This is a genomic window from Bacteroidia bacterium, from assembly GCA_026932145.1.
In the GTDB taxonomy this organism is placed as follows: Bacteria; Bacteroidota; Bacteroidia; order J057; family JAIXKT01; genus JAIXKT01.
Genome location: JAIXKT010000001.1, coordinates 42,492 through 100,162, shown reverse-complemented (window position 1 = coordinate 100,162; position 57,671 = coordinate 42,492). Strand labels below are relative to the sequence as shown.

The following is a 57,671-nucleotide window of genomic DNA, read 5'->3' as shown; positions in this document are numbered from 1 at the left end:
TGTTACGATTCAGAAGTTATTATTACTTAACAATACTTTAACCGTAAAATTCACATCTAATTATTGGTCTGTTAATTTTTGCAGGATGCTAAAAAACACAATTCCGGCGGCTACGGATACATTTAAGCTATGTTTATCTCCGTATTGTTGGATGGAAACGGCGGCATCACAGAGTTCAAGGATTTCTGCTGAAATGCCATTAACTTCATTTCCCAAAATAAATGCTAATGACTGCTTAGGGAGAATGCTTAACCGAGAAATATCAATACTTTGGTCTGTTTGCTCTACGGCAATTATTTTGTAATTATCTTTTTTTAAATTGCTTATGCAATCTTGGGTATGGTTGTAAAATTCCCAATCTACTGTTTCGGTTGCACCAAGGGCTGTTTTTTGGATTTCTCGGTGGGGGGGGATGCCGGTAATTCCACATAAAAATATTTTCTGAATATTAAAGGCATCGGCACTTCTGAAAATTGACCCTACATTATGCAGGCTGCGGATATTTTCTAAAACTACTACAATCGGAGTTTTAATAGTTGGTTTTAGAGCTGCATCATGTAGTTGTTCTATCTCGTAAGTTGTTAATTTTCTCATTTATGCAGAAACTGCTTTCAGTAATTGTTTAACTTGTTCTGCTTTTTGGATGGCGTGTTCTAAGTTTTCGTCCACGATGGTTACGTGCCCCATTTTTCGGAACGGGCGGATATGTTTTTTACCATAAACATGAATTTTTACTCCTTCAATGTTTAGGCATTCCGGGATTCCAAGATATTTTACATTTCCGTCGTGCCCATCTTCTCCCAAAATATTGAGCATTACAGCCGGTGTACGTAACTTAGTGCTTCCTAAAGGGAATCCTAAAATAGCTCGTAGCAGTTGTTCATATTGGCTGGTTACGCAGGATTCAATTGTATGATGACCGCTGTTGTGCGGGCGTGGAGCTATTTCGTTGATAAGTAACTCGTTGTTATCCGTTAAAAAAAACTCTACTGCTAAAAGACCCACAAAAGACAGTGATTCTACCAATGTGTGGGCAATATCATTGGCATCTTTAACTACCGAATCTGAAACATGGGCGGGGCAAAGTAAGTATTCAACCAAATTAGCTGTTGGGTGAAAAACCATTTCAACCATAGGAAATACTTTAATTTCTCCTGACCGGCTTCGGGCGATGATTACAGAAAGTTCTTTTTGGATAGAAACAAGCGGCTCTACGATACTTGGAGCATCGAATAGTTTATTCAAATTTCCCTGATTATGAATCACTTGTACTCCGTAACCGTCATATCCGCCTGTACGTAATTTCTGTACAAATGGAAAATTAATCTGCTGCTTCTGTATGCTGATATGAATTTCATGGGCATTTGTAAAAAAACGGCAGGGGGCAGTAGGTAAATTATTTCTGAAGAAAAAAGATTTTTGGTTACCTTTATCTTGAATAGTTGCTACGGTTGCCGGATTAGGTGATATTAATTTTCCCTGATTTTGCAATGAATTGAGGGCATCCGTATTTACGTTTTCAATTTCTATGGTTATTAAATCAAGATTTTGCCCAAACTTTTTAACTGTTTGATAATCAGTATAATCTCCTTGATGGTATTTTTGGCATAAAAATCGGGCAGGAGGTTCTTTATAGGGGTCTAAAACTTCTGTGTGAATATCCCATGAATTGCACACCTGCAAGAGCATTTTACCAAGCTGCCCGCCGCCTAAAATACCCAATTTGAACGATGGATTACTGAATAAATAATTACCCATTGCTAACGCCGCCAATCTCTTATATGTCGCTTAAAGTCTTTAGGAATTCTGAAATTCTGAATATCTAATGCTTTTGGCAAAAGCCGGGTAGCGGTAGTTGTTATGGTTAAGTCAGGAGTTTTACGGATTGTTTTGAGTGGTATTCTGCCGTCTAAGCCTTTTATCAGAAAGATAGCTTTGGTTCTGGGCTTCTTCTTGAAATGGCTAATATCTACATAGATTTTATCTGAAACGTAATATGTTGTGGTTTCGCTACCCTTAGTAACCTCCCAAGTAGAGCATTTGTGACCCAAGATTATTTGTTCTTCCGATTTTTTTACAGCTATTGGAATGGTATCTTTTTTAGTGTACTGATATTTATCTTTTAGAAAGTATCTTTTATTGGCTGCATCTATGTAATAGACTTTATTAGAATCCAAAATGTATAAAATAGAGGTAGGAAATGAGCCTTCATAGAGTTGTATGATAAAATCTCCTTTTCTATAATGTTGATCCATTTTTTGTATTGGTTCGTCTGCTGCAAATCCTTTGGCGTTTTTTCCGGTTATGGCTATAGAATAGTTGATAGTTCCCTCAAATTCAGGAACATCCGGTTTTGAGAAAGCCGTTCCGTCATGCTGCCCAAAAGCAATACCCGTTGTTAAAAGAGCGATCCAAAATAATGTGTGTTTTATCCAAAGCATGAATTTTTTATACAGAAATAATGCCAATCTAATTTAGTAAGAGCTATTTAACATACTGGGCATTGCGAGCATCAATACATTTTCGTTTGCTTCTTGGGTTGTCGGTAAAATAATCACTGCTCGCCCCGGAGTGCCAAGCTCTAATATTACGTCTTCTGTATCTGTGTTTGTAATAATTTCTTGAATCATTTGGGAGTTAAAGCCGATTTCTAATTCTTCACCTTCATAAAGGCCGTGTAAAGTCTCTTTGGCTTCGTTTGCTAAATCTTGGTCTTCGGCAGTAAGTTCTATAGAGTTACCAATAAGTTTAAATCGAGATAGATGAGAGGTTTTGTTGGCAAAGATAATTAAACGTTTTAATGAAGATATAAAGTCTTTTTTATTTACAATCAAGCGATTAGGGCTTTGAATTGGGATTACGGCTTCATATTCCGGGTATCTATCGTCAATTAACTGGCATACCAACATGATACTTCCGATATTAAAAACAGCGTTTCTGTCGTTAAAGTCTATGCGTATCAGTTCGGCAGAGCCGCTTGCGGAGCCTTTTAAGAGTTTTAGTGCCTTAGGCGGTAATATAAACTTAAATTCTGAATCGCTCTCAATATCAGTGCGTTGATATTTAACCAAGCGTGTTGCGTCTGTGGCTACGAAAGTGGCACTTTTTTCTTTAAAGTTGAACAACATACCGTTCATTGCCGGCCTATGTTCATCTGTTGAAGCGGCAAACAGTGTTTTTTCGATAGCTCGAACTAAGTAGGGCATCGGCATTTGAACGGAACGGGTATTTTCCGGAAGGGTTATTCGGGGAAAATCTTCGCCGTTTTCACCACTGATTTTGTATTTACCGTTTAAAGTTGTAACTTCACATACAAAGCTATTTTCTGGAATAGTGATTGTAATTGGCTGATTATCAATAGCTTTTAAAATATCTAATATGAGTTTTGCTGGTAAGCAAACTTTACGGCTATCTTCTTCGGCTTCTACAGCCGTTGTTGTGTGCATCGTGTTCTCTAAATCTGTGGCAGTTATGGTTAGTCGCTTATCGGTAACCTCAAATAGCAGATTTTGAATGATTGGAACAACTGCCTTCGCCGGTACAACCCCAACAACTAAGCCTACTTGTTGTAATAATTCGGAAGATGAAATAATGAACTTCATGCTTTTTTAACGGTAAAAATATTCCACAAAAGTAATAGCTACTGCGCCATTTTGTAACAAAGAAATTTCCACAAATTAACATTTTTAAGCTAAACTCTTGACAAAGACAAATATGCCGTTTTTTTAAAATAAAACAATTCTCTTAGGTCAATAAATTATTTGCTAATTCATATTTATTATGAATAAATTACCTTGCTCGACTTAAACTAAAACTTTAAACAAAATAGAATGCTAATTTCTGATATTGTTTAATTATTTAGAAATCAACAATCTGTAAATTTTCGTATTATTTAATAAAATTAAGCTATTCTGCTGTGTTTCTAAATCGTTAGCTACACAAGGTAGCTGGAAGTTTTGGGTATTAGGCTTATCTATTTGATATAATGTTAAATACTGTTCGTTCCAGAACAGCCATTTTTTTTCGGATAATTTAGCTCTATTCCACTTAAAGGGAATAGCCGGTTTCCAGTTCTGTATCCAAGTGCCATAATAATCAAATTGGATAATTTGTTGGCTAAGAGTATCCGTAACCCAAACAGTATAGTCTTGAGCGATATACAATTCATTGGGAGAAAGTAGCCGTCCTTGCCCATAATCTACGCCGCCGAATTGGGCATCTAAACGGCCATTAGAATTGAATTTTAAAATCTTGTTATCAAAGGAATTGAGCAAAAATAAGTCCCCGCCGGGGCCTACAACAAAAGATTTGGGAATTATAGTGGGATTTTCGGTAAAGTTTGGGTCATTTTCAAGGTCAATAAACCGGACTTCACGTGCCGGCTTTAAATTATAGTTAAACAAAACTATTCTACGTGGGGCGGCATCCAAAACGTAAATGCTTTGTTGAGAGGTAGCACAAATTGCATTTGGGTCTAATAACGCTTCTTCGCTCGTTCCGCGCCCGCCTATGCAATACACAGAATCCCACGTAGAAAACAATTTACATAGCTGATTTTTTTGCGTAAGCAGATATATATTTCCGTAAGTATCTTGGCTTAAAACTTTCCCCCGTGCTGAAAGCATAGCAGAATCTTTCAGCACTAAGTGCTGAGCGTTTATAGTTGAATATAAGCAATTTAAAAAAAAACAAGTAATTAAATAGGCTATTTTGAGGATGCCGTTATCTTTGTTTTTAGCCATGGATACACAATTACCGAAGAAAGAATTAACATAGTTCCTAAGATGAAACTCAAATGTACAACATCCTTTTCTCCTAACAAAATCCAAGCCATCAAAATACCATAAACCGGCTCCATATTAACAGACAATATGTACGTAAAGGCAGAAACTTTCTTTAATGCGTTAATAGACAGTATGTAAGCAAAGCAAGTACAAAGCCAAGCCAATATGAGCAATAAACCCCAATCTTGTTGGGAGGGAAATAACTCAATAGGTTCGTTAAGCCAAAATAGTATCGGAATACATAAGGAAACTACTCCAAAACTCCCCCATAACTCCATAAAATTTACATAAACTGTATCTAAATGGGTAATATATTTTTTATTTAAAACACTGTATAATGATGATAATAAGGTACTTAATAATGCTACTAAAATTCCAAGACTAAATTCTGCATCTACTTGATAGATTAACAATAAGCCAGCTAAGACAATGCCGCTAACTAAAATTTCAACCCAATGAAGTTTACGTTCGGGTAAAAAAACAGGCTCTAATAATGCTGTAAATAAAGTCCCTGTACCTAAACAAGCCAACGTTATTGATGCTGAAGATAACCTAATGGATAGAAAAAACAGCAGCCAATGTAAGGCTAATATCCCTCCAATAAAGATTAATCTGACAGGATTCCGAAAGGTAAAAAAGCTATCTCCATTTCTGATAATTCCGATAACGGCAAAACCTATAATAGCGAGCCAACATCGGTGCCATACTAACCAAAATGAGGATAAATCAGCCGATGCCCCTAAAATTGCAGTAAAGCCAAATAAAAAAACAGAAAGGTGTAACTGAAAATAAGGGCTTTTAAAAAAAGGCAGTTGTTTGTCCAAGTAACGTCAAGATTATTATTTCGGTAAGCTATTTTCTGTATTTGGATACAAAACTAAATGATTAAAAGTAAGGGTAGTGGGTTGAGTAACCACCGAAAGAATAGCTTTAGCTACATCTAAACGGGAAAAAAAAGGTTGATTAACAAATGGTTGCTTTAGTTCTCCCCAAAAAGATGTTTGGGTTTGTGCAACTTCCAGCACCGAAAGTTTGATAAGATGTTTCTGCGCCTCATAACGGATTGATTCGATGTAACCTGATAGTGCCATTTTGGCTGAATAGTGGGCTGCTCCATATAGTCGGGCAGAATCCGAAGAAAGTATCGGCAACAAAAAAACCTGTGTACCACTTTTATTCTGAACAAAATAGGGGAGTATTGCTTGCGATAATAATGCTGCACCATAAAAATTATCTGCAAACATTCTTTCAAAATCTGGCTGCGTTTGCTCCATTGAGGGCTTAAACAATCCTTTGCCGGCTGCATGAATAACTGCATCAATACGGCCAAATCGTTCTAAGGCAAATTCTACAACATCTTGCGCATCTCGTTGTGAATGTAAGTTACGAGCAATGGGCAAAAAATTGGTCTTAAAACTGGGAAATATATTTTGCTGATTCCGACCTACCGCAACTACCTTATTTTTGGATTTCATGAGTAGCTCTGTAGTCATCAAGCCAATTCCAGAAAACGCTCCGGTTACAATCACAACCTGTTCTGAATTCATAATTGGATAGCAGGGTTACAACAAATATGGACGATAAGTTTGATTAAAACCTACTTTTTAGATTTAGGTGTTTTGGAACTGGGTGCTTTGGTTTTTTTCTCAGGAACGTTTGGAGCGGAGTCCTCTTTCTGTGTAGTTTTTTTCCCTGTACTCTTAGCTTTTGATTTAGTAGTTCCTTGTTTTTCTAAGTGGCTGGATATTAGCTGCTCACAGTCATTTAGCGACAAAGACTCCGGAACAATGTTTTTGGGAAGTTTGATAGATTCTTTCCCTGCTTTTAGGTAAGGCCCCCATCTTCCTTGCATCAATTTAGCGTTTATTTCTGGAAATTCTCGTATTGTTTTGGCTGCATCTGATTCTCTTTTTGCCTGAATGATTTCGATGCAACTTTCTGCTGAAACTGTTAATAAGTCATAGTTTTTAGGGAGTGAGCAAAACTCATTTTTACCATAGATGATGTAGGGTCCAAAGCGACCATTGTTTGTTTTTAGGGGTGCTCCTTCAAATTCACCAACGATTCTGGGCAGACGAAACAAGCTCAATGCTTCTTCTAAAGTAATGGTTTCGATTAAAAATCCTTTGGTAATCGTTGCATAGCGCGGTTTTGTAGGCCCGTCTGCGGCTCCTATCTGAACCAATGGCCCAAAACGGCCAATGCGAACCGTAACAGGCTCTCCGGATTCAGGGTCTATTCCCAGAGAACGCTCGCCTGACTTTCGTTCGGCTTTTTCTATTGTATTTAAAACTTTTTCGTGAAATGGCTGATAAAAATGGGCTAACATTTTATTCCAAACTTTACGTCCGTGTGCTATCTCGTCAAATTCCTCTTCAACCTTTGCCGTAAATTTGTAATCAATAATATCCTGAAAATATTCTACCAATAAGTCATTTACCACACATCCAATATCAGTTGGGAATAATTTACTTTTTTCTGCTCCGTAGTTTTCTGTAACTTGTTGTTTTTCAATAGAATTGGTTTTGGATTTTAGGTTAAAGCGGATGATAGGTCTGGTTTTTGCTTCGCGGTCTTCTTTAAGAACGTAGTTTCGGTGCTGAATTGTGGTTATTGTGGGTGCATAGGTTGATGGCCTACCGATACCCAGTTCTTCCATTTTTTTTACCAAGCTGGCTTCTGTGTATCGAGCTGGCGGACGGTTATATTGTTGCTGTGCTGTAATCTGGTTATAGTTAAGTAATTGATCTTTCGTTACAGTTGGTAATAGTCCGGAGTTTAGTTCTTCTTCCTTATCATCATCATGGCTTTCTAAATAAAGTTTTAAAAAACCGTCGAAGCGGATTACTTCGCCTTGAGCGATAAACTGAAAAGGTTGTATCTTATTTTGATTTAGGATGTTAATGGTAATTATTGTTTTTTCTAACTGGGCATCAGCCATTTGTGAGGCTAAGGTACGTTTTCGGATAAGTTCATATAATTTTTGCTCATTTCGTTCATCAGAAACAATTTTATGGGCAAATTCGGTTGGCCGGATAGCTTCGTGGGCTTCTTGGGCACCGGATGTCTTGGTTTTATACCTCCGTAATTGATGGTATTTTTCTCCAAATTCTTGGTTTATAGTTTCTTGTGCTGCGCCTAAGGCTTGTTCGGATAAGTTTACCGAGTCTGTACGCATATAAGTAATGAAGCCATTTTCGTATAATGACTGGGCTAAACGCATTGTCAAATTAACGGAAAAGCCAAACTTACGGCTTGCTTCTTGCTGCAACGTAGAAGTAGTGAAAGGCGGAGCAGGGGTCTTTTTAGTGGGTTTTACCTCTAAATTAGCAACCTGAAAGGCTGCATTCCGGCAGGTTTCTAAAAAATCAGACGTAACTTGTTCTGTATCAAAACGTTTATTTAGTTCGGCTTTTAGTACTTTTCCCTGAGCATCAAATTCTGCTGTAACTTTAAACTGAGGTATTGAGTGAAAGGCTATGATTTCTCGCTCTCTTTCTACGATTAAGCGAACCGCTACTGACTGAACGCGCCCGGCAGATAACCCTGCTTTTACTTTTTTCCATAAAATAGGTGATAACTCAAAGCCTACTAAGCGGTCTAAGATGCGTCTGGTTTGCTGGGCTAATACCAAATCCATATTGATACTTCTGGGATTTTGGATGGCTCGCTCTACCGCTGATTTGGTAATCTCATGAAAAGCGATTCGTTTGGTTTTCGCCGGAGTAAGTTCTAAGGTATCAAATAGATGCCAAGAGATAGCTTCTCCTTCGCGGTCTTCGTCAGAAGCTAACCACACAAATTCAGCTTTTTTGGCTAATTGCTTTAACTCTCTTACAATCTCCTTTTTATCCGAAGAAACTTCATAGGTAGGTTTAAAACCGTTTTCAATATCAACGGAATGGTCGCCGCCGGGTAAATCCCGTATATGACCCATGCTTGACTTCACGATAAAATCATCCCCCAAAAATTTAGTAATGGTCTTAACTTTAGCCGGAGATTCAACAATTAGTAGATTTTTAGACATCTATCTGGTTCTGTATTTGGCCGCAAAGTTGAAAAAGTTTTTTAGAAACAGATTAAACTATATTCTAAAAATCTTTTTTTTCTTACTTATACCTTAATCTTCAACTGTTTTCTGTGAAATATTAAAAGCAAAAAAGTAAAAGGTAATAAGCATTAGAATGGAGGCTATTATTCCATAAATACTTGAAAACCAGCTCGAAAATGGCGGAAACATTGTAAATCCGCCAAATAGAAGCAAGATTCCCAATGATAATGACGTTGATAACAACGGGTTTTTCAAATAGGTATTTTCTAAAATCACCCATGTAAGCGGTATTAGGGCTTGCAGGCAAAATATTCCTATGAGTAAGCTGATATAATTATTAAACAGAATTGCCGAAACAAAGGTAATGAGCAAGTTAAGGGTAAGTATTTGTACAAGTTTTTTAGGTTGCACCCATATTCCCAATAGCCCGCCTAAACCTTTTCCGCAGCAGGCTGCAACAGCCATCCAAACCGGGTTCGCCTCAAAATAATGCCAACTTGTAAATACAATGTTCCAAATCCCTGAACGTAAAACAACTGTTAATAACAAAAGTAACATTGCCCAATCATGGCGGTCAAAATGAAATTTTGAGCTTACTTGTGTCTTTGACCAAATAGCCGGTAAATCAGGTAGTCGCAATAAAAATATTAACCCTAAAATGATACCGGCTATTATGAATGCCATTGTGAGATGCCCAATAGACTGCGTAACGCATATTCCGCCAATGGCGATTCCAAGCACTCCCGGTGCAGAAAAAAGACCTACATGGGCCGAAGAACCGGAATATAACCGCAAAACATACACTCCCCCCAACAAATGAAACGCAGACGAAATCAAACCCAACAACACAACTGTTAAATACGGATTTGTATCGCCAATGAACCAAGACAATATTAAAAGTAACCCAATAATCCGAAAGGATACTGAACGAATGGTAGTTCCCTGCATGAAGCCTGCCAGCACAAACTGCCCACCAAAAGCCAGCACATTATACAAAACAAACAATTGAGCAGTATCTAAGGCAGTATTAGAAATATAACTTCCCAGCCAATAAGCTGCACTCAGATCATTTAACCCATGGAAAATACCTAACCATAATGACTGCAAATTTCGCTTCATCTAAAAATAAGTTATCAAAAGCAAATGTAGCTACTATTGTTAATTTTCAGATAGTTTTAAGACTTTTTGGGTATAAGATATTCCGTTACGGGTTGTTAGTGTTACAAAATAAATTCCTGAAGGTAGTTTTTCCCATATAGCCGGTTCCCAAACAAAGTTTGTTATTTCACTAACATCCATGTTCTCAATAATTTGCCCGTAAATATTCTTAATTGTAAGAGATAGCAAAGATGTTCCTTGATGATGGTTACAAAAGATTTGAACACGATTGGTAGCGGGATTGGGCATAATATTAATTGTGATTTCTGTTGTGTTTAAGGAGCTTATGGCTGAAATACAACCTCCGAATCCGGTTGCCTTTAAGTTTTGTTCTGTGCATAAAGTTGTGTATTCTATGTCTAAGACAGCATTCATGCGGCTTGATTGTCCTTGTGTAAATAAGTTCATGCAAGCGTCATCGGTATAATCTAAGTAGTTTTCGACCATATCCGGTTTGTCTTGTGGAAACTCAACACAGGTATTGATTCCTGTGGGGCATCCGGTGTTACCGTTAGGGTTTTTAGTAGGAGGGGTATCACAAATTTTATCTCCAAAGCTACTGCAATTTGCAGGAGATGTTCCGGCGCAGCCATCTTGAAAAATATGCAATAATCCTAACCAATGACCAACTTCATGGGTTACTGTACGACCTAAATGAAAAGGAGGCGTTACCGTCCCTACTTTACCAAAATTTGTATGCTGAATAACAACTCCGCTTAACGAAGAATCTTGCTGCCCGGGCTGTGTTGAATAACCTAAGGTAAGCCCGCCTAAGATTGTTTTCACAACATAAATGTTTAGATAACTCCGTGCTGGCCAATGACATATTGACTTTAATTGAACCTCATCCAAAATATCATGATTGGTAAGCAGTGATTGATGACGGGTAATGCCATTCGTACATTGTCCGTTTGGGTCTTTTTGGGCTAAAAAAAACTCAATTTGTGTATCTACACCTTTACCGTCTCCCAAAGTGCCCGATATTTTACGAAAATCTTGATTTAGAATTTCAATTTGGCTAAATATCTGATTATCAGTTATATTTTCGCTTCCTCCATTATGGATTACATGAACTGCCACCGGAATATATCTGATAGTTCCGGAATTTTTATGATACGTTTGTGCAGAAATATCAATTGCTTGAATTTTATCTGTATTTTGAATAAGATACTGGGGCATTCTCAGGTCATTTCCGCAGCGCGTAATTTCTTGCGAAAAAACCTCTACTGATTGTTTAAGTAAAATACATAAAACTATGATTTTCTGTAAATTAAATAGATTTATATAATTAAAAATATCAAGAGTTTTTTTCATAAATGTATGTAAAAAAGTTACTTTTATCATTCGTAATTTTTAGGGTCTTATCTTTTTTGAGGTGCCGGGCAAAAAAGATTTACATCGGAAAGTTACCTAAAAAATACGAAATAACACAACTGATAACTGTGTATTAAACGGTAAGGCAGTTGTTTTAAAGAAAACAACTGCCTATATCAGAAGCAGGATTACAATATAAATTTGTTCTAAACTATTGGTAATCAGCTTTTTAAATCAGTTCTGTATTCACGAATGGCTTTGTAGATAGAGTTTGCTATATGTTGCCTACCTTCTACCGAGTTTAGGAATTTTTCATCAATTTTATTACTCAAATAGCCTGTTTCGACCAATACAGAGGGCATAGTGGTTTTCCAGAGCACTAAAAATCCGGCTTGTTTTACGCCTCTACTTTTGCGCCCTGTTTTTTGCTGAAAATAATCTTCTATTTTTCTGGCTAAATACAAACTTTGTTTTAGGTACGCATTTTGAAGCAATGAAAATATGATGTAACCCTCTTCTGATTTGGGGTCAAAGCCATCATATTTTTCTAAGTAATTTTCTTCCAATAAGATAGATGAGTTTTCATTCATGATTACATCTAAGTTTTGGTCTTCTTTGTGCAAGCCTACGGCATAGGTTTCTGAGCCGCTGATTTCTTTACTGGGGCTGGCATTGCAATGCACACTGATGAATAAATCTGTTTTTTTTCGGTTTGCAATAGCTGCGCGCTCAATCAACTCTACGAATGTGTCATTTCTTCGAGTAAGATTAACCTCAATATTTGGGGAATATTGTTTGAGTATTTTTTCAAGCTCTAAAACTACTGCTAAGGCAATCGTTTTTTCTTTTGAAACAGAGCCACTTGTGCCAGGGTCTTTTCCTCCGTGCCCGGCATCTAATACAATGCTATTCACATTGGTTTCAATAGCATAGCGGGTATTAAAAGAACAGTACAGAAAAAAAATTACCAACAAATACGGTAAAAGCTGGATTCTTGAACGCATATTCATCTAATTCATGCAAATTTCTAAAAAAATCATCCTCAAAATTTGTGCCGAGCTTCTATTCTGTGTTTAGTTATACAAACGTATTGTAATTGCTTTTTATTGTCTGTGGATAACGTTTTGAGAGAATAGGCGTTTATCTGGAAAGATGTTTAAGCAATATTTTTAGGTTTTTGGTATAAATTCAGCTATTCGCTTTACTTTTGCAGCAATATGCAGAGAAGTCTGGGCTTTCTGTTCCGGATTGTAATCGGGTTAGTTTTAGGAAGTAGTTATTGTTTAGCGCAAATAAAATCAGATTCTATAGCCGTTTCTACGGCAGATTCTGTTTCTAAGCGTGATTCAACGGCTAAGATAATGCGTTTGGATAGCTTAAAATCTGCAAGTGATATTAAAGATCAGGTGAAATATGCTGCCCAAGATTCTATTGTACTGGATTTGAATACCAAAAAGATGTGGCTTTATAGCGAAAGTTCTTTGGATTATGACGGAATGCGCTTGAAATCAGAATTTATTGATGTAGATTGGCCTAATAATATGGTAGAGGCACGAGGGGCTGAGGATTCCACCGGAAAGTGGGTTAAAACACCTATCTTTGTAGAAAAAGGTCAAGAATACCGAGCAGAACGGATGCGTTACAATTTTTCAAGCCGTAAAGGAATTATTTATAAAGCGAAAACGAATCAAGGCGGGGATTATATTTTGGGGCAAACTATCCGGCGGAATCCGGATAACACCTATTATATTGCCTCGGGTGAATTTACTACTTGTGATGCAGAGCATCCGCATTTTAGCATTCATGCAAGCAAACTGAAGGTGATTCCGGGTGATAAAATCATCTGCGGACCGCTGTATTTACGGGTAGCTGACGTTCCGCTTCCGTTAGTTCTTCCTTTTGGTTTTTTTCCCAATCAGCAGCGAAGAAAATCCGGAATTGTTATTCCTGCCTATGGAGAAGCAGCCGATAGAGGTTTTTTTCTACGAGGCGGCGGCTTCTTTTGGGCGGCAAGCCCTTACCTAAATGCCACCTTCGAAGGAGATATTTTTACCAAAGGCGGATACCGCATCGGAACTAAGTTAGACTACAAAAAAAGATACGTTACTGACGGAAATCTAAACTTTAACTACGCCATCACCCGCTTTAATGAACCTACAGACCCTAACTTTCAGGAAGTTCGCAACATCAATATTGTTTGGAATCATAACCAGATACTAAGCCCTACGGCACAATTCAGAGCAAATGTGAATGCAGCTTCACCCTCTTACTTTAGAAATAACTCTTTTAACATTGCTCAGGTCGTTAATACCCAATTAGCTTCCAGTATCAGCTATCAAAAGAGTTTTCGCCGTGCACCTGCTTTGCTTTCTGTGAGCATGAATAGCAACCAAAATCTGGCAACCCGAAATATTGAGCTATCACTTCCTTCTGCCAATTTGTCTGTAAATAGATTTAACCCGTTTAAGAAAAAAAATGCTTCACAAAATGCTTGGTATGAGCAGATTAGCGTAGGATATAACGTAGCATTAAAAAATGTTTTGAATACTTACGATTCTTTGCTACTCAAGCCGGAAACCCGAAATAATATGCGCAACGGAATGTTACACACGGCAAGCATTAACACTAACTTCAAACTATTACGCTATGTAACACTCTCTCCATCAGCTACTTTTAATGAATATTGGTATTTACAAACAACCAATAAAACTTGGGTTAATGCCGGAACCATAGATTCATTAAAAACAGACAAAACAAATGGTTTTGCAGCTACCCGAGATTTTAGCTTGAATATGGCCGCTAATACCAACGTTTATGGAGTATTTCAAACCCAATCTAAACGTAAACGGGCTTTTAGACACACATTAAATCCATCAGTATCATATACTTACCGCCCAGATTTTGGTAAATCTCAATGGGGGGTTTTTAAGTCCTATAGAGATTCTACGGGCACAGAAATTCATTACAGCCGCTTTGAAAACGGAATTATTGGTTCGCCTGCCGGCGGAGAAAGTCAAGCAATTAACTTTGGATTACGTAATATGCTTGAAATGAAGTCTTTAAACAAAAAAACAGACCCCAATAAATCTGCCAAAGATAACTCGACCTACACAACGTTATTAGACAACCTCAGCCTTTCAACCCGCTATAATTTTGCTGCTGATAGTTTTCGGATAGATCCTTTGCGAGCCAATGCTCGTACTTCTTTGCTGAAAGGGCTGTTTGTGTTTAACTTAGACGGCAGTTTTAATTGGTATGCACTTAACGAGGCTAAAACACGGGTAACTCCGGTATTTTTATACACCCAAAATAAGCAGTTAGCCAGATTAACCTCCGCTTCGGCAGCCATTTCTTGTAATCTAAAAAGCCCCAAAAAGAAAGAACAGCCTGAAAAAAAACAACATCATTATCAATCTATTTTTGACCAATATCAAGATTTCTCGATACCTTGGACACTCAATTTGAGCTATACGCTAAACTATGATCGTCCATTACAGACAGTAACCCTTAGGCACGCACTTACTTTTTCCGGAAATATCACATTAACCCCTAAATGGGGGATTTCATACAGCAGCGGCTTAGACTTCAAAAGTAAAAAACTTACTGTAACCAGCATCAATATAACCAGAGACTTACACTGCTGGCAAATGACCCTAAATATTATTCCTTTTGGGACATTTAGAAGCTATTTCTTTACTTTAAATGTAAAAAGCTCTACCCTTGCAGACTTAAAAATCAACAAACAGAGAAATTTTCAGGATAGATTTTCCGGAAACTAACAACACAATTTTATTATTTGTATAATTTTTTATCTATATATTTTTAATGAAAATAGCTATTTTAGGCACTCGCGGGATTCCCAATAATTACGGTGGCTTTGAGCAATTTGCAGAAATACTATCTATGGGTTTAGTAAAGCGAGGGCATTCCGTAACGGTTTATAACCCTCATTTTCATCCCTATAAATTACCAGCGTATAATGGTATCCAAATCATCCAAAAATGGCATCCCGAACCTCTTTTGGGGGCATTTGCAAATTTTATTTTTGACTTCATTTGCTTAAAAGATGCTTTGAATAAAAAATTCGATGCCTATTTTGAACTGGGTTATAGCACAGTAGTTCCCACAATGTATCTGCTAAAAACTGATAATAAGCCAGTTGCATTCACTATGGATGGTTTAGAATGGAAAAGAACAAAATTTAATGCCCCCATTCGTAGATTTATGCTTTGGTTAGAAAAACTTGCATTATCTAAAATCAAATACATGATTTCAGATAATGAGGGGATTCGTGAATACTTTCTACAAACATACCAAAAAGACTCAGTGGTAATCCCTTTTGGTGCCTATATTTTTGACCAACCGAACCCCGAAGTTCTAAAAAACTATCAAGTTGAACCTTATCGTTATTCTATGTTGATAGCAAGATTAGAACCCGAAAACAACATTGAGATGATGCTGGAAGGGTACAAGATTTCACAAGATAAAGATCCTTTCATTGTTATAGGAAATCATCAAACTCCTTACGGAGAGGTATTAAAAACCAAGTTTGCAGATACTCCCAGCATTAGATTTATTGGTGGATTATACAATTTAGAGCATTTAAACAATCTTAGGTATCAATGTAAAGTATATTTTCACGGTCATTCAGTAGGCGGAACCAATCCTTCATTGGTAGAAGCAATGGGCTCGGGAGCACTTGTTGCGGCGCACAAAAATCCATTTAATATGTCTGTTTTAGAAAAGAATGCTTTTTATTTTGCGACCCCACAAGATGCCGCAGAAATCCTCATTAACTACGATGAGCTATCTAAGAACCGAGCCTCTTTTATAGCAGAAAACCAACAAAAAGTAAGAGTTGTTTATAACTGGGAGCGTATAATAGACCAATATGAAGCCTATTTAAAACAAGTTATTGACTAACGAATTTTAATATTTTGGCAGAAATTAAAATATCTAATTGTATATCAATAGATTACAAAAAACATAAAAAAAACGTTTGATATAATCAAAAAAGCACTAATTTTGCAGCCAGATTCTCGCTCGGTTCGTCTAGGGGTTAGGACTCAAGATTTTCATTCTTGCAACAGGGGTTCGATTCCCCTACCGAGTACCAAAAAGTCCGAATAAACTTCGGACTTTTTGCTTTTTCCGATGGAAATAAACCTATAAAGATATAATCGTGGTTTTAGAAATTGATGAATTTATAAAAACCAAATTAATTTTTCTTTTAAGTTTTTCTATGTGAAATATTTGTAAACTTGCGTGTTTTTATTACAATAATAAATGGTCTTATCAAATTCTCCGACAGCATTAGATTCAGTTTCCATACTGGATATGCTTTCTGTTCATGAGCATGAGCAAGTGTTATTTTGTTACGATTCAGCAACAGGCTTACGAGCTATTATAGCTATTCACAATACTGTTTTAGGGCCTGCCTTAGGTGGCACAAGGCTTTGGCAATACGCAGAAGAAAAGCAAGCCTTAACAGATGTTTTGAGACTTTCACGAGGCATGACATTTAAGGCAGCTATTTCCGGCTTAGATTTAGGTGGCGGTAAGGCGGTGATTATAGGCCAACCGACTATTAAATCAGAAGCATTATTTCGCCGTTTTGGGCAGTTTGTAGATAGTCTTTCTGGAAAATATATCACCGCCGAAGATGTCAATATCAGCGTAAAAGATGTTGAACTGATGATGAAAGAAACCCAACACGTAGTAGGCCGTTCCGAAAGTAACGGTGGGAGTGGAGACCCCTCACCAGTAACAGCTTACGGTGTGTATATGGGAATCAAAGCCTGCTTAAAACACAGAACCGGAAGTGAATCCTTAGCCCAGAAAACCGTTCTCGTTCAGGGAACAGGTAAGGTAGGAGAGGCCCTTGCAAAACTTTTACACCACGACGGCGCAAAGCTAATCTTGTTTGATATTGATAAAGAAAGAGTTAAAAAAGTAGCACAGGAAACAAATGCTCAGATTATCCATGATGAATCTGAGATAGCAAGCACACCTTGCGATGTTTATGCTCCTTGCGCATTAGGTGCCGGTCTGAACCCCACAACTATTCCGCAACTCAACTGTAGCATTGTTGCCGGCGCAGCTAACAACCAATTATTGGAAGAAAAGCGGGACGGACAAGCTCTTAAAGAAAAAGACATTCTGTATGCACCGGACTTTTTGATTAACGCCGGAGGCTTGATTAACGTTTCCAATGAACGAATCGGATACAATGCCCAACGAGCTAAACATCAAACAGAAGGAATTTATGACACCCTACTAAGTGTTATAAACATAGCTGAACAAGAAAACATTACCCCACATGAAGCTGCTCTCCGGTTCGCCTTAGATAGAATTGACAGAGTAGCCAAAATAAATGCTTACTCTAAAAAGTGGTAACCGACGAAGACGATTCAGATATTCCCGTAATAGACCCAACGGTTCGAATTTCAAGACGAGAAATGAGAATCGCTGTTATGAAAGCTGTTTTTGCGTGCATGGCCTCCGGAAATACTGCCGTAGAATGTTTTGAGCAACATCTACGCGAATTTTCCCAAAAGGTATCCCTACAAATGCAAGACAAAAAAGGAAAGGTCGAAAACGACTTAGACTTTATTGAAAAACTGTATTTCGGAACAATCAATAGCTGGAAAGAGTATATCGAGCTACTATCTAAGTTTACCAATAGTAGATGGAATATTAGCCGAACGCACTTAATAGACAAAGTGATTTTAACACTTGCTTTACATGAAATCAAAACGATGGAGTCAATACCCGTTCAGATTTCTATTAATGAATATTTAGAAATTGCTAAGCTATATTCTTCTCCGGAAAGTCCGCAATTTTTGAACGGGATTTTAGATAGAACTTATTATCACCTGTTAGAGCAGGGGCAGGTATCCAAAATTGACAAGTTTTTTAAAAAATAAAAAACTTGTCAATTATCTATCATAATAGTTTATATTCTTGTAGCTGATAAGTTTGTCGCTGCGGTCTGTTGGCTGACGGTAATAAACCAATACTGTATAGTAATTTTCAGTTTCAAAATGAGAACCTTCTATCAAAGTTTCATTAGGAATATTATTTTCTAAAATAGCATACTGATAATCGTAAATACCTTGTTTTAAAGGTATATCAATTTGATATTGATTGCCAGTCCAGACCAATTTATTTTGTGGGAGCAAGTTCCAATCCGAAAATTTACCGAATATATAAACGGGAGTAGAATATTTTTCAGACTGTAATCGAAATACTGTATTGACGTAATCTGCCTCTATGGTTGCGTTATCAGCATCGGTAGTAAATACTTGATAATCCCCATTCCAATCTTTGGCAGTAAAATAAGGGTTAAACTGACGCGGCTTATCAGGATACTGCCAGATTTGGTAAAAATTACCTTTATCTTCAATAGCCTCAACCGTCATACTTTTTAAACGAAAAGTTCTAATATCACATTTTCTAAATTCATTACCTCCCCAAAAATCTGTTTGGGCATCAAAACGATACTCGATTTTATCAGGTGCTATAAAAGTAGGGTTTAACTTAGATTTTGAAGTATTCCATCTAAAATTCTGTAAAACAGTTACTTGTATATCTTGATATGGATTAATAATTGATAAACCACCTGGATATAGCTCAAATGCAACGTGTTGCATTTTTTGTCTTTGTGCAACATCTTGGGTATTAATAGCTTGCGCTTGAACTATCACAGATTGCTCATAAACAATAAATCTTCTTGTAATAACCAAATCGCTTGGGTCTCCATTTCGATATACTTTTAAGAGATAATTTCCGGACATAAGAAACTGATTTTCAAGGAGAAAAGTATAATGTATGTACGGTACACGGGTCATACGAGAAAGAGCGCGTTGTAAAATCGAGGAGGTGGGTAGTCCTTGATAAAATTCCAAAGACAACAGCATTGATACTTCCCAATTTTGGGTGCAGTTCGCAATTTCTACTGTAAAGTCAGAGAGTTCTGTTCCCATCTCATCAAAACTCAAAGTCAAGTAATCTTGTTTAGCCTTTAAAGAGATAGCCGGGAAGCTCATCTGTTTGTCATTCAGATAGAATTGAACGGTTTTTATTTGGGGTTCATAAATCCAGTCTTCGGTACGTAATTCTTTTTGGGAAAAACAGTTTAATGCCGTTAAGCAGCTTAGAAGAAGCCCAAAACAGCCAATTTTAAAGTTGTTTAGGTAAAACATATCCAAATTGAGATAAACGAAACCGTGATTGCCGCCAGTCTTCGGTAATACGAACGTATAATGAAAGATAAACCGGTGTGCCTAAAAAAGCCTCTATTTCGGCTTGTGCTGCCTTCCTAATGACTTTAATCATTTGCCCTTGCTTGCCAATAATCATTCCCTTATGGGATTTCTTATCTACATGAATTTCTGCGTCAATAAAAATTTTGTTTCCATCTGGTTTAAAGGTTGTTATATAAACTTCGCAGCTATATGGAAGTTCTTCATGAAGGTTTAAAAATAGTTGTTCACGAACAAATTCAGCAACAAAAAAACGCTCCGGTTTATCAGATATTGCTTGCTTATCAAAATAAGGGGGGCCTTCGGGAAGCGTATCTATTACTGCGTTCTTGATTTCCTCTAACCCCGTTTTTTGAATGGCAGACACCCTAAACACTTTTGCAATAGGTAAGATCTTAGATACTGCGGCAATTTTATCTTCAACTTTTTGTTTACTATATAAGTCTATTTTATTGATAACCAGAAATATATGTGATTTATGTTTAAGTAATTGTTCAAATAACTCTTGTTCGGGAAAATGCTCATCAGGGTCAACTACCAATAATACGATTTCGCTATCTTCAAGGGCAATAGAGAAGTCGTGCATCATAGCGTGGTGCAGGTTATATGTTTTTTTGATATAACCGGGAGTATCTGTAAAGATTATTTGAACGGCTGGCTCATTAAGTATTCCATAAATTCGGTGGCGCGTAGTAGAAGCCTTAGGCGTAACGATACACAATTTTTGGTCAAGCAATGCGTTCAAAAGGGTAGATTTTCCCACATTTGGCTTGCCAACAATACTTACAAACCCGGATTTATGACTTTCCGGATAATTTATGTTATCCATCTTTCAAAGTTACAAAAATATAATCAAAGTTATTATTTAATAGAAACGTTATTTTAAGCTGGTAATCAATAATTTATGACCTAAGTTTTATTTTTTGAGTTTCTTCTAACCGGCTAATTATTTGCTGCATTGTTTGTTCAATACGTGCATCTGTCAATGTTTTTTGTTCGTCATACAATTCCACAGATATTCCATAACAAACGGGCTGATTTTTAGGCTGAAACTTATCAAATAGCGTTACTTTACGAATTAATTTCGGATTAGTTTGGAATACGATTTTCTTAATTTCCTCAAAATCAATTTTTTGAATTAATACTAAACTTAAATCTCTGTGAACAGATGGGAAGCGCGGAATCTCTTTAAACTTTACTCGAACTTGCTGCGAAAGCGAAGCGATTTTTTCCCAATTTAAGACCGATACAAATACATCTTGCTTAATATCAAAGTCTTGAATCAATTCTGGATTAATAGTTCCTATTTTTCCGATAGGATTATTCTGGGAAATTAATACCAAGCTATCCTGCAATTCTAAGTCAGAATCTGTTTTTTTCCATTGATAATCAATGCCTAACTCGGTGAGTAAATTTTCTGTTTCTCCTTTGATTGTGAGTAGATTTACCGGAATTTTAGGATTTTGCCATGAATCCGGAAAATTATTTCCTGTAACGCATAATGCTAAGTATTTTTCTTCATTGTATTGATTATCAGCATGAAGATATGTTTTTCCCCATTCAAAAATACGCAAATTGGTATTTTTTCGATTGTGGTTAAAGGCAACTACTTCTAAAATTCCGGGTAACAATGAATTTCTTAAAATAGCCAAATCTTCGCTTAGTGGATTTAATAAATTAATTGAATTATCTGATGTATATTTTCTGTGAATCAATGAGTTAGTTAATATTTGTGAGAAACCTCTTCCGGCTAATCTATCACAAACTCGAAACCGAAAATGATAATCTGGGTTTGCGGTGAATACTGGCGAAGCATTGAGTTTTGGGGCTGAGTTGATATTATCTAATCCATAAAAACGCAACAGTTCTTCAATAATATCTTGGAAACGGGTTACATCATGCCTAAAATGGGGTACTTCAATAATCCATTCCGGCTGGTCAGCGGGAGAGAGGATAACCATTCCCAATTTGGTCAGAATGTCAAAAATAGTTTCAGTGGGGATATTTTGCCCGATAAGTTGAATTGCTTTTTGGGGTGAAAACAGGATTCTTTTGGGTTCAATTCTTTGATTTTCAGGTGTTAATATTCCGGTAGCTTCTCCGCCAAAATATTCTAAAATAAGTTCGGTAGCTCTTTGGAGGGCGTAGGGAATTATATCTGGGTCGCAGCCGCGCTCAAAGCGAAATGATGCAGGTGTGTGTAGCCCTAATTTTCGGGCAGTTTTGCGAATATGATTGGGTTCAAAATAAGCAGCTTCTAAGAAGATATTAGTCGTTTGCTCATCAACGGCACAGAAGTTTCCCCCTAAAATACCGGCTAAGCAGGCCGTTTGGGTTTCGTCAGCAATAACAATATCTTGTGCCGAAAGGGAAATTTTTTTTTGCCCTAATCCCTCAAACAGCTCATTACGTTTTGCATAACGTACTGTAAGTCTGGGAGATGCTAATTTTTCTATATCAAAAGCATGTAAGGGCTGGCCGGACTCAAACAAGACAAAGTTGGTTACATCAACGATTGGATTAACACATCTTTCGCCGATTGCGGCAAGGTGCTGCTGTATCCAATCCGGAGTAATGGCTGGCTTTATTCCATAAATAAAAACACCAAAATATTTTGGAACTGCCTTTTTTTCAATGACTTCTATTAGGAATGGTGTTGTTTGGTTTATTTCTGTACGTGGTTTAACGGCGGGTGGGATAAAGGGGCGGTTAATGAGAGCTGCTAATTCTCTGGCAACGCCCCAATGTCCCATTGCATCTGTACGGTTAGGGGTGAGGCCAATTTCATAAACATAATCCGGCGCTAAATTGAGATATTGTGAGGCAGTACTTCCAACTTGCGGGGAATCTTTCAAAACAATAATTCCTTCATGGCTTGTGCCGATCCCTAATTCGTCTTCGGCGCAAATCATGCCACAAGACTCAAGACCGCGAATCTTGGATTTTTTAATTGTAATAGGTTCTGAATCAATAGGGTATAAAGTTGTTCCTATTTTGGCTACAAATACAAACTGATTAGCAGCTACGTTTGATGCACCGCAAACAATTGATAACAAATCAGTTTCTCCAATATCTACTTGACAAACTTTTAGTTTATCGGCATTGGGGTGCTGCTCGCAGCTAACAACTTTACCGATAACCACGCCGGATAAGTTTCCAAAAACTTTAAGTTTTGTTTCGATATGTTCAACTTCAAGCCCGGACATGGTTAAAATGTGGGCAATCTGTTGCGGTGTATAATCTTCTAAATCAACAAACTGTTTTAGCCAACTATGTAAGATTTTCATTGTGCAGCAAAGTTACGGTTTCAAGTAATAATCTGCCATAAAGCAGCTTTAAATTAGTGGTATTATTACAAATAAAATTGTCCCATAAGTTATATTATGTTAAATAGAGTATATTTTAAATTTAACTCTACCTTAAAAGAAGCTAAAACTCATTATCTTGCGCCGTAAAATTTATGCCCGCTATTTTATTTGTTTGCTTAGGAAATATTTGCCGTTCGCCAATGGCAGAAGGCGTTATGAACCAATTACTTAGACAAAATAATATCCAAAATCAAGTGATTGATTCGGCAGCTACTTTGGCTAATCATGTTGGTGAACGACCATTTAGCAAAACAATAGCCGTTTGTGAAAAATATGGTGTTAAACTAAATCATTTTGCCAGAAAAATACAAGAATCTGATTATCAAGAATTTGATTTTATTTTTACAATGGATAATAGGATTCATAAAACCGTAATTAGCCTGAAGCCGGAATCCTGCAAGAGCCAAATTTTTCTTTTTAGGGAATTTGACCCCTTACATAACGGCGACTTAGAAACCCCCGACCCTTACTTTGGAGATATTGATGACTTTGAAAATGTATATCAGATTTGCCTAAGAACTTGTAATGAAATAATACATAAATTCCTGTAAATCAGGAATTTATGTATTATTAATTACGTTCTTTTAAATGGGTTCCGATTTTTCCAGTTTTCGTTTTGCCCTTGCTGAAACCATTCATAAAAGAGTTCGACACTCCAAGAAAGCAAACTGCTATGCGTTCTTAAATAGTTATACAAAATCTTAGGCTTGCAGCCAAGAATTGCCTTTGCTTCTAAAGCTGTTCTGCCTAAGATTAATTTTTTCTTCTTTTGCAAAATAGCATCCGAAACTCCATCCAATAAAATATTAAAGTATAAGGATAATTCATTATTCCTAACTGAATCAAAACCAATATAATGAACCTCAATCGTTTGTTCAAAAGAATAACCTGTTGAGAACGCTACTAAGTCTTCTTTGTGAAAATATCCAAATACCCAAAAGTTTTCCGGTAACCTTTGTTTTATAGCATAAAAATAATTTTCAGGGATAATTCCTATTCTAATAGATTGTTTTTGAAGTATTTGCAAATAGTAGTTATGAATTTGTTTTTGATAAATTTGAATTTCTTGCAGACTTAACTCCTTTCTAACAACGGTATCTAAGTTCTGCCTAACCTTACGAACCCGAGTTGCGTATTTAGCCGTTAAGGATTGATAATAATCCTCAAAAGTTATCCAAGAATTTGGGATTTCCATTTCCATAGAAATATCATCGGGTAATTTTGTAAAACCGGCAGAATCTTTTTGTAAAATAGTTTGAATCCATAATGGCGTATCTTTTAGCAAGATGGCAGAGACCTTTTTCTTAGAACGAATCCTATCTATAGAACGACATAAAGCACGCAATATTAATTCATTAGATACATTTTGATTGCTAAAAATCCCTTGAAAATGGCTGTGAAAAATACTTCCGCAAATCAACAATCCATATTTACGATGGTTGATATAAAGGCCAAAAAGTTCGTTCAGCCATTTTTTTTCAGAAAATTTATCGTAATTATTACGAGATAGCGTTATTAGCTGAAAATAAAAACAAGTAAGCGGCTTATCACCTTCATAAAGTATAAAGTAAAATGCAGCCAAATCTGCATTGGCATTTTCGAGGGCTGAAAGATGATTACGGCTTACTAATGGGTTTTGGTTAGCCATAGAATCCCAAATAAGTGGCAGATTATCAGCCTTTTCAAATTGAACTAACCGAAGTTTGGAGAGTTGTTCGTTATCAGATAACCAGATTTTCCATTGACATTCTAAAGGAAAAGCATCATTTGCCTGCAACATAGCTATTTGCTTACTGATGCAAATTAAGGAATTTAACCAATTTATCAAACCTAATCGTTATGCTAAAATACTTCTCTCCTACCCTGCTGCCACAATGCTAAAATAATCTAACTTTCATAAAATTTATTCACAGTAAATTTCTAAAAACTCGTTAATAAGTTCCCCTGAACCTTAAATACCTTCGCATTATGGAATTTGTGCATTTGCATACCCACACAGAATTTTCGCTTTTAGATGGCGCAAGCAAGATTACAGACTTAGTATCTAAAGCTGAACGCTTAAAAATGAGCGCGTTAGCCATATCTGACCACGGCAACATGTTCGGTGTCCCTAAATTTGTACTTAAATGTAGAGAAAAAAAAATCAAACCGATTATCGGCTCTGAATTTTACTTGGTTTCCGGAAAACTCGATGATAAGTCTCCAGAAAATAAAATTTACCACCAAATCTTGTTTGCCTGCAATGATGTTGGATATAAAAACATGATTAAACTAAGTTCTTTAGCTTATACAGAGGGTTTTTACTACAAACCTCGTATATCCAAAGAATTATTAACCCAATATTCCACCGGAATAATAGCCACAACCTGCTGCATTGCCTCAGAAATAAACCAAGCAATATTAAACAAAGGAGAACAAGAAGCCGAAAAGATATTTCTGGGATACTTAGCTATTTTTGGAGATAACTATTACATTGAGTTACAAAGACATGGCTTAGCAGACCAAGATAAATGTAATGCAGTTTTGGTAAAATGGGCTAAAAAACATTCTGTCAAAATGATTGCTACCAATGACGTTCACTATGTGAATGTGCAGGATAGCGAAGCCCATGATTTGTTGTTAGCATTACAAACTAATGCTGATTACGATGACCCTAAACGATTCCGCTTTACGGATGATAATCAACAATTAAATCCGCGATTTTTCTTCAAAACCCAACAAGAAATGGCTGATTTGTTTTCTGACTATCCGGAATCCCTTACCAATACCTTAGAAATAGCCGAAAAATGCAACTTTAACCTAAATCTAAACAGCGACTTACTGCTGCCAACCTACCGAATGCCGGAAGGATTTGAAGATAATGATACTTATCTAAAATATCTAACATGGGAAGGTGCTAAAAAACGTTATTCTGAAATAACAAGTGAAATAAGTGAACGTATTGAAAATGAGCTGCAAATCATCAAGAATATGAAGTTTGCCGGATATTTTTTGATTGTTCAGAGTTTTACGAGTGAGGCACGAAGACGTGGTGTGTTTGTGGGACCTGGGCGCGGATCTGCCGCCGGATCTGTAGTCGCCTATTGTATCGGAATCATTGATATTGACCCACTGCAATATGCGTTACTCTTTGAACGATTTTTGAACCCCGAACGAATTTCCCCACCGGATATAGACATAGACTTTGACGACGAAGGCCGGCAAGCAGTTATTGATTACGTCATTGAAGAATATGGCCGAAGCTCTGTTTGTCAGATTATTACCTACGGAACAATGGGCGCAAAAACGGCCTTGAGAGATGCCGGCAGAACCCTTAAAGTACCATTACAAGAAGTAAACCGCATCGCAAAACTGATTCCCGATAAACCCAATGTCAGTTTCGCAGATGCTCTTGATAAAGAACAAAATCCGGATACTTATCAAGAACTAAAATCCATCTTTGGTAGCCAAGACCCTAAGATCAACAAGATGATGGCTTCTGCCCGCACTATAGAAGGAACCGCCAGACAAACCGGCGTTCATGCAGCAGGTGTAATCATAGCCCCCGGCGAAATCTCTAATTACGTCCCGGTAGCTATTAACAAAGATAAAGTCATAACTACCCAATTTGACGGCCCAAGCTCAGAGTCCTGCGGACTCCTAAAAATGGATTTCCTCGGCCTCAGAACTCTCTCTATCATCAAAACTACGCTGCTATTGGTGCAGCAAAGTACCGGTAAAATAATCAACAATGATACCATTGATTTAACTGAAGCAAAAACGTATCAACTTTACCAGCAAGGAGATACAGTAGCTACATTCCAATTTGAATCTGACGGAATGCGCAAATATCTACGGCAACTAAAACCGACCAATATTGAAGATTTAATTGCCATGAACGCATTGTATCGTCCGGGTCCTATGGAAAATATCCCACTATTTATTGACCGAAAACATGGCCGTTCTGTTATTGAATATTCGCATCCACTATTAGAGCCAATCTTAAAAAACACCTACGGCATTATGGTTTATCAAGAGCAGATTATGCAATGCGCTCAGGTCTTAGCCCAATATTCCTTAGGGCAAGCTGACTTGCTCCGTAGAGCTATGGGAAAGAAAAAACCGGAAGTTATGGAAAAAGAACGCATAAACTTCGTGGCCGGATGTGCTAAAAATAATATTGAGAAAGAAAAAGCTAACGATATTTTTGATACCATGGCAAAGTTTGCTGAATATGGATTCAACAAATCTCATTCGGCAGCTTATTCTGTATTAGCATTTAAAACAGCCTTTTACAAAGCTAACTTCCCCTGCCAATATATGGCTGCCGTGCTAACCCATAACATGAATGACTTATCCAAAATCACTTTTTTCATTGAAGAATGCCGAAGAATGAGCATTGCTGTCTTGCCTCCGGAAATCAACCGTTCTCAATATTTATTTTCTGTTCATGGAGAAACCCAAATTTTATTTGGATTAGGAGCTATCAAAGGAATTGGAACGGCGGTTTCCGAATCAATTATTAAAGAGCGAGAAGAAAAAGGAAGTTTTCACAGCATTTATGACTTTTGCAGCAGAATGTACGGAAAAGGATTGAACAAAAAACTCCTTGAATCATTGGCTTTAGCCGGTGCATTTGATTCTTTCCAAATACCCAGAAATTGTTATACTCTTGACAACCAGATTGATAGTACTTTTATTGACAAACTATTAGCCTACGCTGCTAAAGTAGTTCAGGAAAAAAACTCACTACAAAAATCTCTTTTTGGGGATACCTCTAAATCGCCGGTAATAGCTAAGCCCCAACCTCCCACTGAAAACCCGCACTGGACACTTTTTGATGACTTAAAGCAGGAACGGGAAGTTATTGGATTTTACTTATCTGCACACCCGTTAGATAAATTTCGGGTTGAGATTAACAGCTTTGCCAGCAATTCCATTCGAGATTTAGAATCAGCATTAGCCCAGCAAACCATCAAAATAGCGGGAATCGTTACCAAAACAGTAGAACGAATATCAAAATCCGGTAAACGTTATGCAACCTTTCAGTTTGAAGATTATACCGGCTCAATTGATATTAGCTTATTTGGAGATGATTACATAAAGTTTAAGAATTATTTAGACATCAACCAATGTTTACTCATTAGTGGCCAAATGGAGCCAAGTTTTAGAGACAGTGATTCCCTCGATTTTCGCCCAAAGCAAATTCAATTGCTTTCAGAAATAGGTGAAAAACAAACACAAGAAATTATATTAGAATTGGATACTTCTGATATAGAAGAAAATCTAATGCAGAACATTCATACCTTAGTGCAAAAAAATTCCGGTAATAAACAGTTGAAATTCAAGATAAGAGATTCAAATACCGGTGAACATTTTAATTTATTAGCGGCTCGTTATCGGGTTAATATTAGCCCCGAGTTTATTGAGAAACTACAAGGGCTAAATCTCAACTTTTATTACCGATGATTATTGGGAGTATTAGCTCATCCAGTTGGTTTTGGCAGATGCCTCCCACTTAGTAGTAGTTTTTTTCAGTTTAGTCCAAAATTCGATAGAACTTTTTCCAGTAATATCACCGGTTCCAAATTTTGATTCGTTCCAGCCACCAAACGAAAATGGTTCTCGTGGTACCGGCACACCGATATTAACGCCAATCATACCGGCATTGGCATTTTGCTGAAAATACTTTGCCGCTCCGCCACTTCGGGTGAATATTGAAGACGCATTACCATACAGAGAGTTATGCTGAATTGCGATTGCAGTGTCCATATCCGGCGTTCTAATAATGCAGATAACGGGGCCGAATATTTCCTCTTGCGCGATTTTCATATCCGGCGTTACGTAGTCAATAACCGTTGGCCCCACATAATATCCGTTTTCTTTGCCTTGTACAACATGATTTCTACCATCAACAAGGATTTTAGCTCCTTGTTGTTCTGCTTCGGTTATGTAGCCTTCGATTCTTTCTTTTGCTGTTTTTGAGATTACGGCGCCCAGATTTTTTCCGGGTATAATTTTTTTAGCTTCATTACACATTTCAGCAATGATATTCTCGATGTTTGCTACTGCTAAGACGGTAGCTGCCGCCATACAGCGTTGCCCTGCGCAGCCACTCATAGAGGCAATCACATTAGAAGCCGTCATCTGAATATCTGCATCCGGTAAAACTATCAAATGGTTTTTGGCTCCGCCTAATGCTAAGCAATTTTTTAGGTTAGCGGTAGCTCGTTTATAGACAATTTTGGCAACTTTGGTAGAGCCTACAAAGCTAATTGCTTTAATTCCCGGATGGTCACAGATTGCTTCTACAACAGCTTGGCCGCCTTGCACTAAGTTGAAAACACCCTCCGGTAATCCTGCTTCTTGCAATAACTCTGCGATACGTATTGACGTTAATGGAACTTGCTCTGAAGGCTTTAGTATCATGCAATTTCCCAGTGCTATTGCATTGGGAATAGTCCAATTAGGAACCATTAAAGGGAAATTAAATGGAACTATGGAAGCTACTACTCCTAATGGGAATCGCTCTACCCTACACTCTACGCCGGCACTCACCTCTAAAAGCTCTCCGTAAGCTAATTGTGGCATCGAACAAGCAAACTCCGTGAGTTCAATAGCTTTATCCACTTCTGCAAGCGATTCATCTAAGGTTTTTCCGTTCTCTTTTTGAACTAAATGCCCTAATTCTAAGCGGTATTTTTCTAACAAAGTTCGGTAACGATACAGCACCTGAACTCGCTCTTTAATAGGTGTTTGAGACCATGAGGGGAAAGCCTTAGCGGCAGCTAAAACGGCCTTTTCAACTTCTAAGCTCCCTCCTACGGGCATTTCTCCCAAATACGAACCATCTATGGGAGAATCAACGGGCATGGTATTGCCTGTATTTTCTACCCAACAACCCCCGATCCAGTGTTTTACAACCGGAATATCAATTATTTGTTCTGTCATAATATTATTCTTTTATAAATCTAAGAAAAACTTTTGTGTTATTATATTGTACTTCAAGGAAATAGTTTCCAGTAGCTATTTCACTACATGGAAGTATTATGGCGTTTAATCCTTTGATACAGTTTTTTTGGATTCCGGCTGAGATGATTTTCCCTACTTCATCAACTACTCTTAATGTGATATTTAGCGGATCGCTTGTAATTACATCAATATGAAGTTGATCATGTACCGGATTGGGATACAATGGGCGTACAGCCACCGGGGTATTAAACGTTTGGCAACGTGAATTATCCAAAGGATAAGCATCTAAGGTATCATTGGGATTAATAAGTTCAACGCAGTAAAATATAGATAAGTCGTGTGAGTTTACAATATAAGTATTTGCTGGTGAATAAGATACTATTTGTCCTGGGAAAATAGTATCTCCTTGAAATGGGTCTATCACACTTAGTTGGTTTTGAACTTGAATAACCCAATTAAATTTATGAACAGGAGTATTTCCTTTATTTTGAATTTGGGCTGCAATTCGAAGTTTATTTCCGGATAATTGAGCCCCTAAATCAAGTACTGCTAAATCCGGGATTTCAGGGATTGGTTGGGTTACTGTTATGGTTTTAGAAATAGTATCTTGGCAAATTCCATTTGAAACAATTAGCATAGCTCGATAGGTTCCTCGTTGCGAATACGTGTGTGTGGGGAATGAATCAAGGCTGGTTATGCCGTCCCCAAAATTCCAGCTAAATTGAATCGTATTTACAAATTGAAGGGGTGTAAATAATACTACTAAGGGGGAATCTCCGGTAGTTGTAGAAACGGTAAAGTCGGCATTTGGCTTATTGGTAATCCGAATAATCTGTTGGGTTGTATCAGAGCATCCATTTTGGTTGAAAACAATAAGCATCACGGTATAGTTTCCGGTATCAGCATAGGACATTAAGGGGTTTGCGAGGGTAGAAAAAACGCCGTTACCAAATTCCCAATACCAAGAAACGATAGGTGAATTTCCAGCACTTGATTGGTCTGTGAAAGGGATGTATGTATATTGGCAAGATTGGCCTGCTGTTGAGAAGTTTGCCTTGGGGCTGTCACTTATGGTAATCTGTTTAGAATAAACAACGTTGCAACCACCGGACACAGTAACACTGAGCGTTATGTTGTATGTTCCTTGGGCAAAGTATAGGTGGTTTGGATTTTGTAACGTTGAGGTGTTTAGGCTGCCACTGGCGGGGTCTCCAAAATCCCAACTCCATGATGTAATAACGCCGCCTAAAAGTGTCGTTGCGTCTATAAATGTAACTGTTTTCCCTACACAAGCACCCATAGTTTGAAAATTAACCGTAGGAGGTGCTGTTATTTCTATCATTTTATACAAAGTATCAGAGCAGCCGGAAGCTGTTTGCACCACAAAACGCACCATATATTGCCCTAAGCCTGAAAATTGATGTGTTGGGTCTTTCTGGGTAGAAGTATTAGCACTTCCGCTTGCTAAATCACCAAAGTTCCAGCTATAACCTATTATGGCATCAGAATTATAATTTGTATTTGCGGTAAAGTTAGTCGTCTGCCCAACACAGGTATTTTGGTAGCTAAAGTCGAATACCGGTAAAGTTAATGTTTGTATCAGGGTATCTGAACAACCTTTGTCGGAAACGACTATTAAGGCTACGGATTTTACTCCTCCGGTTGTGTATGCGTGGGTTGGGTTTGGGCTGTAATCTACCGTTCCATCTCCAAAGTCCCATTTTCTGAAAACGATATTTCCATTTGAAATTGTGGAACTATCAAAAAACTGAACCGGTAAGGTTGCGCATCTGGAAATAAAGTTAAACTTCGCATCTGGAGTTTCATGAACCGTTATATTCTTTACCTGAACTTGTGAACACCCTTGTGTATTTGCTGCTAACAAGCGAACTGTATAGTTTCCCGGAAGTGTGTAAATATTTGTTGGGTTTAAGGCAGTAGATGTGTTTCCGTCTCCAAAGTCCCATGAACGTGTTCCACCTAAGTTAGATAAATCTGTGAACTGTACCGGTACTCCTAAACAACCTAAGGTAAAAGAGAAATCAGCATTAGAAGAATTAACATACACACTATCTAAATAAACCTTAGTTATTCCATTTGCATCTCGTTGTAGCAGTTGAATATAGTTTTTGCCTGTTTGGGTATAATAAACCGGTGAGGGCAAATAATCTGAAGAAGACGGAATAGTGGCGGAACAGCTATCGGGAAAAACCAATCGGTTTAGGCCGCTGTTGTCTGAATATGCTGTACCAAAAAAGTAATATTTACTTTGGCTAAACGCACCCGTAAAAGCGACAAAGTACATTCCATTTAGAGTAAGATTTATTTTATCAGCATCCGTAATTGTGCTATTAGACCATTTTGAGCCAAAATTGACTCTTGATACACTTCCCCCCATGTTTTGAATCAATAAATAGCGATTTCCTTTGTCATAAACAGGAACCGGCATAACAGGATTTAAAAGCACTCCGGCAGGTAACGTTATTGATGTAAAAGTGGCACTACCCGCCAGCCCCGAATTAAATGTAAACCGATGTAATCCTGAGCTTGAATTTACTCCGCATACAAATACGTATGTAGCTCCACATTCTTGAACCGTTGTAATTCCGCCAGAAGCAGTAGAAAAGTTAGTGGTATATTTTTGAATAAATGTAGCAGAAGATTCTAATGAACTACCCAAAGAAAAAATGTTCAACTCGTTTGACCCATAGTAATAAGTTAATAAAAACCAACTTCCTTTTTCTTTAGTTACAGAAACTCCTGAAAAGCCACTATAGACAGTTGTTCCTGAAATTGCTTCACAAACGGGAATAGTATCCGTTGCGGAATTAAGACGAACACGTAAAATACCTTTACCGGGAGTTCTGGAGGCTATAAATAGATAAATTTTGCCGCTGTCTCCCGAAACAGCTTGCAATGTGTATGGGTTAGTAATAGCAGTTCCAGTAACTGTGATTTCGGTAGTTATGGGAGAATTATTACCTAAGTTTGTTCCAAAATCAAAGCGAATAATTGAGCTTGTGGTGGTAGAAACAGAATATCCAAACCAATTTCCATTCTGTTCAACCAAAACGATACCTCCGCCATTTTTAGGGCTTGTTGCAATACCTTGGGTGAGTATTGGCATATTTGCGATATCTCCGGAACAGAAATCCCAAATAGTTGTATTTCCCCCAAAAGGCACATTTAAGGTGAGGGGAGCATTACCGCAAATGGTATCCATAACTACCAATTCAGTGCTAACACCTACTCTTAGTGTATCATGTAGTATAACTGGACAGCCATCTGTGCTTGTTATAGTAACAAAGTATGGATATATTCCGGCACTTAAATTATTTACGGCTAAAGTAGGGTTATTACCAAATATTTGCACTCCATTAAAGTTCCAAGAATAAGTACTAATAGAAATGGGGGTATTTTTCTTTACCTTGAGCACTGCATTTGGCAAACACAAATCACCATCAACTACAAGCGAAACATCAGGTAATGGCGCAACAAAAGTATTTTTTACTATCATACTATTGCAGCCGGTAGTAGTGCTAATGCGTAATGTAACAGAATAGTTGCCGGGTGCGCTGTATTGAAACGTTGGGTTTTGAAGATTAGATGTATCGGCTGAAATACCAGTACCAAAATCCCATAACCACTTTGCTATACTCTGGCCATTATTCTTGCTGCTATCTGTAAATTGAGTTGTCTGTCCTAAACAAATATTATTTGAAACAAAATTTGGATCTACTCCCGTAATAACAACGTTTTTAGTTATTGTGCTATCACAACTTGTTTTGCCATAAAGTGTTAATGAAACAGGATAGCTACCTGCCTGTGTGTATGTATGGACAGGGTTTTGGCTCGTAGAGGTCTGGCCGTCCCCAAAATCCCATAACCAGCGCGCTACCGTATCCCCAAAAACAGAACCGTCCGTAAACTGAATAGGCAAAAAACTACAACTTGATGGAGCCGTAAAATTAGAACCGGGTTTACGACCTACTTTAATTTGCTTCGTTATACTATCACTATACCCACTGATTGTATTAATAACCAACTTCACATTATAAAATCCGATACTCGAATATGAGTGTACCGGATTTGATAAATTTGATTGAAAGCCGTCCCCAAAATCCCATTGATAATTCAAAATCCCACCGCATATATCCCGAATCGGTGAATACACAAAAGAAGCCTGAGAGTCTAAGCAAGTGTTATATACCGTAAAATCCGCAAAATGGCCTGGTGTTGCCGTTATATTGATAGTGTCTATTGTAGAAACCATACTGCCATTGGAATAAAAAGCACTTAACTCAACAATATAAGTCCCGGCAGCGGAATAGTTCAGCCCAATAGGAATAGCGGTGTTAAGTGATGATATAGAGGTATTACAGTTATTTTCCGGAAAAACCAACCGGCTTAATTTGACGGTAGGATTCGGCTGCTCTGGATACGTAAATAAATACCAACGACTTTTATCATGCAGTGCATTAAGAGCCATTAACCCGGACGGCAATGCCGGAGCTAACTGAGTAGTAGCCCCCGGTAACCCGCCAAAACCACTCGGAAAAGATACTTGCATTATATTTTGCCCGCCAGTATTCAACACAAAAACATATTTCTGACCCATATCTACTACAGGCGCTAAACCATTAGGATTATTAAGCCCAGGTAAATTATGAACCGTAACAACAGGTGTATTGTATAAAGAGTTACCAAAAACAACCTGAGTAAGGCCACCACTACCCACACCAAACAACACAATACCATTACAATCCCGAACTAACTCTAACTGGGAAATAGACGATACCCCATAAAACGTCTGAATAAGTACCGGATTACTCAACGTATTATCCAAACGATACACTCTCATATAGTTATTGAGTGAAAAAATAGCAAATACAGTGTCGTGGTCAACTAACGTAGCTAATCCAGTACAACCAGCCGGAATCGTATCCAAAAAACTAACGGAAACACTATTCGAAGTAAGGCTCGGAAAAGAATAAACCGCAGGTGAAGAACCCGCACAAGTCGCCAAACCATACCAATTATTGTTTACTTTAAACTGCTGATATTGAAAAGGAGTAATAGGCGTCTTACTCAATGTCAGGTTCGTAACCGTAGGTGTGTTTTCTGGAGAATTACCAAAATTGGAACGTTTTAACGTGCCATCATAACCCGTTGTGAAAATGTAATATTGGCCACCCTCAACAACCATATCGAGGCCAAGTCCACGGGAAACATTCGAACCTATATCCGCATTCAACACCGGAACACCGGATAAATCACCGGGGCAAAAATCCCAATGATAACTCGACGCTGTAACCCGCTGAAAAACAACATCCGTATTTGTGCAAATAGTATCCGGTAAAACCAAATTTATTGGAACACATTGACTATAAGCAATCCTTTGGCATAGAAGCAAAGTAATCACGAATAACGTCCGTCTATACATCTAAAAAGATAAAAATTGCGCTAAAATTAGCAAAATTTTTATTCAATGTAGTTGGTTTTACTTAAAAAAGTACGTAACGGACGGCAAAAGGTACGAAAATATTACTATCCCAATTATTTTAAAGTACCTGTCGTAATTTAATAACAATTTCTATGAAGAGCGGGAAACGAGCCTCGAACTCGCGACCTTCAGCTTGGGAAGCTGACGCTCTGCCAACTGAGCTACTCCCGCCAAAATGATTGCGCAAAAATAAAAAATATTATTATCTTTGACCCGTTATCTGTATATTTTTTCAATATGCCCACTCCAAAGTCTTTAATATTATGGATAATACTCCTAATCAGCTTAAAATCAAGCATTTTGTATGCCCAGTGGGGAGTTATTAATACCGCCAAATTGATACCGGAACAACCTACTGATAATGATAGCATACATTTAATCGTCCAGTCAGTATTTCCAAGTTCAGGGTGCAATTTAGCGGCTAAAACTATCCAGTTAAATATGAATGAGTTTAGGCTGCAAGCATTTCATCTATTGGGGCCTTTGACGGTAATTTGTACATCAGAAGATACTTTTTCTTTGGGAAAACTTCCTTCTGGGCAATATACCTTGATTTATGATTTACTTGATTCCTTAACCTTAGATCGTTGGGCATCCGATACCATAATCTTTGCCGTTCAACAATCTACCCAAAGACCTCAAAATCTATCTTGGGATAACACTGTTTCGGTATTTCCAAACCCAACTTCCGATAAACTGTTTTTTCAGGTAGAGAATGACGTAACTAACTATTCCGTAGCTATTTACAATTATTTTGGGCAATTCATTCGCTATATTCCATTGGTTCAGGGAAAAAGTTACCTTGAAATCGGCGATTTACCAGCCGGAATATATTTTATCGCATTCAATAATGATACTACCAAAGCCTTGTATATTCCGGTAGAAATCTATCATTAAGATAGAGTTCTATCATGCCGCAGCAATAGTTTCTATGGCAATCAACCAAAATTTATTGGGTTCGTCGCTTAATAATAATCCGATTTTTCCTTCCTGAACAAGTTCTAAGATTGCCAAAAAACAAAATATTGCATACAATTTATTGGGGTATTCCAGTATAATATCTTCAAAATGAGCTTTTGAACGAATAAAAACTTGTTTAATCACGGCAGTTTTAACGGTTTCTAATTGGTAAGGATATGGTTGGACGATATGTTTTGCGGGGGCATTTTCACGAAGTGCAAACCGTTGCCATGATTTTTTGAATGATTCAGCTAAGGTAAAAAGTGTTAAGCCGCACCATTCTTCCTGAATAGATTTATCTTGCGTTAATAATTTCAGTTCATTTTGGGTAAACCCGCGCTCATGTAAAGTAGCCCGAATTGTAGCTAAGTGCTCTAACTCCTCAGACAGTTTTTTTATTTTTTGATACTCTAACAAGCTATGAACCAAATCAGAACGCGGATCTATGGTCTCCCCTTCTTCATTTAACTTAGGTCTTGGTAAAAGTGTTTGAACTTTAATTTTCATCAAGGTTGCTGCCATTACCATAAATTCTGAAGCCTCTTCTATGGAGTTAGATTCTTCTAACTGTTTTAGATAACCCAAAAAATCATGGGTGATTTTGCTAATCGGAATATCATAAATATCTAATTCATCGCGCTCTATAAAAAACAGCAATAAGTCAAAGGGGCCTTCAAATTGAGGTAACTGAATGGTGTACTGCTTGAGGGTCTCCATAATTAAACGCAGGTACAAATATCCACAATTACGCTGAGTATAGCTTTTTTTGTGGGCAACTTTGCCAATTGTTGAAAACTTGTCCGTTAAAAAAGAATTAAAAACTAAAATAGCTTTTAATCAATATTTTACAAACCAGCAATAACCTTTTTAAGTCATCTGATTTTTTTTAAAGGAAACTTTGAACTTATTTTGCGTTTCCAAAGTTTTTTTAACTCTAATTATGAGAGAGAAAATCCTTCACAGCAGTTTGCTCATGTTCATGAAGTTTGGCATCCGTAGTGTTTCTATGGATGATTTATCCGAACAATTAGGTATTTCCAAAAAAACTTTATATCAGTATTTTTCGGATAAAAATTCGCTGGTATTGGAAGCTACCCGAACCTATTTTGATAACGAGCGCTGCATCGGTTTAGAGATAGTTAATACAAACCCAAACCCCATTGACCAACTACTGCTATTATACAATCATATTTTAAAACAAGTAGCCGGATTTAACCCAAATTTAATTTATGATTTATTAAAATATCATATAGCCGCTTGGGACGAGCTAAAGGGCTACCGTGACCACTTTATACGGGAAAATACATTCCAAAACCTACAAAACGGAATAGATCAAGGATACTATCGGCAAGATATTCACATAGAGATAGTTACCGGGCTATACTTAAATTTAGCATTGGGAGTAATAAATCAAGATACTTTCCCAATAGAAAAATACTCACTAAGTCAAGTATATCTACAACTCATAGAATTGTATTTAAGAGGAATTTGCACCCCAAAAGGGGTTAAATATTTTGAACAAAATCATCGGTTATTAGGGAAAAATGAAACCACTAACTAAAAGTATTGCTATTATTTTAGCAACAATATTAAATGCTGCATTTGGCCAGACTCACAAATTTTCTATCAAAGAATGTACTCAATTTGGTTTGGAAAACAAATCTGAAGTACGTTCTGCTCGCTTAACGCTGGATAGCGTTACCTACTTTGCCCGAGAAATAATGGGCATTGGCTTACCGCAAATTAATGCAACGATTAACTCTCAATATTTTGTACAGCTACCCACATCACTAATTCCGGCCAAAATCTTCAACCCTATGGCTCCTGAAGGAACGATGATTCCCATTCAGTTTGGTACTAAATACAATACAACGGCCAGCCTTGATTTTACCCAGTTAGCTTTTGACGGCGATTTCTTTGTAGGGCTTGCGGCAGCTCGTAATGTCGTTTATCTATTTTCAAAAGCTACCGAACGCAGCCAAACAGAAACCGTAGCTGCTATCCAAAAAGCGTACTATAACTGCTTAGTGAACCAAAAACGAATAGGACTGATTGAAGCAAACTTAGAAAAACTTCAAAAACTAAAAATAGATACTGAAAAACTATACCAAGGCGGGGTCGTTGAAAAAATTGACTTAGATAGAATTGAAGTTACTATCAATAACTTAAAAACAGAATACGAAAAAGCCAAGCAATTAGTAACGTTGAGTTTAAACCTCCTAAAGTTTCAAATGGGGATGGATTTAGGATCAGATTTAGTTTTGACGGACACCTTAACCACAACCCCAACTGCGCTCAACTTAGTAGAGGCATCCGTAGATATTGAAAAACGAGTAGAGTTTCAACTGCTTAAAATCCAAAATAAACTCTATAATTTAGATAGATTGCGCCATGTAGCCGGATTTGTCCCTACGCTATACCTTTTTGGAAGTATTTCCTCCCAAGCTATGCGAAATGAATTCTCTTATTTTGATACTAAGAGAAATTGGTTTGCTACCGGTGTTGTAGGTTTTCGGCTTACCTTACCAATTTTTGACGGACTAAGGCGTAAAAGCCGAGTAGAACAAGCCAACGTTGCTATAAAAAAGAACGAACTTGACCAACAAAACTTTACGCTGGCAGTCCAGTTAGAACTCAAAAACGCCGTTACTACCTACAACAACAGCATTCGCAGTGTAGAAATTCAGCAGCGTAATTTAGAACTCGCCCAAGAAGTTTATCGTTTAGCCAAAGTAAAATACGACAAAGGCACCGGCATGATTCTGGATATAGTAAATGCAGATGCAAGCCGCAAAGAATCTGAAATCAATTATCTGAATGCACTCTTAGAAGTAAATATTGCCAAAGTGGACTTACTCAAAGCACAAGGACTTCTATTAGAATAGATAATTCACAAAACCAAACTATAATCTTATCTTAATTATAGTTTTTCCACAAAAAACCCACATTTTATTGAATCTTTGGCATAGTATTCGTAGTTTTGCGTAATAGCTACAAACATCGGTATCTATGAAGTGGAAGTTTTTATTGTTAGGGTGCTTTGGCTTATTATTCAATCCCATTCAGGCAAATTCTGACGAGCTGTTAGAGCGTTGCCTTGTCGTAGGAGACTCCAAAGACGCTGTGTTGAATATCATCCGTGAAAACGGTGATTGCTTTGACTTTGAGTATGATATAGAAGGTATTCTGTATAATTTTATCGGGAAAAAATACGGTGCCGGTGCATGGGGGTTAAAACCGGGCAAAACATTGATCAACATCCATGAACTTAACTGCGTAACCTTTATCGAAACAGCTTGGGCTATTTTGCTAACCAAACGTTGGTTAGCCACTCATCCTAAGGCACAATCCGATGAAGAACTGCTGCTCGGCCAATTCGTTTCTTATTTAGACAACTTCCGCTACTATAATGGAGTAAATTGTGTGTGGGAAGACCGCATCACCTACTTTACAGACCAACTATACCAAATGCAAGATGCCGGACTACTCTATGATGTTGCCGCACAAAATGGCTTTATATTTGACAAAAAAATCCACTACATTTCCAGTAACAAAAAGAAATTCAGAGGATTCACAAATTGGGATAGAATCAGCAAACAAGAAGAACGGCTAAACGCCCGCAAAAAGTTTTATTATCCGATACATGAATACGACCGCTATGCCGCAGTAGCTAAAACCGGAGACATCATAGCCTTAGCTACCAACGTTGCCGGCTTAGACGTATCTCATTGCGGCTTTATCAGTCGTGATAATGACGAACTAAAATTTTCGCATGCCTCCATGCTCAAGAAAAAAGTGGTCTTTAAAGAAGACTTTTGCAGCTACTTAGGAAACAGAACAACCATTACCGGATTTTTTGTGTTTCGCCCTGCATTTGCTACGTCCAACTAAAATCTTGACTACACAATATCAGGATTTTTAGATAAAGCCGGATAGTTAGTCATTCTTTGCTTTCGTTTTGAGGAGTATTTTAAAAAACCATTTTTAACTACCATAATGGAAAACTTTGATGAATATTTAAGACAAAACGAACCAAGCAAAGCAGAAAAAGTAAAAGTTTGGAAAATAGCTATCGGCCTAAAACCGTCAGACTACTTGATTAAAACTGCCAAACAAAACATTGAAGGTAACATCACCATTGACGAAGTAAAAAAACGTATTGATAGTTACTATCAACAGCACCTATCTAAAACAAACGAAAACCGTACCGAAGAAGCCGATAAAGTTTCAGCACGCATCGCTGAAATATTGGGTGAGCTAACTGTTGTATTCATCAAACAGAAGAATTTTTGATCCATTTTCTTTCAAACTTATTGCTTAATGAAAATCATTTGCTCAAGAAACAGTTTGCTCCACAGCAACAATAAAACGACACATACAAGATCTCAAAAAATGGGGATTTATAGAACGCATCCTATATAAAGTCTAATGGAAACAAAATTGATTAACCTTGTAAAAGCAAATACAAAATTGATTCAAATAATCAGTTACGAAACACATCGTGTACACGGTATGTTGGTAAAGACCGCGAATGAATTAGATAAAGACTTGTTCATTTGGAACAGAGTTGAAGGAATTAAAAAGTGGGACAAGAAAAAACGAAGTTTTGAAATTGAAGATGAAGAAAAACAACTACCTGATACGGTTCTTGATTTTTTCAAAGAGAAAGAAAATTTGATTTTGTTGTTAGAAGATTTTTATCCCGACTTGACAGCAGACAAACCGAGAATGATAAAAACATTCCGAAACATTGCCTTACAAAACTCACAAGATAAAACATTAGTTTTTTCACAGCCATTTTTGCAACTGCCAAGTGAATTAGAAAAAGATGTTCATATTTTGGATTTACCTTTCCCAAATTTCGAAGACATCAAAGCCATTTACAAAAAAGTTTGCACAGCACACAACATTCCAAACGCTGACAATCCCGACAATGAATTGATTGAATCTGCTTTGGGTTTGACAATTATGGAAGCTGAAAAAGCATTTGCATTGGCTTACATCGAAAACGAAAGTTTGACAGGCGCTGAAGTTCCTTTGATTATTCGTGAGAAAGAAAACGTAATCAAAAAAAGTGGTTACTTGGAATATTACCACCCTAAAGAAGAAATGAAAGACGTTGGCGGTTTAGCAAATTTGAAAGATTGGCTAACCAAACGTGGCAGAGGTTTTGATAAAGGTGCAAAAGATTTTGGTTTGACTTATCCAAGAGGAATTTTGCTGTTGGGAATACCCGGAACAGGAAAAAGTTTAACGGCTAAAGCGGTTGGAAACCTTTGGTATTTTCCGTTGTTGCGTTTGGACATGGGAAAAATATTTGGTGGAATTGTTGGCGAATCTGAAAAGAATATTCGTGAAGCGTTAAACATTGCCGAAGCAATCGCACCAAGTATTTTATGGATTGATGAAATTGAAAAAGGAATGTCGGGGATTTCATCTTCGGGAAGTTCTGACGGAGGAACAACAGCAAGAGTTTTGGGAACATTTTTAACCTGGTTACAAGAAAAAACAAAACCTGTTTTTGTGGTGGCAACAGCCAATGACATTTCGCAATTACCGCCCGAATTACTTCGTAAAGGACGTGTAGATGAAATTTTCTTTGTGGATTTGCCAACCGAAAAAGAACGTGAAGAAATTATCAAAATACATTTGAAGAAGAAAAACCGACAAGAAAGCAAATTTGACACAAAGAAACTTGCAGAAGCAAGCAAAGGCTTTTCGGGTGCAGAATTGGAAGAAGTTATAAAAGAAGCTCTTTTTCAAGCGTATGATGAAGAAAAAGAAGTTACCAACGAACATATTTTAGAAGCAATCGGAAAAACATTTCCGCTTTCAAGAACAATGCACGAAACAATTTCTAAAATGCGTTTGTGGGCAAAAAGCCGTGCTGTTTCAGCTTCAACAAGCGAACCCGAAACATTGGAGGACAAAGACAAAGACACTCCAAAGCTGAAACAAGAATCTTACAATAATCCTTTTATTTAGTATGCAGTATTACTATTTCAATCTTCCGAAGGAAAAGGAATTAGACATAAATACAAATTACAGCGTTTCTGAAGGTATTCGTAACACTGCAAGACGTGCATTTGAACCGTTTGAAACTTATTTGCAAAACGCCATTGCAGCTTTAGAGAAGAAAGAAAATATAAAAGCAAAATTCAAAAAAGTAAAAACGGAAAATATTGCGGAATTGCGTTTGATTGGAAAATTGTTTGACGTTCCAAAACAAACAATCGTACAAATTGATGAAAGTATTGCAACTGAAATGCAGGAAACTACAAGCATTATGGGTAGTGCAAGCGTTCATAAAATAGTTTCTGCAAATGGCAATAATATTGTGTTTGACGTTTTACCAATAGAAAATGAAATGTTGTTTTGGAACAATCAACCATTAAAATACAAAGTAATTCAATCGGAAGAACCAAAGGGAACAATCATCAGAGAAGAACAACAGCGTTACATTGTTTATACTGAACAAAAGCCAAACGACAACGCAACCGAAATTCAACACAGAAAACTTAGTAGTTTTATTAATTTTAAAAATCTGAAATTTGAAAATGGTAAAACACTAAACGCAACCAGAAACGATGATTTAAACATCACACTTTCGGACACGAACGATTTTGGCAAAACGGTTATCTGCGACAAACTGAAATTCAAAATTGAGAATACAAGAAAAAACAGCAAAGACGCTTATTGGATTCAACTTGAAGAATTAGACGACAATGCGAACGATGACATTCCGGGTTTTTCGCCATTGAAATACTTTTTTGATGACGGAATTGAAATTGAAGATGACAAGAAAAACAAATATCAAGTTGGTGCAGGAATTGAATCAGAAAATCGTATTGTTCTTAAAAAGAGAAATGAAAAAGGTTATCCGCAATTTACTTTTCCACCCGACAATTCTATTCTTACCGTAAAAGTCAACACTTACCAATTACGCAAACAAATTGAAGCCATTAGCACGCTAATGCGTATGCCTGTTGGCGAACACGCTAAGCTCATAAAACTTTTTGAAAACAGAGAACGAAGCGAATGGCAACAACCAACAAAAGATAGAATAAGAGAATGGTTTGTCATTACTGATGAATCAAGAAGTGGAAGCCAAGAACAACGTCAATTTATTCATCAGGCAATCAATACACCTGATTTTGCAATTTTGGAAGGTCCGCCCGGTTCGGGAAAAACAACGGTTATTTTAGAATTGATTTGTCAGTTAGCCAAACAAGGCAAACGAGTTTTGCTTTGCGGCTCTACTCACGTTGCTATTGATAATGTTTTGGAGCGTTTGAAAGAAAAGAAGAACGGAACCCATCTTTTAGAGCAATTTCATATTCTTCCTGTTCGTATAGGCGATGAACAACGTATTAGCGAAGACATCAAAGAATTTCAGATAAACAATTTGATTGAGGAAAATTCTATTGATGAAAAGTTGTTGCTTGATATTTCAAACCTTGTTTGCGGGACAACCATAGGCATTTTACAACACCCGAAATTCAAATTGCGAAAAGGTGTAGCAAAGAAAGACGAAACAGGAAAATTGAGGTATTTCAGTAACGAGCCAATCGTTCCCGAATTTGATTATCTGATAATTGACGAAAGCAGTAAAACGACATTTCAAGAATTTCTTGTTCCTGCATTGTATGCTAAGAAATGGATCTTAGTGGGCGATGTAATGCAACTTTCGCCATTTACAGACCGAGAAGAAATTGTTTCAAACATTGAACAATTAAGCATTGGCGAGAAGCATATTTCTACTGAATTGCAACAAGCTGTTTTTTATTTACAAAAAGTAAATGAGATTTTGCGAAGTAAACACAATAAATTTGTTTTGTCTGTTGATTTTAAAGTTCTAGTTGAAATTTCAAAAGAATTGAAACTCCGGCAGAAGAAGGAATTTGAACATAAAATCATTTATCTCGTCCATAAAGGAAATATTAATCAATGTTCTAAACTTCTCTTGGCAAGTGCAGATTTAATTTTTATCGATAAGAATTTATTGGAACAAAATCTGCATTTAATTCCCGAAATCCACGCAGTTTTGAGAAGTACAAAATGGGAAGAAAGTGAACACGCTTTTATTCATAACGTTTATCAGCAACAACATTCGTTTCAGCACAAAGAAAAAGGACGAGAATTTGAAAATAGTTTTGAGATTGTTGAATCGGTAAATACGCATTTCTCCGAGAAAAGTTGGGCGGAAGAAATTGCTTGGCGTGTGGACAGAGAACATCAAATTCGCCTTACCAAAAACAGTAAATTAAAAGGCAGTTACGGCAAAGCGATTGAAGAGCTTATTCCAAAATCGTTGGACAAAGAAAAAGTTGAAGAACAAATCAATACGATTGCTTCGATGGCATTTCCCTCGATATTAGAATCGTTGGTAAAAGGGATTTCGGGCAGGAAATTGAAATTTGAATCAACCATTTCGGAAGGTTTTAATCAATACGATATTCAACACCGCAAAACAACGTTGAAGTATCAACACCGTATGCATCCCGACATTTCAAAGTTTCCAAGAGAACAATTTTATCAATCGGAAAATGCTTTATTGGATTTGCAACACCCAAACACGATTGAGAATTTACGCCAATGGAATTACAACGAATATCCACAACGTAAAGTTTGGCTTGATGTAAAAGGAAATACTGTTAAAGGTAAAAATCCAAACGAAGTAAAAGTGTTGATGAAAGAACTAAAGCAGTTTTTGGAATACGCAAAAAACAATGCACAGCCAGAGGGCAAAGAGTGGTCGGTTGCGTGTTTGACTTTTTACAGAGGGCAAGAAACTTTGCTTCGTGAAGAACTACAAAAACTCACAGGCAACGAAAACGGATATGCCAATTTCAACATCATAAATGGCAAACATCGTGTAAATATCAAATTGCACACAGTAGATAAATTTCAAGGGCAAGAGGCAGACGTGGTTTTTTTATCAATGGTTCAAACAAACCGAGACGGATTTTTAGATAATCCAAATCGTTTAAATGTCGCAATTACAAGAGCAAAATTTCAGTTGGTAATCATTGGCAGTTACTATTATTACAGCCAGAAATCCAATTCAGAAGATTTAAGAGCATTAGCCAAAAACACGAAAAAATTATGAAAGTAACGCTAAATAAAAATATCAAACTCAATTCTGCACAAGCGTATTTGCGTTTTCAGAAAGAAGAATTGCGTAAAGACATTCAAGAATATTTGAATGGAAAACACTTTGAACCTTTGATTGAAACCAGAATTAAAGATTATTTGAAAAACATTGGTGTTTTTGATGAACATTATCAACTCACAAAATTTGGCAATGCGGTAAAAGAAACAGGAAAAATGTTTGTTTCCGAAGAAGGCAAGTATCAAATTTGGTTTACACAAAGTGATTCGTTTTTTAAGAATATTGTTTTTTATTTCAGAAGATTACAACCAAACGCAAAAGATGAAATTCGTAATCAAATTTCACTTGACAGAAAAGGACATTTTCTTTTACCGACAGACGAAAACAAATACACAAAGTTAAATTTGGTTTCAGATGAAGTATTTGGTAATGTGAACAACAGCAACGACCAAATTCATTTTTCTTGGGTTTGGGAAAATCTTGAAAAATCACATTACATTTTCAGTGGACAATTAGGAAATAAAGATAGAGCAGCGAACGTCAAAAACGAAGCAATTCCGAGCGATAAAGACATTCAAAAAATTATTTCTGAAATTTTACCTGAATGGGATAACGATAAAAAGCGTTACTGTATTCGTTTTGACAGGTTGAGCGATGAAGTCAGAAAAACATTTGAAGATAAAAATTTCGCTTCTAAATGGAACGGCTTTGAAGTTCTAATTCAAAATCTGCCGTTAATGCCTTACGATAAAGAAGATGCAAAAAAATGGCGTAATTGGTTGCTGAATGAAGTATTGAAGAAAGAATATTTAAGCATAAGCGGTTTTGAAAAAACAGCAATGGAACTAAATAAAAAAGAAGCATTAGCAACGTTTAGTTTAGATATTCCAAAAACAAAAGATTTTATTGAGGAACCTACATCTAAAAAGGTGTTTTGGCATTTGACCGCACCAATGGACTTAAACCCTAACACCAAAATTACAAAAAATGGCAACTAAAATACAATCCATACAAAAAAATAAAACCGTTGATTACAGCAATGAATTGTTGCAGAATTTTTGGCGACAAAAATTAAATGTTTCAGCAAATCAAAATCACAAAAACGAAATAGCGAAAGCCTTGCAATCTGCACAGGAAGGAATTGTTTGCATACAAACAGAAGCCTTGACTGATAAAGGTTTGATAAAACAGATTTTTGACATTGCTCAAAATTTGAAAGTTCGCTTTTATATTCTTGTCAATGAGTATTCGCAAGAATTAGATTTGTTGAACGAAATTTGTTTGATACGTTATGAAATAAGAAATAAAGGTTCGTTTGTTTTGGTAAATCCAAATTCTGATAAACCGCAAGGAATATTTTTTACAGGACAACTCACAGAACAAAGTATTGCCGTTTCGCAACACATTTCAAGAAGTTTGGACACCAAAGAAACGAAAGAATTGTTTCGTCATTTCTGCTATCAATTTTGGGAAACAGCCAAAAAAGAAGTGATTGAAAAAGGAAAGAAAGGCGATATAACTTCAAAGCCGCTTGATGTTTTTCACGACATAAACGCCTTTGGCGGAAAAGATTTTGTTTACGGAACATTATTTGACTTTTCAGAAATAGCAAAACGAAGCGAATTATCAGACAAACAAATTATTTCGTTGAACAAGGAAACACAAATTCCAATTCAGATAAAAGCAAACACAACAAACGATTTAGGCGATATCGTTCTAGAAAGTTTGTTGCCGAAAAGTGAATTTGAAAACAAAGAACCAAATTTTGATGACGATGGAGTTTCAGTAAGCATTGAATACAAATGGCAAAACACACCATTTTATTTGCCTGAACAAGCCAATGAAAACGCGCTTTACGAAAGGTGGAAAAAGAAAACCGAAGAAATCATAAAGGCTTTGGATTCTATTGTAAACAAAATACAAGAAGCTGAAAAGAAAGAAACTAACTTGTCAAAAGCAATTTCACGTTTCTTTTTAGGTAAGAAAAATGTTTTTGGTGCATTGAAAAATGAAATTGACGATTTGAAACAAACTGATTTTGCTAATCAAGCTGAAGCGAAATTGAAAGAGAAAATCAACCGTATCAATGAAATCAATGCACAAGTTCAAAATGAAATTGGCGAAATAGAGACCGAAGACCGTAAAGCGAAACTTGATGAAGAAATTGAAAGATTAAAGTCTGATATTTCTGAGAAAGAAGGGAAAAATCTTGATTTATTGAAATTGAAGCAGGAAAAGGAGGCACAAAAAACGGAATTTGAACGAATTAAATCTGAAAAAACTGCGGAGTTGAACTCATTAAAAGATGCTTTTGAACAAGAAAAGCAAGAAAAACTCAATGACTTTTGTGCGGAGCATATAATAAATGCCAGAGACTTGAATAAATTTAAAGCCGGTTTGCAACAGAAAGCAAGAAAAAACAATAAAAATCTTGAAGAAGTTGAATCATCAAAGAAAATCCTTGATAAACTAAATTCAATTCATAATGCTTCTATTTCATCTGAATCTACGTCAGTGTTGGAGAGTTCGATTAGAGATTGCGACGAAAAAGTCAAATCACTTTTCTTATCTAAAATAGTAGATGAAATAAGCGGGGTTGAAAGACAAATTAACGCTTTCAAAAACCAAATCGAAAGCAAAGAAAAGGAAAAGAATAAGCAAGTCTCTCAATCTAATTTGTCTTCATTAAGTGAAATTGTTGGAGACAAAAGCTCCCAACAGAATAATGCAGGAAAATCACAATTCATTCAAATGCCTGATTTACAACAGTTGCCGACAATCGGAAAATTATTTCAAGTAAACAGCCAACAATTTTTGGCAATACAAAATTGGGAAGAATACGAACAGGGAAAAAAAGAAGCAGAACGCTTAAAAGCAAATTTATGTGCAATTAAAAACTAACGAAAATGGCAGAACAAAGAATTGTAGTAACCATTGACGAAAATGGGAAAATAAATGCTTCAACCGAAGGCATTAAAGGCAAAATATGCATTGATGAATTACAAAAACTGTTAGGTGATTTAGCCGATTTGGATTCAATTACCAAGACAGATGAATTTTATCAGGCAAACGAATTGAAAAGTCAAAACAAAATTGAAATCAAGAAAAAATGAGTGCAGTAATTAAAACAGCAACACCTTTCATTGACCTTGAATGTTTATGTAAAGCTTTAGAATCAGTTGATTGTGGCTTTCGTGTAGAAGGAAATAAAGTAGTTACAAACAGAAAAGATGTACGTTTAGGTTTTCAAGAATTTCAAAAAGACAATTTCGGTAGATATGCTCTTTTTGCTTATTCGCATACGGACAGAAATCAAGCGGATTTTATTAGAACAGTTGAAAAGCAATATAACGTTATCTATCAAAACAAACTTAAAGAGACTGAACGTTTACGTTTGGAAGAAGAAAGAAAGCGATTAGAACAGGAACGTTTAGCGTTTATTGATAAGCAAAGAACGACAATCATTGAACGAGCCAAAGAACAAGGTTATTCCGTAAAAGAAGAAAACATAAAAGGAAAAATCAAGTTGGTTTTGGTTAGAAACACTTACTAAAATGAACATTGCACACATAGAAGAACACAGTTTTATTTATGGACCAAATTGCCGTTTTGTAATTTGGGTGCAAGGCTGTTCTATTCGTTGCAAAGGTTGCTGGAATACTGAAATGTGGGCTTTTGAGGACAAAATCATTTTATCCGTTCAAGACTTACTACGTAAAATTGAAAACGAAAAAGAACTTATTGACGGAATAACTTTGTTGGGTGGTGAACCATTAAACCAGTTTGACGAAGTTTCTGAATTGCTTATTGAATGTAGAAAACTTGGACTAAGCACAATGCTTTTCACTGGTTACGAAATAACAGAAATAACAGAAAAGATTAAGACATCAATACTTGACAACTTAGACATTCTCATTACAGGGCGTTACGACAGAACAAAGCGGACAATGAATCATCAATGGATTGGCTCAACAAACCAAGAAATCCATTTTTTGACAGACCGTTACGCAGACTACGATATTGAAAACAACAATTACACAGAAATAACAATTAACGCAGACGGTAGCACGACAATTTTAGGGTTTCCAAACAAAGTACTTTCAGGTGGGTTCTAAAAATTAGTTTTTTTATTTTTTTCAGACACAAATCAGAACTCTTTTAAAATCTGGGTTGAAAAAGTAAGTAATTGTACAAATTATTTTTTTAATTCACATACAATTTTTTTATTTTTTATTCGATAATTTGCAACTAATTAATAGCATATTCCGATGTAAATAAATTTAATCTTTGAACTTGTTCAAGCCTGAATAAGTTGTAGGTAAGGTTGATAAGTCCTATTATACCTGTTGCTCTTGCTATTCCTACAGATTTTACAGCAAGTCCGTTCATACTTTATTCCATAAAACCAAATACGTGTTCTACTCTTACTCTTGTGATGTCATATTGTTTTCGTATTAAATTATACACAAATATACATATAATTACCTGAATAACAATGATTTAAATTATAAAACCCACCTTAAGCAAATAGAGTCTTCTTTGTTACCAAACAACCATAAAGTTAAGTTGATAGCTACATAGTTAAATCTATAGAAACTTTTTGTTCATATTGTCTCCTGTAATCATTTATTTTGCATCGTCAAAAAATCACTGAATTTTCTTAGGAATCTTGTGTTTTTTTGTTTTATTTCTTGATTATTAATATTTTATGATAGCGGCGATTTTTTGGAACGTAGATCCTGAAATTGTTTCCTTAGGGCCGGTTCACCTACGGTGGTACGGGCTGCTCTTTGCTTTGGGTTTTTTGATTGGGCACGGAATCATGCTGCGCATTATGCGGCAAGAAGGAAAACCGGATTCTAACTTGGATACCTTAACCCTACACATGCTCATCGGCACTATTGTGGGTGCTCGCTTAGGGCACTGCCTGTTTTATGAGCCGGAAGTCTATCTTTTAGACCCAATCCGGATTTTGTATGTTTGGGAAGGCGGCCTTGCCAGCCACGGAGCCGCAATCGGTATCCTTACGTCTCTCTTTCTTTATTCCAAAAAATTTCCAGATCAATCCTTTGTTTGGATAGCAGACAGAATTGTCATTACCGTTGCCTTAGCCGGTTGCTTTATCCGCTTAGGGAATCTGATGAATTCTGAAATCATCGGAAAACCAACCGATATGCCTTGGGCTTTTATTTTTGCCCGTATTGACGAACTCCCCAGACACCCAGCCCAACTTTATGAAGCAATCACTTGTCTAATTCTCTTCGGAATACTCTACAAACTTTACTGGAAACATACCAACAACCTACCCGCCGGATTGTCTTTCGGAATATTTCTTGTCTGGATTTTTGGCCTCAGAATACTTTGGGAAACCATAAAAGAAAACCAAGTCTCTTTTGAAGACAACTTACCAATGAATATGGGGCAAATATTGAGTATCCCACTGATAATCATCGGATTTTGGTTAATCTATCGCTCACAAAAAAATAAACTCCCTCAAAAATCATGAAAAAATATCAAAAATTAATCTTTAATTTATTGATAATCAGTTTTGTTTTTATCCATTTAGCTAAATCCCAAACTTTTCCCGTAGCTTATGGGCAGCAAGCCTATAAAGTTTCTTCAAAATATCAGTACAAATCTATGTACTGGCCAATGAAAGATGGGCTTCGTTTAGCAGTAGATATTTATTTACCTAAAAAAAATACCGGAGAAAAACTACCAACTATTTTATACCAAACACGTTATGTGAGATCTTTGGAAATCAAACGGGTATTTCGGATAATCAAAAAACACGCAACCACCAGTATTTCGTTAGATGAAATAACTTACTTTGTTTCAAGAGGTTATGCAGTTGTTGTAGTAGATACACGAGGTTCGGGAGCAAGTGACGGCAGCCGAGAAATGGAGTTTAGCCCACAAGAAGTCGCTGATATGTACACCGTTGTAGATTCCATCATATCTCAGCCGTGGTCAAATGGAAAAGTAGGCTCTACCGGCGTTTCTTATGTAGGTACAACGGCAATGCTTTTATCCTCAATACGCCATGAAGCCGTTAAAGTAGTAATTCCACGGAATGCTATTTTTGACCTATATGCAGATATTTCCGCCCCGGGCGGAATCCGGCACGGAAGATTTGTAGATGTTTGGGGACTCACAACACGTGAATTTGACCACAACCGTTTCGCCGTATTTGGGAAAAAAGCCAAAATGGCCGTTAAAGGCATCAAACCGGTAATGGGAGATAAAAAACGTACAACCCTACTCCAAAATGTGGCGAAACACAACAAAAATTTCAACATCGCTGATGAAGCTATTGAGTTCCGAAATTCAAAAAGTTCTTGGGGGTCAACTATTGATGATTATAGTGCCCACCAACGAACCCGAGAAATATCGGATTCAAAAACAACGATGTACTGCATCAGCGGTTGGTTTGACGGAGGGCTTACAAACTCCGCTATTAAAGCATTTATGAACTTCAAAAACCCACAGCATTTGTTGATTGGCCCTTGGGACCACGGCGGCAAATTGAATATTTCCCCCAGAGCTACCCAGCCAGCCACTAAGTTTGACCTATTTGGCGAGTGTTTACGGTATTTTGACTATTATCTGAAAGGAAGTGAAAATAAAATCAACCAAGATACCAGAGTTCATTACTACACAATGGGAGCAGAAAAGTGGCAATCTGCCAATACTTGGCCATTACCGCAAACGCAATGGATACGTTATTTTTGTTTTGAGAATCAATTAAGTACAGTTCCACCTGCGAAACCCGGCTCAACAGTTTATTTAGTAGATACAACCACCGGAAGCGGAAATACCAGCCGATGGAATAGCTTAACCCTACTTTACAAAAATGGACAAACCGGCTATCCTGACCAAGCTACCAACGATACTAAACGCTTGGTTTTTGATTCTGCACCCTTAAACCAACATACCGAAGTTACCGGACATCCTTGGTTGGATTTATACTTAGCCTCAGACACAACCGATGCCTGTGTCTATGCTTATTTAGAGGAAGTTACAAAAGATGGAAACGTAATTTATGTTACCGAGGGTTTGGTTAGAGCCTCTGTTGCCGTAGAGCAAACAATGCCGATGTATGAAACTCCAGGCTTAAATCAATCTTTTAATTCGGAAACCAAACAATTATTAACCCCTGGTCAGCCCAGAAAAATAGCTATTGAATTTCAACCAACATCTTATCAGTTTCAGCCTGGCAGCAAAATCCGTATTGCCATCGCTGCCGCCGATAAAGATCATTTTGACAACATCTCTCCTACCCCTCAAAAAATCTGGATATTTCACGGCCCTAACTACCAAAGTCAATTACATCTACCTATTATTCCTAATAATCAATGATTTAAGGATTTCTTATGAGATGTTTTTTTAGGGAGATACACTCTTTAGCCCAACAATAGAAGCAATCAAGGTAGTCAGAAAAAAAATCCGCCAGAAGGTTGCCGGCTCTTTAAATACAAAAATACCGATTAAAACGGTTCCAACTGCTCCTATTCCCGTCCAGATTGAATAAGCTGTTCCAATCGGTAACGCCTGCGTAGCTTTCATCAAAAGCCCCATACTGATAGTTAGAGATACAGAAAAACCCACATACCACCAATACATTTCTTGCCCAAACGTTTCTTTAGCTTTTCCTAAACAAAAGGCAAAAAGTGCTTCAAATAACCCCGCTACAACTAAAATAATCCAATACATCTCTTGTAGTTTGGGCTATGGTTTAATAAAATACTCGTCGTTAGTAAAAAAACGAAGTTTGAAGTTATTTTTGAAGTAATCGTAAAAATAAAAAACCATCATCATTCGGAAGCAAAAGTATGCAAAAATAAGCCGACAAGTAGCTATTAAGCTCTTAATCCTTTGAAATCAGCAATCTATTTGTTTACTATGAACTATTTTGGGGGTGGGTTTGTTGGAGTCAATATAAACAAATTATATGTCAGTATTAGTAGGAAAAAAAGCTCCTGATTTTTCTGCCTCTGCGGTAGTAGATGGCCAGTTTGTAGAAAATTTTACTTTGTCACAATTTATTGGCAAAAAATATGTAGTGTTATTCTTTTGGCCATTAGACTTTACTTTTGTGTGTCCCACAGAAGTTATTGCTTTTGGTGATGCAGCAGCTAAGTTTGCAGAAAAGAACGTTCAGTTAATTGGTGTTTCTGTAGATTCAAAATTTACGCACTACGCTTGGGTAAATACTCCTCGGAATCAAGGGGGTATTGCCGGCGTTAATATTCCGCTTGTATCAGATCTTTCAAAAACTATTTCGAGCGATTATGACGTATTGGCCGGCGAATACAAAGTTGATTATGATGATGACGGGCACGAAAGTTTAACCTTTGAAGGTAAGCCGATTTCATATCGTGGATTATTTCTAATTGATAAGCAAGGAGTTGTGCGCCACCAGTTAGTAAACGATTTACCGTTAGGCAGAAGTGTTGATGAAGCATTGAGAATCGTTGCAGCATTACAGCATTATGAGCAATACGGAGAAGTTTGCCCAGCAAATTGGGAAGAAGGTGCAGAAGCAATCAAAGAAACAATGGAAAGCGTTGCCCAATATTTAGGAAAAAAATAAAAGACAAGAAAAACAAAAGCCACAATAGCTCAATAGTTTGGTATTTAAACTATTGAGCCATTGTGGTTTAGAAGTAATTTCAAAAAAACAGCTACACTTAAACCTCAATATCTATCTGGTGTGTTTGAATATCATCCGTTAGGATTTCAAATGCACAGCGGTTATCTGTGTGTAATTTTTCAGTAACAGGCTGTTTTTGTGGATTTTGGTACGTTATCATAATGTTGCAGCAAGCTATTTTGGTATTTAGGCAAGATTTAACCCCTCCGGGAGGGTTGTAATATCTCAGCCCCACAAAGTCTTGTTTTTGGGCAATGATTTCACCTTGTATTTGAATTTCTTTATTAGCAGATTGGAAGTTCCAGTTAAAGTATTGGAATTTTGCGGTTGCTTTTAAGGCTTGGGGAATTGTATTTAGCTGAAAAATTCGTCCTTGATGTTTTAGCACCATCACAGTCATAAAAGGAGTCCAAAATGGCCCTACCTTTAATCTGGCAGTGGCGATTTCAAAAAAGGTATCCGGTGCGTTATCAAATCCGGCAACTTGCCCCCACGCATAATGGTCTGTGTGCTTCATCCCCCAGTTGTGGTTCTGGCTTCCTATCCAGTTTTCTATTTTGATTACTTCATTATTAACGGAAATACTACCATTAAACTTAGCTAACGGCTTCCCTACCAATAACTTAGCTTTTGGGAAAGAAGTAGAATATAAGTTTTCTGAAAGAACGAGTAACGGGGGTTCTGAACCGGCATAGGTTAATTCCCAAGATAATTTATTGTGGCCACTTTCGGCACTACCCGAAAATTGTTTTTCATCTAAGAAAGCACCATCTATATTTACATAAAAATCTTGATTTTCAAATACAGCATTTTGCAGTGGGATTTCTTTTTTTACAGCAATGTGTTTGTTTTGAGTACCGTCAAACCAAATTCCCCATAATTCTGCCAAACCTTTTTGTGGATTTCTTTTTGGGACAAAAATGGTGTATCTAAACCAAAATGCCTGTGGCAAAGTAGGGTGATTAGCCCGCAGAAAAAAACTTTCATAATGTCCTGCATCATTTTCTTTTTGATAACGGGTGTAGTTGACTTCTTCCGGCTTCATAAATTTTTACTAAATGTTGAAACAATATGGTCTGCTGTTCGCAAAGAAAAAGCCATAATGGTAATCTGCGGATTTACTCCGAGCCCGGTTGGGAAAACAGACGCATCTACAATGTACAAATTTTGAATATCATGTGTTTGTAAGAGGTTGTTTACAACGCTTTTACGTGGATTATCTCCTAACTGGCAAGTGCCTAACGGATGAAACGCACTGATTTCGAGGTCTGCGGCAGAAATACGGGCTGTTTTTAGTATCGCTAAATCCTGCTCTTGGATAATTGGCGGGATTCCGTGTATGGGCAATAACACCTGATTGGCTCCGGCTGCTAAATATACTTTTGCTGCGATTTCTATTCCTTTTATGAACTTTTGGGTATCTTCTGTATTTAGGTTGTATGTCATGAGGGGTGTTCCGCCGCCCCAGCCTAACCTCACACGCCCGTGAGAGCTATCTGAAACCATAATGCCAAAGCCAGCCATTTGGTTGTATTTAGCCATGTATTCCTTTAGTTTTAAGCCTGTGGCAGGTATTGCTACGGATAAAAATGCCGGTGGCAGAAAAAAGCCCTCAAACATAATTCCCTCGTGGGCATAGTCATCTACATAAAGAGCCTGCGGAACTCCGCGCCAAGCGTAAATAGGTTTATCAAAAAAGGCCAGCACTTTTGAAACTGGATGAATCCGCAGGTTTTTCCCCACTAAACCAGAGCTATTTGCTATTTTGTTTTTTAACAGTAGATAAGGTGTGTAGATAGCACCACAGCTAATAACGACCTTAGCTGCTTTGATAGCAAAGGTTCCTGTAGAATTATCTTTATTTTTGCCAAAGAAGCCTGATACGCCGGTTGCTTTTCCGTTTTCGGTGGAAATATGGCTAACGGTAGCTCCGGTGATAATTTGGGCACCTGCTTTTGAAGCATCCGGCAAAAAACTTTTATCCATACTTTGCTTAGCACCTCGCGGGCAGCCAAAGGCACATATTCCACTGCCTTGGCAGTTTCGTTGATTCCGCCTTAATGGTTTGGGTGATAGCCCTAACTTCGTAGCTCCCTCTGCAAATAGCTGATTATTAGCTCCCATTAACTCATACGGAACCTCTGTAACGTTTAGGTAGTGATCTAATAAATTAAAATATGGAACTAAATCAGCATATTCAAAGCCCGTTAAGCCGGCAGAACGCTTCCAATTAGAAAAAGTTTTTTCGGGTAAATGAAAACAGGTTCCGGAATTGATGGTTGTAGTGCCACCTAAGTTTCTGCCTAAGGGCAACACAATAGGTGGAGTACCCACTGTAAACGAAGCTGCTTTATCAAGCCAAAGTTTCTCCGTTGATCTCCAAACGTCCTTATTCAAGTCTTCTGTTTGAACAGCCTCTCCGGCTTCCAATAAAATCACTTTTAGGCCCGCAGAAGCTAATTGGTATGCCACAGGAGCCCCCCCAGCACCACTGCCCACAACTACAACGTCTGCCGTATCAGTATATTGTTTCCCGAAGGTAGAACCAGTTGTAATCATAATTCGTACTTAATATTTTGTAACACAGATTTATCTGAATAGTACGGCACTAAAACCAGAAAAGAAACAAAGGTATAAACGCCTCGAATGAAAAAATATCGGCTATTTCGGACTTTATGAATAATCTTTTCCCGCTTTTTTAAATCTGCTTTAGAAAAAAAACAAGGGAAAAATATCAACGTCCAAGAGCAATATTCTAATAACCAAAGACATAAGTGGATAAATAACTGTGTTTGTTTAGGAATATCTTGAGAATATCTTTGGGCAAATTCTACTATTGAAACGTCTTTGGCAGCTTGTGGGATTTGCCCGCCGGTAGGAACAACAACTTCTGCGAAGGCTATTAAAGTACGTTGTTCGCGATTACTGAGCCCCATTATTTTGATAAAAATGATATGCCCGAATAAGATACCAACCGAAAAAAGCATTTGCCGGCGGCGCAATTAACAAACCAGCAAAGCCAAACCAGCTTAAATCGGAGGCAAAATACCCATAAAACCAATCTGAAAAAACCTCCGTTAAACGAATACCTGCCACCAACACTAACCAATAAGGTGCTTTTTTCCAATTTAGTAAAGCTAATGTTTGAAAAACCAAAAAAGCCAGCCAGACCGCACCCAGCCGCCGAATTACACCAAACTCATCTTGAATTAACTGCCCATGCATTAGCTGCCCCCAAGCCGCAGGAGAAACTAAGCAAATACCAGATAAAAATAAGTCTAATAAAACCAAAAACCATAATAAGAACTGAATATATCTTTGACTAAACATCTGGTATAAAGTTGGTTATTAGTAGGTATTACAAAAAAATCAGATGCCAAAGATAACTAAAATAAATTTATTATCAGACACTTTTTTACCTAATTAGAATTTATCTAAATACAGATATTTATGTATTAGACTTTATATGAGTTAATTTGTTATTGATTTTCTACATTTAATTCTTAGGTTGTGCAGAGCGCATCCTAATAGCATTAGTTTGTCGTGCTGTTCG

The 57,671-nt window shown here is 37.0% G+C and carries 44 protein-coding genes, 2 tRNA genes and 2 pseudogenes; 23 read left to right on the top strand and 25 right to left on the bottom strand.

From position 1 onward, the window contains the following. Positions 1–60: 60 nt before the first annotated feature. From LC115_00410 to LC115_00360, 11 genes are all read right to left on the bottom strand, one after another. A complete protein-coding gene (locus tag LC115_00410; protein MCZ2355142.1) occupies positions 61–594 on the bottom strand; it encodes an RNA methyltransferase in 534 nt (177 codons plus the stop codon). Then, positions 595–1,758, bottom strand: coding sequence for a 5-(carboxyamino)imidazole ribonucleotide synthase (locus LC115_00405; protein MCZ2355141.1), 1,164 nt, complete (start codon positions 1,756–1,758; stop codon positions 595–597). 2 nt (positions 1,759–1,760) lie between these two features. Further along, positions 1,761–2,441 (bottom strand): DUF4412 domain-containing protein, encoded by a 681-nt coding sequence (locus tag LC115_00400; GenBank protein ID MCZ2355140.1) that lies wholly within the window; start codon positions 2,439–2,441, stop codon positions 1,761–1,763. Between the two features lie 33 nt (positions 2,442–2,474). Then, positions 2,475–3,602, bottom strand: a complete 1,128-nt coding sequence (dnaN, locus tag LC115_00395; protein ID MCZ2355139.1) for a DNA polymerase III subunit beta — start codon at positions 3,600–3,602, stop codon at positions 2,475–2,477. A gap of 252 nt (positions 3,603–3,854) precedes the next feature. Continuing rightward, positions 3,855–4,742 (bottom strand): hypothetical protein, encoded by an 888-nt coding sequence (locus LC115_00390; protein ID MCZ2355138.1) that lies wholly within the window; start codon positions 4,740–4,742, stop codon positions 3,855–3,857. After that, the gene (locus LC115_00385) at positions 4,706–5,608 is read right to left on the bottom strand and encodes a DMT family transporter (protein MCZ2355137.1); all 903 of its coding nucleotides are present in this window, start codon (positions 5,606–5,608) and stop codon (positions 4,706–4,708) included. The genes LC115_00390 and LC115_00385 overlap by 37 nt, the downstream gene beginning before the upstream one ends. Before the next feature lie 15 nt (positions 5,609–5,623). Then, on the bottom strand, positions 5,624–6,331 hold the full coding sequence (locus LC115_00380) for an SDR family NAD(P)-dependent oxidoreductase (GenBank protein ID MCZ2355136.1): 708 nt from the start codon (positions 6,329–6,331) through the stop codon (positions 5,624–5,626). A 50-nt stretch (positions 6,332–6,381) separates the two neighbouring features. Continuing rightward, complete coding sequence (gene topA / locus LC115_00375; GenBank protein ID MCZ2355135.1) at positions 6,382–8,811, bottom strand: type I DNA topoisomerase; 2,430 nt, start codon at positions 8,809–8,811, stop codon at positions 6,382–6,384. Between the two features lie 93 nt (positions 8,812–8,904). Then, entirely contained in the window at positions 8,905–9,954 is a 1,050-nt protein-coding gene (locus tag LC115_00370) for a hypothetical protein (GenBank protein ID MCZ2355134.1), read from the bottom strand. 39 nt (positions 9,955–9,993) lie between these two features. Beyond that, the gene (locus LC115_00365; GenBank protein MCZ2355133.1) at positions 9,994–11,307 is read right to left on the bottom strand and encodes a T9SS type A sorting domain-containing protein; all 1,314 of its coding nucleotides are present in this window, start codon (positions 11,305–11,307) and stop codon (positions 9,994–9,996) included. Between the two features lie 221 nt (positions 11,308–11,528). Then, positions 11,529–12,311: an N-acetylmuramoyl-L-alanine amidase gene (locus tag LC115_00360; GenBank protein MCZ2355132.1), complete on the bottom strand. Its 783-nt coding sequence runs from the start codon at positions 12,309–12,311 to the stop codon at positions 11,529–11,531. 213 nt (positions 12,312–12,524) lie between these two features. On the opposite strand from LC115_00360, the gene LC115_00355 reads away from it, so the two are divergent. The 5 genes from LC115_00355 (at position 12,525) to nusB (ending at position 18,233) form a co-directional block, all read left to right on the top strand. After that, positions 12,525–15,086 (top strand): hypothetical protein, encoded by a 2,562-nt coding sequence (locus LC115_00355; protein ID MCZ2355131.1) that lies wholly within the window; start codon positions 12,525–12,527, stop codon positions 15,084–15,086. 46 nt (positions 15,087–15,132) lie between these two features. Next, the gene (locus LC115_00350; protein ID MCZ2355130.1) at positions 15,133–16,230 is read left to right on the top strand and encodes a DUF1972 domain-containing protein; all 1,098 of its coding nucleotides are present in this window, start codon (positions 15,133–15,135) and stop codon (positions 16,228–16,230) included. A 118-nt stretch (positions 16,231–16,348) separates the two neighbouring features. Continuing rightward, positions 16,349–16,423: transfer RNA gene (locus LC115_00345), tRNA-Glu, on the top strand. Between the two features lie 170 nt (positions 16,424–16,593). Then, positions 16,594–17,703: a leucine dehydrogenase gene (locus tag LC115_00340; protein ID MCZ2355129.1), complete on the top strand. Its 1,110-nt coding sequence runs from the start codon at positions 16,594–16,596 to the stop codon at positions 17,701–17,703. Then, on the top strand, positions 17,697–18,233 hold the full coding sequence (gene nusB / locus LC115_00335; GenBank protein ID MCZ2355128.1) for a transcription antitermination factor NusB: 537 nt from the start codon (positions 17,697–17,699) through the stop codon (positions 18,231–18,233). Before LC115_00340 ends, nusB begins: the two co-directional genes overlap by 7 nt. Before the next feature lie 12 nt (positions 18,234–18,245). Here nusB and LC115_00330 read toward each other — a convergent pair whose 3' ends face one another. The 3 genes from LC115_00330 to pheT all read right to left on the bottom strand — a co-directional run bounded on the left by LC115_00330 (position 18,246) and on the right by pheT (position 22,858). Continuing rightward, on the bottom strand, positions 18,246–19,511 hold the full coding sequence (locus tag LC115_00330; protein ID MCZ2355127.1) for a DUF5103 domain-containing protein: 1,266 nt from the start codon (positions 19,509–19,511) through the stop codon (positions 18,246–18,248). Next, positions 19,489–20,400, bottom strand: a complete 912-nt coding sequence (gene era, locus LC115_00325) for a GTPase Era (GenBank protein ID MCZ2355126.1) — start codon at positions 20,398–20,400, stop codon at positions 19,489–19,491. Before era ends, LC115_00330 begins: the two co-directional genes overlap by 23 nt. Positions 20,401–20,473: 73 nt before the next feature. After that, positions 20,474–22,858: a phenylalanine--tRNA ligase subunit beta gene (pheT, locus tag LC115_00320; GenBank protein ID MCZ2355125.1), complete on the bottom strand. Its 2,385-nt coding sequence runs from the start codon at positions 22,856–22,858 to the stop codon at positions 20,474–20,476. Positions 22,859–23,031: 173 nt separating this feature from the next. On the opposite strand from pheT, the gene LC115_00315 reads away from it, so the two are divergent. Next, positions 23,032–23,490 carry a low molecular weight phosphotyrosine protein phosphatase gene (locus LC115_00315; protein MCZ2355124.1) on the top strand — a complete coding sequence of 153 codons (459 nt, stop codon included), beginning with the start codon at positions 23,032–23,034 and terminating at the stop codon, positions 23,488–23,490. A gap of 23 nt (positions 23,491–23,513) precedes the next feature. On the opposite strand, the gene LC115_00310 is transcribed toward LC115_00315, so the two are convergent. Beyond that, positions 23,514–24,767 (bottom strand): hypothetical protein, encoded by a 1,254-nt coding sequence (locus LC115_00310; protein ID MCZ2355123.1) that lies wholly within the window; start codon positions 24,765–24,767, stop codon positions 23,514–23,516. A 140-nt stretch (positions 24,768–24,907) separates the two neighbouring features. On the opposite strand from LC115_00310, the gene dnaE reads away from it, so the two are divergent. Then, on the top strand, positions 24,908–28,387 hold the full coding sequence (gene dnaE, locus LC115_00305; protein ID MCZ2355122.1) for a DNA polymerase III subunit alpha: 3,480 nt from the start codon (positions 24,908–24,910) through the stop codon (positions 28,385–28,387). A 12-nt stretch (positions 28,388–28,399) separates the two neighbouring features. Here dnaE and LC115_00300 read toward each other — a convergent pair whose 3' ends face one another. The 3 genes from LC115_00300 to LC115_00290 form a co-directional block, all read right to left on the bottom strand. Continuing rightward, positions 28,400–29,869, bottom strand: coding sequence for a CoA-acylating methylmalonate-semialdehyde dehydrogenase (locus LC115_00300; protein ID MCZ2355121.1), 1,470 nt, complete (start codon positions 29,867–29,869; stop codon positions 28,400–28,402). Positions 29,870–29,873: 4 nt separating this feature from the next. Then, entirely contained in the window at positions 29,874–35,312 is a 5,439-nt protein-coding gene (locus LC115_00295) for a PKD domain-containing protein (protein ID MCZ2355120.1), read from the bottom strand. A 179-nt stretch (positions 35,313–35,491) separates the two neighbouring features. Next, positions 35,492–35,564: transfer RNA gene (locus LC115_00290), tRNA-Gly, on the bottom strand. A gap of 66 nt (positions 35,565–35,630) precedes the next feature. On the opposite strand from LC115_00290, the gene LC115_00285 reads away from it, so the two are divergent. Further along, the gene (locus LC115_00285) at positions 35,631–36,290 is read left to right on the top strand and encodes a T9SS type A sorting domain-containing protein (GenBank protein ID MCZ2355119.1); all 660 of its coding nucleotides are present in this window, start codon (positions 35,631–35,633) and stop codon (positions 36,288–36,290) included. Between the two features lie 12 nt (positions 36,291–36,302). On the opposite strand, the gene LC115_00280 is transcribed toward LC115_00285, so the two are convergent. Beyond that, positions 36,303–37,070: a segregation/condensation protein A gene (locus LC115_00280; protein ID MCZ2355118.1), complete on the bottom strand. Its 768-nt coding sequence runs from the start codon at positions 37,068–37,070 to the stop codon at positions 36,303–36,305. A gap of 223 nt (positions 37,071–37,293) precedes the next feature. Between LC115_00280 and LC115_00275 the strand changes: the two genes are divergently transcribed. The 12 genes and pseudogenes from LC115_00275 (at position 37,294) to LC115_00220 (ending at position 49,580) form a co-directional block, all read left to right on the top strand. Continuing rightward, positions 37,294–37,914, top strand: a complete 621-nt coding sequence (locus LC115_00275; protein ID MCZ2355117.1) for a TetR/AcrR family transcriptional regulator — start codon at positions 37,294–37,296, stop codon at positions 37,912–37,914. Continuing rightward, the gene (locus LC115_00270; GenBank protein ID MCZ2355116.1) at positions 37,898–39,238 is read left to right on the top strand and encodes a TolC family protein; all 1,341 of its coding nucleotides are present in this window, start codon (positions 37,898–37,900) and stop codon (positions 39,236–39,238) included. Before LC115_00275 ends, LC115_00270 begins: the two co-directional genes overlap by 17 nt. A 124-nt stretch (positions 39,239–39,362) precedes the next feature. Continuing rightward, complete coding sequence (locus LC115_00265) at positions 39,363–40,244, top strand: DUF1460 domain-containing protein (protein MCZ2355115.1); 882 nt, start codon at positions 39,363–39,365, stop codon at positions 40,242–40,244. Positions 40,245–40,349: 105 nt separating this feature from the next. Next, on the top strand, positions 40,350–40,646 hold the full coding sequence (locus tag LC115_00260) for an antitoxin VbhA family protein (GenBank protein ID MCZ2355114.1): 297 nt from the start codon (positions 40,350–40,352) through the stop codon (positions 40,644–40,646). 37 nt (positions 40,647–40,683) lie between these two features. Continuing rightward, a pseudogene (locus LC115_00255) lies at positions 40,684–40,782 on the top strand (HTH domain-containing protein). Beyond that, the gene (locus tag LC115_00250) at positions 40,782–42,338 is read left to right on the top strand and encodes an AAA family ATPase (GenBank protein MCZ2355113.1); all 1,557 of its coding nucleotides are present in this window, start codon (positions 40,782–40,784) and stop codon (positions 42,336–42,338) included. Before LC115_00255 ends, LC115_00250 begins: the two are co-directional and overlap by 1 nt. 1 nt (position 42,339) lies before the next feature. After that, complete coding sequence (locus LC115_00245) at positions 42,340–45,462, top strand: AAA family ATPase (protein ID MCZ2355112.1); 3,123 nt, start codon at positions 42,340–42,342, stop codon at positions 45,460–45,462. Beyond that, positions 45,459–46,463 (top strand): hypothetical protein, encoded by a 1,005-nt coding sequence (locus LC115_00240; GenBank protein ID MCZ2355111.1) that lies wholly within the window; start codon positions 45,459–45,461, stop codon positions 46,461–46,463. Before LC115_00245 ends, LC115_00240 begins: the two co-directional genes overlap by 4 nt. Next, positions 46,453–48,366 carry a hypothetical protein gene (locus tag LC115_00235; protein MCZ2355110.1) on the top strand — a complete coding sequence of 638 codons (1,914 nt, stop codon included), beginning with the start codon at positions 46,453–46,455 and terminating at the stop codon, positions 48,364–48,366. Before LC115_00240 ends, LC115_00235 begins: the two co-directional genes overlap by 11 nt. Positions 48,367–48,371: 5 nt before the next feature. Then, entirely contained in the window at positions 48,372–48,578 is a 207-nt protein-coding gene (locus tag LC115_00230) for a DUF2997 domain-containing protein (protein MCZ2355109.1), read from the top strand. After that, positions 48,575–49,018 (top strand): hypothetical protein, encoded by a 444-nt coding sequence (locus LC115_00225; protein MCZ2355108.1) that lies wholly within the window; start codon positions 48,575–48,577, stop codon positions 49,016–49,018. The genes LC115_00230 and LC115_00225 overlap by 4 nt, the downstream gene beginning before the upstream one ends. Before the next feature lies 1 nt (position 49,019). Beyond that, positions 49,020–49,580, top strand: a complete 561-nt coding sequence (locus LC115_00220; GenBank protein ID MCZ2355107.1) for a radical SAM protein — start codon at positions 49,020–49,022, stop codon at positions 49,578–49,580. A 133-nt stretch (positions 49,581–49,713) separates the two neighbouring features. On the opposite strand, the pseudogene LC115_00215 reads toward LC115_00220, so the two are convergent. Next, positions 49,714–49,896, bottom strand: a pseudogene (locus tag LC115_00215) (transposase). A 277-nt stretch (positions 49,897–50,173) separates the two neighbouring features. Between LC115_00215 and lgt the strand changes: the two are divergent. Beyond that, a complete protein-coding gene (gene lgt, locus LC115_00210) occupies positions 50,174–50,971 on the top strand; it encodes a prolipoprotein diacylglyceryl transferase (GenBank protein MCZ2355106.1) in 798 nt (265 codons plus the stop codon). Then, positions 50,968–52,824: a CocE/NonD family hydrolase gene (locus LC115_00205; GenBank protein ID MCZ2355105.1), complete on the top strand. Its 1,857-nt coding sequence runs from the start codon at positions 50,968–50,970 to the stop codon at positions 52,822–52,824. Before lgt ends, LC115_00205 begins: the two co-directional genes overlap by 4 nt. 27 nt (positions 52,825–52,851) lie before the next feature. Here LC115_00205 and LC115_00200 read toward each other — a convergent pair whose 3' ends face one another. Beyond that, positions 52,852–53,178 carry a multidrug efflux SMR transporter gene (locus tag LC115_00200; protein ID MCZ2355104.1) on the bottom strand — a complete coding sequence of 109 codons (327 nt, stop codon included), beginning with the start codon at positions 53,176–53,178 and terminating at the stop codon, positions 52,852–52,854. 238 nt (positions 53,179–53,416) lie between these two features. Between LC115_00200 and LC115_00195 the strand changes: the two genes are divergently transcribed. Beyond that, positions 53,417–54,058 (top strand): peroxiredoxin, encoded by a 642-nt coding sequence (locus LC115_00195; GenBank protein ID MCZ2355103.1) that lies wholly within the window; start codon positions 53,417–53,419, stop codon positions 54,056–54,058. A 97-nt stretch (positions 54,059–54,155) separates the two neighbouring features. Here the strand turns inward: LC115_00195 and LC115_00190 are convergent, their stop codons facing one another. The 4 genes from LC115_00190 to LC115_00175 are packed head-to-tail and all read right to left on the bottom strand — an operon-like array spanning position 54,156 to position 57,448. Then, positions 54,156–55,163, bottom strand: coding sequence for a hypothetical protein (locus tag LC115_00190; GenBank protein MCZ2355102.1), 1,008 nt, complete (start codon positions 55,161–55,163; stop codon positions 54,156–54,158). Beyond that, the gene (locus LC115_00185; protein ID MCZ2355101.1) at positions 55,160–56,677 is read right to left on the bottom strand and encodes a GMC family oxidoreductase; all 1,518 of its coding nucleotides are present in this window, start codon (positions 56,675–56,677) and stop codon (positions 55,160–55,162) included. Before LC115_00185 ends, LC115_00190 begins: the two co-directional genes overlap by 4 nt. Beyond that, positions 56,674–57,054, bottom strand: a complete 381-nt coding sequence (locus LC115_00180; protein ID MCZ2355100.1) for a hypothetical protein — start codon at positions 57,052–57,054, stop codon at positions 56,674–56,676. Before LC115_00180 ends, LC115_00185 begins: the two co-directional genes overlap by 4 nt. Further along, positions 57,041–57,448 carry a hypothetical protein gene (locus LC115_00175; protein MCZ2355099.1) on the bottom strand — a complete coding sequence of 136 codons (408 nt, stop codon included), beginning with the start codon at positions 57,446–57,448 and terminating at the stop codon, positions 57,041–57,043. The genes LC115_00180 and LC115_00175 overlap by 14 nt, the downstream gene beginning before the upstream one ends. Between the last annotated feature and the right edge of the window lie 223 nt (positions 57,449–57,671).

Bases quoted from the DNA above. Each gene is read 5' to 3' on its own strand.
- LC115_00410 (MCZ2355142.1), bottom strand. From the start codon at position 594: ATGAGAAAATTAACAACTTACGAGATAGAACAACTACATGATGCAGCT.
- LC115_00405 (MCZ2355141.1), bottom strand. From the start codon at position 1,758: ATGGGTAATTATTTATTCAGTAATCCATCGTTCAAATTGGGTATTTTA.
- LC115_00400 (MCZ2355140.1), bottom strand. From the start codon at position 2,441: ATGCTTTGGATAAAACACACATTATTTTGGATCGCTCTTTTAACAACG.
- dnaN (MCZ2355139.1), bottom strand. From the start codon at position 3,602: ATGAAGTTCATTATTTCATCTTCCGAATTATTACAACAAGTAGGCTTA.
- LC115_00390 (MCZ2355138.1), bottom strand. From the start codon at position 4,742: ATGGCTAAAAACAAAGATAACGGCATCCTCAAAATAGCCTATTTAATT.
- LC115_00380 (MCZ2355136.1), bottom strand. From the start codon at position 6,331: ATGAATTCAGAACAGGTTGTGATTGTAACCGGAGCGTTTTCTGGAATT.
- topA (MCZ2355135.1), bottom strand. From the start codon at position 8,811: ATGTCTAAAAATCTACTAATTGTTGAATCTCCGGCTAAAGTTAAGACC.
- LC115_00370 (MCZ2355134.1), bottom strand. From the start codon at position 9,954: ATGAAGCGAAATTTGCAGTCATTATGGTTAGGTATTTTCCATGGGTTA.
- LC115_00365 (MCZ2355133.1), bottom strand. From the start codon at position 11,307: ATGAAAAAAACTCTTGATATTTTTAATTATATAAATCTATTTAATTTA.
- LC115_00360 (MCZ2355132.1), bottom strand. From the start codon at position 12,311: ATGCGTTCAAGAATCCAGCTTTTACCGTATTTGTTGGTAATTTTTTTT.
- LC115_00355 (MCZ2355131.1), top strand. From the start codon at position 12,525: ATGCAGAGAAGTCTGGGCTTTCTGTTCCGGATTGTAATCGGGTTAGTT.
- LC115_00350 (MCZ2355130.1), top strand. From the start codon at position 15,133: ATGAAAATAGCTATTTTAGGCACTCGCGGGATTCCCAATAATTACGGT.
- LC115_00340 (MCZ2355129.1), top strand. From the start codon at position 16,594: ATGGTCTTATCAAATTCTCCGACAGCATTAGATTCAGTTTCCATACTG.
- LC115_00330 (MCZ2355127.1), bottom strand. From the start codon at position 19,511: ATGTTTTACCTAAACAACTTTAAAATTGGCTGTTTTGGGCTTCTTCTA.
- era (MCZ2355126.1), bottom strand. From the start codon at position 20,400: ATGGATAACATAAATTATCCGGAAAGTCATAAATCCGGGTTTGTAAGT.
- pheT (MCZ2355125.1), bottom strand. From the start codon at position 22,858: ATGAAAATCTTACATAGTTGGCTAAAACAGTTTGTTGATTTAGAAGAT.
- LC115_00315 (MCZ2355124.1), top strand. From the start codon at position 23,032: ATGCCCGCTATTTTATTTGTTTGCTTAGGAAATATTTGCCGTTCGCCA.
- dnaE (MCZ2355122.1), top strand. From the start codon at position 24,908: ATGGAATTTGTGCATTTGCATACCCACACAGAATTTTCGCTTTTAGAT.
- LC115_00300 (MCZ2355121.1), bottom strand. From the start codon at position 29,869: ATGACAGAACAAATAATTGATATTCCGGTTGTAAAACACTGGATCGGG.
- LC115_00285 (MCZ2355119.1), top strand. From the start codon at position 35,631: ATGCCCACTCCAAAGTCTTTAATATTATGGATAATACTCCTAATCAGC.
- LC115_00280 (MCZ2355118.1), bottom strand. From the start codon at position 37,070: ATGGAGACCCTCAAGCAGTACACCATTCAGTTACCTCAATTTGAAGGC.
- LC115_00275 (MCZ2355117.1), top strand. From the start codon at position 37,294: ATGAGAGAGAAAATCCTTCACAGCAGTTTGCTCATGTTCATGAAGTTT.
- LC115_00270 (MCZ2355116.1), top strand. From the start codon at position 37,898: ATGAAACCACTAACTAAAAGTATTGCTATTATTTTAGCAACAATATTA.
- LC115_00265 (MCZ2355115.1), top strand. From the start codon at position 39,363: ATGAAGTGGAAGTTTTTATTGTTAGGGTGCTTTGGCTTATTATTCAAT.
- LC115_00260 (MCZ2355114.1), top strand. From the start codon at position 40,350: ATGGAAAACTTTGATGAATATTTAAGACAAAACGAACCAAGCAAAGCA.
- LC115_00250 (MCZ2355113.1), top strand. From the start codon at position 40,782: ATGGAAACAAAATTGATTAACCTTGTAAAAGCAAATACAAAATTGATT.
- LC115_00245 (MCZ2355112.1), top strand. From the start codon at position 42,340: ATGCAGTATTACTATTTCAATCTTCCGAAGGAAAAGGAATTAGACATA.
- LC115_00240 (MCZ2355111.1), top strand. From the start codon at position 45,459: ATGAAAGTAACGCTAAATAAAAATATCAAACTCAATTCTGCACAAGCG.
- LC115_00235 (MCZ2355110.1), top strand. From the start codon at position 46,453: ATGGCAACTAAAATACAATCCATACAAAAAAATAAAACCGTTGATTAC.
- LC115_00230 (MCZ2355109.1), top strand. From the start codon at position 48,372: ATGGCAGAACAAAGAATTGTAGTAACCATTGACGAAAATGGGAAAATA.
- LC115_00225 (MCZ2355108.1), top strand. From the start codon at position 48,575: ATGAGTGCAGTAATTAAAACAGCAACACCTTTCATTGACCTTGAATGT.
- LC115_00220 (MCZ2355107.1), top strand. From the start codon at position 49,020: ATGAACATTGCACACATAGAAGAACACAGTTTTATTTATGGACCAAAT.
- lgt (MCZ2355106.1), top strand. From the start codon at position 50,174: ATGATAGCGGCGATTTTTTGGAACGTAGATCCTGAAATTGTTTCCTTA.
- LC115_00205 (MCZ2355105.1), top strand. From the start codon at position 50,968: ATGAAAAAATATCAAAAATTAATCTTTAATTTATTGATAATCAGTTTT.
- LC115_00200 (MCZ2355104.1), bottom strand. From the start codon at position 53,178: ATGTATTGGATTATTTTAGTTGTAGCGGGGTTATTTGAAGCACTTTTT.
- LC115_00195 (MCZ2355103.1), top strand. From the start codon at position 53,417: ATGTCAGTATTAGTAGGAAAAAAAGCTCCTGATTTTTCTGCCTCTGCG.
- LC115_00190 (MCZ2355102.1), bottom strand. From the start codon at position 55,163: ATGAAGCCGGAAGAAGTCAACTACACCCGTTATCAAAAAGAAAATGAT.
- LC115_00185 (MCZ2355101.1), bottom strand. From the start codon at position 56,677: ATGATTACAACTGGTTCTACCTTCGGGAAACAATATACTGATACGGCA.
- LC115_00180 (MCZ2355100.1), bottom strand. From the start codon at position 57,054: ATGGGGCTCAGTAATCGCGAACAACGTACTTTAATAGCCTTCGCAGAA.
- LC115_00175 (MCZ2355099.1), bottom strand. From the start codon at position 57,448: ATGTTTAGTCAAAGATATATTCAGTTCTTATTATGGTTTTTGGTTTTA.